56 protein-coding genes and 1 pseudogene (2 of these 57 running past the window's edge) are annotated in these 56599 nt (G+C 59.1%); 25 read left to right on the top strand and 32 right to left on the bottom strand.

What is annotated here, in order from left to right; all coding sequences use genetic code 11:
• Positions 1-633, bottom strand: the 5' portion of a protein-coding gene (gene lgt, locus BLW11_RS05215) for a prolipoprotein diacylglyceryl transferase (protein ID WP_048361301.1). 171 nt of this gene lie to the left of the window's left edge; 633 of the gene's 804 nt are visible here — the first part of the coding sequence; its start codon is at positions 631-633; its stop codon lies beyond the left edge, outside the window.
• A gap of 154 nt (positions 634-787) precedes the next feature.
• Here lgt and BLW11_RS05210 point away from each other — a divergent pair, with 154 nt between their 5' ends.
• Positions 788-1534: an NRDE family protein gene (locus tag BLW11_RS05210; RefSeq protein WP_048361302.1), complete on the top strand. Its 747-nt coding sequence runs from the start codon at positions 788-790 to the stop codon at positions 1532-1534.
• Between the two features lie 116 nt (positions 1535-1650).
• Here the strand turns inward: BLW11_RS05210 and ptsP are convergent, their stop codons facing one another.
• Together ptsP and BLW11_RS05200 are read right to left on the bottom strand one after the other, a co-directional pair.
• Positions 1651-3930, bottom strand: a complete 2280-nt coding sequence (ptsP, locus tag BLW11_RS05205) for a phosphoenolpyruvate--protein phosphotransferase (protein ID WP_048361303.1) — start codon at positions 3928-3930, stop codon at positions 1651-1653.
• Between the two features lie 21 nt (positions 3931-3951).
• Positions 3952-4431: an RNA pyrophosphohydrolase gene (locus BLW11_RS05200; RefSeq protein WP_019828104.1), complete on the bottom strand. Its 480-nt coding sequence runs from the start codon at positions 4429-4431 to the stop codon at positions 3952-3954.
• Between the two features lie 143 nt (positions 4432-4574).
• Here BLW11_RS05200 and BLW11_RS05195 point away from each other — a divergent pair, with 143 nt between their 5' ends.
• Entirely contained in the window at positions 4575-5231 is a 657-nt protein-coding gene (locus BLW11_RS05195) for a histidinol-phosphatase (RefSeq protein ID WP_048361304.1), read from the top strand.
• Between the two features lie 53 nt (positions 5232-5284).
• Here BLW11_RS05195 and BLW11_RS05190 read toward each other — a convergent pair whose 3' ends face one another.
• Both BLW11_RS05190 and ilvA read right to left on the bottom strand, forming a co-directional pair.
• Positions 5285-5713, bottom strand: a complete 429-nt coding sequence (locus BLW11_RS05190) for a DUF2269 family protein (RefSeq protein WP_048361305.1) — start codon at positions 5711-5713, stop codon at positions 5285-5287.
• A 37-nt stretch (positions 5714-5750) separates the two neighbouring features.
• Positions 5751-7268, bottom strand: coding sequence for a threonine ammonia-lyase, biosynthetic (gene ilvA, locus BLW11_RS05185; RefSeq protein ID WP_048361306.1), 1518 nt, complete (start codon positions 7266-7268; stop codon positions 5751-5753).
• Positions 7269-7410: 142 nt separating this feature from the next.
• On the opposite strand from ilvA, the gene rpiA reads away from it, so the two are divergent.
• Positions 7411-8082: a ribose-5-phosphate isomerase RpiA gene (gene rpiA / locus BLW11_RS05180; protein WP_048361307.1), complete on the top strand. Its 672-nt coding sequence runs from the start codon at positions 7411-7413 to the stop codon at positions 8080-8082.
• A 122-nt stretch (positions 8083-8204) separates the two neighbouring features.
• Here the strand turns inward: rpiA and BLW11_RS05175 are convergent, their stop codons facing one another.
• Both BLW11_RS05175 and BLW11_RS05170 read right to left on the bottom strand, forming a co-directional pair.
• On the bottom strand, positions 8205-9113 hold the full coding sequence (locus BLW11_RS05175; protein WP_048361308.1) for an SdiA-regulated domain-containing protein: 909 nt from the start codon (positions 9111-9113) through the stop codon (positions 8205-8207).
• Between the two features lie 102 nt (positions 9114-9215).
• Complete coding sequence (locus BLW11_RS05170) at positions 9216-10148, bottom strand: SdiA-regulated domain-containing protein (protein ID WP_048361309.1); 933 nt, start codon at positions 10146-10148, stop codon at positions 9216-9218.
• Positions 10149-10707: 559 nt separating this feature from the next.
• On the opposite strand from BLW11_RS05170, the gene BLW11_RS05165 reads away from it, so the two are divergent.
• From BLW11_RS05165 to BLW11_RS05130, 8 genes are all read left to right on the top strand, one after another.
• Positions 10708-11472, top strand: coding sequence for a hypothetical protein (locus BLW11_RS05165; protein ID WP_048361310.1), 765 nt, complete (start codon positions 10708-10710; stop codon positions 11470-11472).
• Positions 11473-11686: 214 nt separating this feature from the next.
• Positions 11687-12928 (top strand): SfnB family sulfur acquisition oxidoreductase, encoded by a 1242-nt coding sequence (locus tag BLW11_RS05160; RefSeq protein ID WP_048361311.1) that lies wholly within the window; start codon positions 11687-11689, stop codon positions 12926-12928.
• Positions 12929-12942: 14 nt separating this feature from the next.
• Complete coding sequence (locus tag BLW11_RS05155; protein WP_048361312.1) at positions 12943-14139, top strand: SfnB family sulfur acquisition oxidoreductase; 1197 nt, start codon at positions 12943-12945, stop codon at positions 14137-14139.
• Entirely contained in the window at positions 14139-15500 is a 1362-nt protein-coding gene (locus tag BLW11_RS05150) for an LLM class flavin-dependent oxidoreductase (RefSeq protein ID WP_048361313.1), read from the top strand. The genes BLW11_RS05155 and BLW11_RS05150 overlap by 1 nt, the downstream gene beginning before the upstream one ends.
• 115 nt (positions 15501-15615) lie before the next feature.
• Positions 15616-16407 (top strand): MetQ/NlpA family ABC transporter substrate-binding protein, encoded by a 792-nt coding sequence (locus BLW11_RS05145; RefSeq protein ID WP_048361314.1) that lies wholly within the window; start codon positions 15616-15618, stop codon positions 16405-16407.
• Positions 16408-16409: 2 nt separating this feature from the next.
• The gene (locus BLW11_RS05140; RefSeq protein WP_048361315.1) at positions 16410-17531 is read left to right on the top strand and encodes a methionine ABC transporter ATP-binding protein; all 1122 of its coding nucleotides are present in this window, start codon (positions 16410-16412) and stop codon (positions 17529-17531) included.
• Complete coding sequence (locus tag BLW11_RS05135; protein WP_048361316.1) at positions 17521-18165, top strand: methionine ABC transporter permease; 645 nt, start codon at positions 17521-17523, stop codon at positions 18163-18165. The genes BLW11_RS05140 and BLW11_RS05135 overlap by 11 nt, the downstream gene beginning before the upstream one ends.
• 40 nt (positions 18166-18205) lie before the next feature.
• Positions 18206-18847 carry a class I SAM-dependent methyltransferase gene (locus BLW11_RS05130; protein WP_048361317.1) on the top strand — a complete coding sequence of 214 codons (642 nt, stop codon included), beginning with the start codon at positions 18206-18208 and terminating at the stop codon, positions 18845-18847.
• A gap of 107 nt (positions 18848-18954) precedes the next feature.
• Here the strand turns inward: BLW11_RS05130 and BLW11_RS05125 are convergent, their stop codons facing one another.
• The 4 genes from BLW11_RS05125 to BLW11_RS05110 form a co-directional block, all read right to left on the bottom strand.
• Positions 18955-20184, bottom strand: a complete 1230-nt coding sequence (locus BLW11_RS05125) for a nucleoside recognition domain-containing protein (protein WP_048361318.1) — start codon at positions 20182-20184, stop codon at positions 18955-18957.
• A 105-nt stretch (positions 20185-20289) separates the two neighbouring features.
• Complete coding sequence (gene gltP / locus BLW11_RS05120) at positions 20290-21609, bottom strand: glutamate/aspartate:proton symporter GltP (RefSeq protein WP_048361319.1); 1320 nt, start codon at positions 21607-21609, stop codon at positions 20290-20292.
• Positions 21610-22219: 610 nt separating this feature from the next.
• Complete coding sequence (locus BLW11_RS05115; RefSeq protein ID WP_019828122.1) at positions 22220-22384, bottom strand: DUF1328 domain-containing protein; 165 nt, start codon at positions 22382-22384, stop codon at positions 22220-22222.
• 85 nt (positions 22385-22469) lie between these two features.
• The gene (locus tag BLW11_RS05110; protein ID WP_048361320.1) at positions 22470-22751 is read right to left on the bottom strand and encodes a hypothetical protein; all 282 of its coding nucleotides are present in this window, start codon (positions 22749-22751) and stop codon (positions 22470-22472) included.
• Positions 22752-23193: 442 nt separating this feature from the next.
• On the opposite strand from BLW11_RS05110, the gene algB reads away from it, so the two are divergent.
• Complete coding sequence (algB, locus tag BLW11_RS05105; RefSeq protein WP_048361321.1) at positions 23194-24540, top strand: sigma-54-dependent response regulator transcription factor AlgB; 1347 nt, start codon at positions 23194-23196, stop codon at positions 24538-24540.
• Positions 24541-24547: 7 nt separating this feature from the next.
• The gene (locus BLW11_RS05100) at positions 24548-26338 is read left to right on the top strand and encodes a KinB sensor domain-containing domain (RefSeq protein ID WP_048361322.1); all 1791 of its coding nucleotides are present in this window, start codon (positions 24548-24550) and stop codon (positions 26336-26338) included.
• Positions 26339-26366: 28 nt separating this feature from the next.
• On the opposite strand, the gene BLW11_RS05095 is transcribed toward BLW11_RS05100, so the two are convergent.
• From BLW11_RS05095 to BLW11_RS23620, 7 genes and pseudogenes are all read right to left on the bottom strand, one after another.
• The gene (locus BLW11_RS05095) at positions 26367-27146 is read right to left on the bottom strand and encodes an N-acetylmuramoyl-L-alanine amidase (protein WP_048361323.1); all 780 of its coding nucleotides are present in this window, start codon (positions 27144-27146) and stop codon (positions 26367-26369) included.
• Between the two features lie 123 nt (positions 27147-27269).
• Positions 27270-27671 (bottom strand): hypothetical protein, encoded by a 402-nt coding sequence (locus BLW11_RS05090; protein WP_048361324.1) that lies wholly within the window; start codon positions 27669-27671, stop codon positions 27270-27272.
• A gap of 300 nt (positions 27672-27971) precedes the next feature.
• Positions 27972-29948, bottom strand: coding sequence for a GGDEF domain-containing protein (locus BLW11_RS05085; protein ID WP_048361325.1), 1977 nt, complete (start codon positions 29946-29948; stop codon positions 27972-27974).
• The gene (locus BLW11_RS05080) at positions 29945-30823 is read right to left on the bottom strand and encodes an endonuclease/exonuclease/phosphatase family protein (RefSeq protein WP_048361326.1); all 879 of its coding nucleotides are present in this window, start codon (positions 30821-30823) and stop codon (positions 29945-29947) included. The genes BLW11_RS05085 and BLW11_RS05080 overlap by 4 nt, the downstream gene beginning before the upstream one ends.
• Positions 30824-30838: 15 nt before the next feature.
• The gene (locus BLW11_RS05075; RefSeq protein WP_048361327.1) at positions 30839-31477 is read right to left on the bottom strand and encodes a thiol:disulfide interchange protein DsbA/DsbL; all 639 of its coding nucleotides are present in this window, start codon (positions 31475-31477) and stop codon (positions 30839-30841) included.
• A 200-nt stretch (positions 31478-31677) separates the two neighbouring features.
• The gene (locus tag BLW11_RS05070; protein WP_048361328.1) at positions 31678-32298 is read right to left on the bottom strand and encodes a c-type cytochrome; all 621 of its coding nucleotides are present in this window, start codon (positions 32296-32298) and stop codon (positions 31678-31680) included.
• Between the two features lie 46 nt (positions 32299-32344).
• A pseudogene (locus BLW11_RS23620) lies at positions 32345-32600 on the bottom strand (c-type cytochrome).
• Between the two features lie 190 nt (positions 32601-32790).
• Between BLW11_RS23620 and yihA the strand changes: the two are divergent.
• On the top strand, positions 32791-33441 hold the full coding sequence (gene yihA / locus BLW11_RS05060; protein ID WP_048361329.1) for a ribosome biogenesis GTP-binding protein YihA/YsxC: 651 nt from the start codon (positions 32791-32793) through the stop codon (positions 33439-33441).
• 332 nt (positions 33442-33773) lie between these two features.
• On the opposite strand, the gene polA is transcribed toward yihA, so the two are convergent.
• Positions 33774-36545 carry a DNA polymerase I gene (gene polA, locus BLW11_RS05055; protein ID WP_048361330.1) on the bottom strand — a complete coding sequence of 924 codons (2772 nt, stop codon included), beginning with the start codon at positions 36543-36545 and terminating at the stop codon, positions 33774-33776.
• A 74-nt stretch (positions 36546-36619) separates the two neighbouring features.
• Between polA and BLW11_RS05050 the strand changes: the two genes are divergently transcribed.
• Positions 36620-36895: a DUF2782 domain-containing protein gene (locus BLW11_RS05050; protein ID WP_048361331.1), complete on the top strand. Its 276-nt coding sequence runs from the start codon at positions 36620-36622 to the stop codon at positions 36893-36895.
• 58 nt (positions 36896-36953) lie between these two features.
• Positions 36954-37904: a homoserine kinase gene (locus BLW11_RS05045; protein ID WP_048361332.1), complete on the top strand. Its 951-nt coding sequence runs from the start codon at positions 36954-36956 to the stop codon at positions 37902-37904.
• Positions 37905-38035: 131 nt separating this feature from the next.
• Here the strand turns inward: BLW11_RS05045 and BLW11_RS05040 are convergent, their stop codons facing one another.
• Positions 38036-38956 (bottom strand): zinc ABC transporter substrate-binding protein ZnuA, encoded by a 921-nt coding sequence (locus BLW11_RS05040; RefSeq protein ID WP_048361333.1) that lies wholly within the window; start codon positions 38954-38956, stop codon positions 38036-38038.
• 66 nt (positions 38957-39022) lie between these two features.
• Between BLW11_RS05040 and BLW11_RS05035 the strand changes: the two genes are divergently transcribed.
• From BLW11_RS05035 to BLW11_RS05005, 7 genes are all read left to right on the top strand, one after another.
• Complete coding sequence (locus tag BLW11_RS05035; RefSeq protein ID WP_048361334.1) at positions 39023-39505, top strand: Fur family transcriptional regulator; 483 nt, start codon at positions 39023-39025, stop codon at positions 39503-39505.
• Positions 39505-40293, top strand: coding sequence for a zinc ABC transporter ATP-binding protein ZnuC (znuC, locus tag BLW11_RS05030; RefSeq protein WP_048361335.1), 789 nt, complete (start codon positions 39505-39507; stop codon positions 40291-40293). Before BLW11_RS05035 ends, znuC begins: the two co-directional genes overlap by 1 nt.
• Positions 40286-41074 (top strand): zinc ABC transporter permease subunit ZnuB, encoded by a 789-nt coding sequence (znuB, locus tag BLW11_RS05025; RefSeq protein WP_048361336.1) that lies wholly within the window; start codon positions 40286-40288, stop codon positions 41072-41074. The genes znuC and znuB overlap by 8 nt, the downstream gene beginning before the upstream one ends.
• A 37-nt stretch (positions 41075-41111) precedes the next feature.
• On the top strand, positions 41112-41828 hold the full coding sequence (locus tag BLW11_RS05020; RefSeq protein WP_048361337.1) for a PA5502 family lipoprotein: 717 nt from the start codon (positions 41112-41114) through the stop codon (positions 41826-41828).
• Positions 41829-42041: 213 nt separating this feature from the next.
• Positions 42042-43049, top strand: a complete 1008-nt coding sequence (locus tag BLW11_RS05015) for a methionine ABC transporter ATP-binding protein (protein ID WP_048361468.1) — start codon at positions 42042-42044, stop codon at positions 43047-43049.
• Entirely contained in the window at positions 43049-43723 is a 675-nt protein-coding gene (locus tag BLW11_RS05010; RefSeq protein WP_048361338.1) for a methionine ABC transporter permease, read from the top strand. Before BLW11_RS05015 ends, BLW11_RS05010 begins: the two co-directional genes overlap by 1 nt.
• Before the next feature lie 80 nt (positions 43724-43803).
• Complete coding sequence (locus BLW11_RS05005; RefSeq protein WP_048361339.1) at positions 43804-44574, top strand: MetQ/NlpA family ABC transporter substrate-binding protein; 771 nt, start codon at positions 43804-43806, stop codon at positions 44572-44574.
• A 65-nt stretch (positions 44575-44639) separates the two neighbouring features.
• Here the strand turns inward: BLW11_RS05005 and BLW11_RS05000 are convergent, their stop codons facing one another.
• From BLW11_RS05000 to coxB, 9 genes are all read right to left on the bottom strand, one after another.
• Positions 44640-45275, bottom strand: a complete 636-nt coding sequence (locus tag BLW11_RS05000; RefSeq protein WP_048361340.1) for an SCO family protein — start codon at positions 45273-45275, stop codon at positions 44640-44642.
• Complete coding sequence (cyoE, locus tag BLW11_RS04995; RefSeq protein WP_048361341.1) at positions 45272-46171, bottom strand: heme o synthase; 900 nt, start codon at positions 46169-46171, stop codon at positions 45272-45274. Before cyoE ends, BLW11_RS05000 begins: the two co-directional genes overlap by 4 nt.
• Positions 46159-47208 (bottom strand): COX15/CtaA family protein, encoded by a 1050-nt coding sequence (locus BLW11_RS04990; RefSeq protein WP_048361342.1) that lies wholly within the window; start codon positions 47206-47208, stop codon positions 46159-46161. Before BLW11_RS04990 ends, cyoE begins: the two co-directional genes overlap by 13 nt.
• 9 nt (positions 47209-47217) lie before the next feature.
• On the bottom strand, positions 47218-47811 hold the full coding sequence (locus tag BLW11_RS04985) for a hypothetical protein (RefSeq protein ID WP_048361343.1): 594 nt from the start codon (positions 47809-47811) through the stop codon (positions 47218-47220).
• On the bottom strand, positions 47786-48523 hold the full coding sequence (locus tag BLW11_RS04980; RefSeq protein WP_048361344.1) for an SURF1 family protein: 738 nt from the start codon (positions 48521-48523) through the stop codon (positions 47786-47788). The genes BLW11_RS04985 and BLW11_RS04980 overlap by 26 nt, the downstream gene beginning before the upstream one ends.
• A 7-nt stretch (positions 48524-48530) precedes the next feature.
• The gene (locus tag BLW11_RS04975; RefSeq protein ID WP_048361345.1) at positions 48531-49418 is read right to left on the bottom strand and encodes a cytochrome c oxidase subunit 3; all 888 of its coding nucleotides are present in this window, start codon (positions 49416-49418) and stop codon (positions 48531-48533) included.
• Positions 49419-49430: 12 nt separating this feature from the next.
• Complete coding sequence (locus BLW11_RS04970) at positions 49431-50003, bottom strand: cytochrome c oxidase assembly protein (RefSeq protein ID WP_048361346.1); 573 nt, start codon at positions 50001-50003, stop codon at positions 49431-49433.
• A 73-nt stretch (positions 50004-50076) separates the two neighbouring features.
• Positions 50077-51666, bottom strand: a complete 1590-nt coding sequence (gene ctaD / locus BLW11_RS04965) for a cytochrome c oxidase subunit I (protein WP_048361347.1) — start codon at positions 51664-51666, stop codon at positions 50077-50079.
• Positions 51667-51748: 82 nt separating this feature from the next.
• Complete coding sequence (coxB, locus tag BLW11_RS04960) at positions 51749-52873, bottom strand: cytochrome c oxidase subunit II (RefSeq protein WP_074836711.1); 1125 nt, start codon at positions 52871-52873, stop codon at positions 51749-51751.
• A gap of 346 nt (positions 52874-53219) precedes the next feature.
• Between coxB and BLW11_RS04955 the strand changes: the two genes are divergently transcribed.
• Positions 53220-53855, top strand: coding sequence for a hypothetical protein (locus BLW11_RS04955; protein ID WP_048361349.1), 636 nt, complete (start codon positions 53220-53222; stop codon positions 53853-53855).
• An 88-nt stretch (positions 53856-53943) separates the two neighbouring features.
• On the opposite strand, the gene BLW11_RS04950 is transcribed toward BLW11_RS04955, so the two are convergent.
• From BLW11_RS04950 to BLW11_RS04940, 3 genes are all read right to left on the bottom strand, one after another.
• Entirely contained in the window at positions 53944-54657 is a 714-nt protein-coding gene (locus BLW11_RS04950; protein ID WP_048361350.1) for a carbonic anhydrase, read from the bottom strand.
• A 94-nt stretch (positions 54658-54751) separates the two neighbouring features.
• On the bottom strand, positions 54752-55246 hold the full coding sequence (locus tag BLW11_RS04945; RefSeq protein ID WP_048361351.1) for a 2-thiouracil desulfurase family protein: 495 nt from the start codon (positions 55244-55246) through the stop codon (positions 54752-54754).
• Positions 55243-55878, bottom strand: coding sequence for a 2OG-Fe(II) oxygenase (locus tag BLW11_RS04940; RefSeq protein WP_048361352.1), 636 nt, complete (start codon positions 55876-55878; stop codon positions 55243-55245). The genes BLW11_RS04945 and BLW11_RS04940 overlap by 4 nt, the downstream gene beginning before the upstream one ends.
• Positions 55879-56029: 151 nt before the next feature.
• Between BLW11_RS04940 and BLW11_RS04935 the strand changes: the two genes are divergently transcribed.
• On the top strand, positions 56030-56599 hold the 5' portion of the coding sequence (locus tag BLW11_RS04935) for a DUF2059 domain-containing protein (protein WP_048361353.1). It continues 183 nt past the right edge of the window; only the first 570 of its 753 coding nucleotides appear in the window; it begins with the start codon at positions 56030-56032; its stop codon lies off the right edge, out of view.

Here is a 56599-nt window from a genome sequence, read left to right as displayed (position 1 = left end):
GCCGTAGAACAGGGCGAACATCCCGGAAACCGCCATGGTTGGCCGAGGTTTACGCGAGTACAGCCAAAGAATCAGGAACAGTGCCACACCTTCCAGCGCAAACTGATAAAGCTGCGACGGATGGCGCGCCAGTTGCTGCGGGTCGGTAGGGAAGATCATCGCCCACGGCACGTCAGTGGCCTTGCCCCACAGTTCGGCGTTGATGAAGTTGCCGATACGCCCCGCACCCAGGCCAATCGGCACCACAGGGGCAATAAAGTCCATGATCTGGAAGAACGACTTGCCATTGCGCTTGCCGAACCACCAAACCGCCAGCATCACGCCGATCAGGCCGCCATGGAACGCCATGCCGCCTTTCCACACTTCAAAAATCAGCAGCGGGTTGGCGATGTAGGCGCTCAGGTCGTAAAACAGCACATAACCCAAACGACCACCGACAATCACGCCCATCGCCACCCAAAACACCAGGTCGGAGAGCTTCTCCTTGGTCCAGGTCGGGTCGAAGCGGTTCAAGCGTCGCGAGAGGATCAGCCAGGCTGCACCAATTCCGATCAGGTACATCAAGCCGTACCAATGAATTTTCAGCGGTCCGATGGCCAATGCCACCGGGTCAATCTGCGGATAAGGCAGCATTGCGACTCCTTGTTAGATCAGGAAACTCACACCGGCACAGGACATCGGCGCGGTACACAAACTGGGTCGGCATGGTAACGGAAGACCACTCAATGGCGCGACACGCCGGGGCAATCTATAAGTAGAGTGATTAAAAAAACATTAAGGACTGCCCATGTGTCTGATCGTCTTCGCTTGGCGCCCCGGCCACGCCCAGCCTCTAGTGGTTGCGGCCAACCGCGATGAATTTTATGCACGACCCGCCAAACCCCTTGCACAGTGGGCCAATGCGCCGCAGGTGTACGCCGGGCGCGACCTTGAAGCGGGTGGGACCTGGTTGGGCATTGGTCCCAACGGGCGATTTGCGGCCCTGACCAATATCCGTGAACCCCACAAGCCGCCTTCACGGCGCTCGCGGGGCGAGTTGGTGGCCGACTTTTTGACCGGCAAGCAGTCAGTTGCCGAGTACTTTGCGCACGTTGGCCGACGTTCTCTCGACTACGCCGGTTTTAATCTGCTCCTGGGCACTGGCGATCAACTCTGGCATTTCAACTCCAAAGACCTGGCGCCACAGCCGCTGGGGGCGGGCATCTACGGCTTGTCGAACGCCGGTCTGGATACGCCCTGGCCCAAGCTGCTCAAGGCCAAGGCGGCGTTGGCTGAAGTGCTCAACGATCCGCAACCCCAAGCGCTGCTGGCATTGCTCAAAGACCCGCAAACCGCACCGTTCAGCGAGCTGCCGGACACCGGCGTCGGCCTGGCCACCGAAAGCTTGTTATCGAGTGTGTTTATCGCCAGCCCCAGCTACGGCACCCGCGCCAGCACGGCGTTGATCGTCAATGCAGACGGTTCCAGGGTGATGGTGGAGCACAGCTTCGGGCCGCTTGGCGGGCGGTTGGGAGAAGTGACATTGGCGGTGTGACCCATATTGCAAATACACGCTCTGTGGGAGCGAGCCCGCTCGCGAAGGCTCTTAAAACGCGGTGTTCTTGAGACTTTCGCGAGCGGGCTCGCTCCCACAGGAGGGTGAGAGGCTTTTCAGTACGGTTTGATCGCCGCCGGGTTCATCATGCGGGTCAGCCCCATATTCTTCAGCGCAAGCTGAATGGTGCTGCGAATGACCTGCGGGTTATCGATGGTCATCACTTCGGCCAGCAGTTCCTTGGCGCGGCTCAGGCTGACCTGGCGCAGCATCCATTTCACTTTCGGCAAGTTGGTGGCGTTCATCGACAAGCTGTCAAAACCCATCGCCATCAGCAGGATCGCCGCTGCCGGGTCACCGGCCATTTCACCGCAGATACTCGCCGGTTTGCCTTCAGCATGAGCGTCGCGCACGACCGATTGCAGGGCTTGCAGCACGGCCGGGTGCAGGTAGTCGTACAAATCCGCTACCCGCGGGTTGTTACGGTCCACGGCCAGCAGGTATTGGGTCAGGTCGTTGGAACCCACCGACAGGAAGTCCACCTGGCGCGCCAGTTCCTTGGTCTGGTACACCGCCGCCGGGATTTCGATCATCACGCCAATGGGCGGCATCGGCACATCGGTGCCTTCGTCACGCACTTCACCCCAGGCACGGTGCAGCAGGTGCAGGGCTTCCTCGAGTTCGTGGGTACCGGAGATCATCGGCAGCAAAATACGCAGGTTGTTCAGGCCTTCGCTGGCCTTGAGCATGGCCCGGGCCTGAACCAGAAAGATTTCGGGGTGGTCAAGGGTGACGCGGATCCCGCGCCAGCCGAGGAACGGGTTGTCTTCCTTGATCGGGAAGTACGACAGTGACTTGTCGCCGCCAATGTCCAGGCTGCGCATGGTCACCGGTTGCGGATGGAAGGCGGCAAGTTGCTCGCGATAAATCGCCAGCTGCTCCTTTTCGCTCGGAAAGCGCTGATTGATCATGAACGGCACTTCGGTGCGGTACAGACCTACGCCTTCGGCGCCACGCTGCTGCGCACGCGCCACATCGGCCAGCAGGCCGGTGTTGACCCACAGTGGCATGCGATGCCCGTCCGGGGTGATGCACGGCAGCTCGCGCAGGGCATCGAGGCCCTGGGACAGCTGGCGTTCTTCTTCGACCACTTCAGCGTATTGCTTGCGCAGCACTTCGCTGGGGTTGGTGTAGACCTCCCCGTGGTAGCCGTCGACGATCATCTGAATGCCGTCGACCTTGGAGTACGGCAGGTCGACCAGGCCCATCACTGTCGGGATACCCATGGCCCGGGCCAGGATGGCAACGTGGGAGTTGCCCGAACCCAATACCGACACCAGACCGACCAGCTTGCCCTCAGGCACTTCGCCGAGCATGGTCGCGGTCAGTTCTTCGCTGACCAGAATGGTGTTGTCCGGGTAGACCATGGTTTGCTGGCGATCATGCTGCAAATAGGCCAGCAGACGGCGTCCGAGGTCACGCACATCCGACGCCCGCTCACGCAGGTAGTCGTCGTCCATCAATTCGAAACGGTTGACGTGATCAGTCACCACCTGGCGCAAAGCACCCTGGGCCCACTGACCGGTCTTGATCACATTTTTGACTTCGCTGCCCAGCGACGCATCGTCCAGCATCATCAGATACACGTCGAACAGCGCCTGCTCTTCGGGACGCAACTGGGTAGCGAGCTTTTTCGACACCGCGCGCATGTCGTTGCGCACGCCTTCGAGGGCTGTTTTGAACAGCGCAATTTCGGCAGGAATATCAGTGATGGTCTTGTCAGGGACCACATCCAGATCAGCCGGGGGCAACATGACCACCGCAGTACCGACCGCCGCACCCGGAGAACCTGGTACGCCGACGAATTTGGCTTCCTGGATACCCTTGCCCTGACGCCCCAGACCGCGAATCGAACCCGTTGCTTCGGCGTGGGCAATAACCCCGGCCAGCTGCGCGCTCATGGTCACGAGGAAGGCTTCTTCGCCCTCATCGAACTGACGGCGTTCCTTTTGCTGAATGACCAGAACCCCGACCACGCGACGGTGGTGGATGATCGGCGCCCCCAGGAAAGAGGCATAGCGCTCCTCCCCGGTCTCGGCAAAGTAACGATAGCGCGGGTGATCGGCGGCGTTTTCGAGGTTCAGAGGTTCTTCACGGGTGCCCACAAGGCCGACGAGGCCTTCGTTGGGCGCCATGCTGACTTTGCCGATCGAGCGCTTGTTCAAGCCCTCGGTGGCCATCAGGACAAAACGGTTGGTCTCTGGATCAAGCAAATAGACCGAGCAGACCTGGCTGCTCATGGCCTCTTTGACGCGCAACACAATAATCCCCAACGCCGCCTTGAGATCCTTGGCGGAGTTAACTTCCTGGACGATCTTGCGCAGCGTATTGAGCATGGCTCGGGGTCGAACTCCGTGTCAGGCGCGCGTTAAAAGGCGCGGGGCAAGCTCTTTGAGAGCGCGACGGTAGACCTCGCGCTTGAATGTCACCACCTGGCCCAACGGGTACCAATAACTGACCCAACGCCAGCCATCGAACTCCGGTTTACCGGTCAAATCCATCCGCACCCGCTGCTCGTTAGAGACCAGGCGCAGCAAAAACCACTTCTGCTTCTGGCCGATGCACAGCGGTTGGCTGTGGGTACGGACCAGGCGTTGCGGCAAACGATAACGCAACCAGCCTCGCGTGCAGGCGAGTATTTCTACATCTTCGCGTTCAAGGCCAACTTCTTCGTTCAGCTCACGGTACAAGGCGTCTTCCGGCGTCTCATCAGGGTTGATACCTCCCTGTGGAAACTGCCAGGCGTCTTGATTGATACGGCGAGCCCAAAGTACCTGACCAGCGTCATTTGTCAGAATAATCCCGACATTAGGGCGGAAACCATCGGGGTCGATCACGGCAACAACCTCGCAAACGCATGTCGCCGCATTGTTCCACAAAGGTTGTGAAAGCAGCAACGCGCCTTCCTGCCTTATGTGCACTCTTATTAAAAGACCGTATTCTTGTGGCCTTTTCTCAGACAACTCAACGGGTAACCTCAATGCGTCTGGCTTTATTCGACTTGGACAACACCCTTCTGGGCGGTGACAGCGATCACGCCTGGGGCGATTACCTGTGCCAACGGGGCATTCTCGACGGCGACGCGTACAAGGCGCGCAACGACGCGTTCTACCAGGATTACCTGGCCGGCAAGCTCGATAACGCTGCCTATCTGAACTTCAGCATGGAAATCTTTGGCCGCCATGACATGGCGCAACTGGATCAGTGGCACCGCGAATTCATGCGCGACTGCATCGAACCGTTAATGCTGCCCAAGGCCCTGGCCCTGCTGGCCAAACACCGCGAAGCGGGCGACACGCTGGTGGTTATCACCGCCACCAACCGTGTGGTCACGGCCCCCATTGCCAAAAAACTCGGCGTGGAGCACCTGATTGCCACCGAATGCGAAGTCGTCGATGGCCGCTACACCGGCCGCAGCACCGACGTGCCGTGCTTCCGTGAAGGCAAGGTCACGCGCTTGAACCGATGGATTGAAGAAAACGGCTACAGCCTTGAAGACAGCTACTTCTACAGCGACTCGATGAACGATTTGCCGCTGCTGGAGCAAGTTGACCACCCGGTGGCGGTCGATCCGGATGAAAACCTGCGGGCTGAAGCGCTCAAGCGTGGCTGGCCGGTGATTTCACTGCGCGACTGAAAGAGCCCCTCACCATGCCTCTCACAAAGGGAGAGGCATGGTGAGGGCAAGCGTTACACCGGCTTGGCGCCCATCAGCCCTGCAATCGCGATAAAGCAGACCGCCGTAAAAACCGCCAACACCAGCGTAAACCACGGATACCTGGCCATTCGCCCCAACCGCAGGCGATTAAGGCGCACCACCAGCCACACCCAGCTCAGGCTGCCAACCAGATACAAACAGCTGCCCGCCAATAGCCACAACTGGCTCTGCGGCCAGCCGGCCAGGTGCACCAGAAACCAGCCACTGACCGGCAACGCCAGCAAACACAGCCCCATCAACGCCCATACAAAACTCCATGGCCGCTGCACCACCCCGCCCGACAGGTTTTTATCCCCTGCCCGCCAACGACGGATCACCACAACCAGCAAGGCAATGGCGCTGACAAACAACAGCAGTGTCGACACGCCATGCAGCAGTTTTAACGCCGTGAACGTTTCCATTTGATTAATCCCTTGAGCCGTTCACTCAGCGTAGCGGCTATCGGCCAAGAAACAGCTGATAGGCCGGGTTATCACTTTCATCCCAATACGGGTAGCCGATTTCAGCCAACGCGGCCGGCACCAGATGACGCTCATCGGCAGGCACTTGCAGTCCGGCCATTACACGGCCATCGGCCGCGCCATGGTTACGGTAATGGAACATCGAAATGTTCCAGCGCCCACCCAGTTTGTTAAGGAAGTTGAACAGCGCCCCCGGGCGCTCCGGAAACTCGAAACGGAACAACAGCTCATCACTGACCTTGGCCGCGTGCCCGCCCACCATGTGCCGGATATGCAGCTTGGCCAGCTCGTTCTCGGTCAGGTCGACCACCGGAAAGCCCTGCTCTGCCAGGCTGGCCAGCAGCGCACGGCGCGGGTCGTTCTCGGGGTGAGTCTGCACGCCGACAAAAATGTGCGCTTCGCTGCCGGTGTGGTAGCGGTAGTTGAATTCGGTGATCTGACGCTTGCCGATGGCCTGACAGAACGCCTTGAAACTGCCCGGCACCTCAGGGATGGTCACTGCGATGATGGCTTCACGGCCTTCACCCAGCTCGGCGCGCTCGGCCACATGGCGCAAGCGGTCAAAGTTGACGTTGGCCCCGGAATCGATCGCTACCAGGGTCTGGCCGCGAACGCCGCGCTGCTCAACGTACTTCTTGATCCCGGCCACGCCCAAAGCACCGGCAGGTTCGGTGATCGAGCGGGTATCGTCGAAGATATCCTTGATTGCTGCACAGATCTCGTCAGTACTGACGGTGATCACTTCATCCACATAGTCTTTGCAGATATCGAAGGTGTGCTGGCCAATCTGTGCCACGGCCACGCCGTCGGCGAAGATGCCCACGGCTGGCAACACCACGCGCTCGCCGGCGGCCATCGCGGCTTGCAGACAGTTGGAGTCATCGGGCTCGACACCAATGATCTTGATGTCCGGGCGCAGGTATTTCACGTACGCCGCGATCCCTGCAATCAGCCCGCCACCGCCCACCGGTACGAAGATCGCATCCAGCGGCGCCGGATGCTGGCGCAGAATTTCCATCGCCACGGTGCCCTGCCCGGCAATGGTGTGCGGGTCATCGTAGGGATGAACGTAGACGTAGCCTTCTTTCTCAACCAGCAGCAGCGAGTAGGCAAGGGCTTCCGGAAAGGAATCGCCGTGCAGCACCACAATGCCGCCACGGGAACGCACGCCTTCAACCTTGATCTCGGGGGTGGTTTTGGGCATCACGATGGTGGCTTTGACGCCCAGCACCTTGGCCGCCAGGGCCAGGCCCTGGGCGTGATTGCCCGCCGACGCCGTGACCACGCCACAGGCCCGCTCGGCATCGCTCAGGTGCATAAGCTTGTTATACGCGCCGCGAATCTTGAACGAGTACACCGGCTGCAAATCTTCGCGCTTGAGCAAAATCTGGTTGCCCAGCCGTGCGGTCAACTGATTGGCCGGCTGCAATGGGGTTTCTACGGCAACGTCATAAACGCGCGAGGTGAGGATCTTCTTAACGTACTGTTCGAGCATCGGAAAGCTTCACTGAGCGGGTTGGCAGGGACCAAGGAGTCTACCCCAGCGTTTGCGCGGGCGACCATACGATTCCAAAGGTTTTACAGCCTTGGGTTATACTCGCGGCCCTTCTGTTTACCCTTCCCGCCCCGGAGCCCCCATGACCCAGGACCAACTCAAACAGGCCGTAGCCCAGGCTGCTGTCGACTTCATCCTTCCAAAACTGGATGACAAGAGCATTGTCGGGGTCGGCACCGGCTCTACGGCCAACTGCTTTATCGACGCCCTGGCCCAGCACAAGGGTGCCTTCGACGGCGCCGTGGCCAGTTCCGAAGCCACTGCCGCCCGCCTCAAGGGCCACGGCATTCCGGTGTATGAGCTGAACACGGTCAGCGACCTGGAGTTCTACGTTGATGGCGCTGATGAGAGCGACGAAAACCTGAACCTGATCAAGGGCGGTGGCGCAGCCCTGACCCGCGAGAAGATCGTGGCAGCCGTGGCCAAGACCTTTATCTGCATCGCCGACGCCAGCAAGCTGGTACCGGTGCTGGGTGCGTTCCCGCTGCCGGTTGAGGTGATCCCGATGGCCCGCAGCCATGTGGCCCGCGAACTGGTCAAGCTGGGCGGCGACCCGGTTTACCGCGAAGGCGTGGTGACCGACAACGGCAACATCATCATCGACGTATTCAACATGCAGATCACCAACCCGGTTGAGCTGGAGCGTCAGATCAACGCCATTGTCGGCGTCGTGACCAATGGCCTGTTCGCCGCCCGTCCGGCTGACCTGCTGTTGCTGGGTACGCCAGAAGGCGTGAAAACCCTGAGCAAGTAACTGAAAACCTGTAGCCGCTGCCGCAGGCTGCGATAAGGACCGCAGGGCCTTCGCTTTTAAGCAGGGTCGCTGCGTCGCAGTGGCGCACCAAACCCATCGCAGCCTGCGGCAGCGGCTACAAATCAGGGTTTTTTGAACACATAAAACAGATTCGGCTCACTCACCACGTACAACGTCCCCTCGCCGTCCATCGCGACACCTTCTGCCTGCGGCACTGATTTCTTCAGGCCATGGCGCCCCTTTTTCAGCGACAACACACTGATGGGTCGCCCTTCAAGATCCAGCTCCAGCAACAACCTGGACTCATCCGATAGCGCCAGTAAATGCCCGGTGCGTTCGTCAAACTGCAAGCTCGACAAATCCCGTACAAACAATCGCGCGTCACGTCGCGGGTTGGTCACCACATGGGTGGCGTAAGGTTGCTGGGGATTAGCCTGAGGGAACCCGCGCACTTCATAGATCAGCATCGGGTCGCGCTCCTTCGCCACAAACAGACGCTTGCCGACAGAGTCGTAGGCCAGGCCCTCAAAGCCCTTGTTACCCGACTGATTGATCCCCAGCGTCAATTGCTCCGCATCCTTGGCATCCAGCACCCGGGTGCTGTCTTCGATCGTCACCTTGATCAGACGCTGTTGACGCTCATCGGTAATGACGTAGGTGTTTTCGCCAATAAACTCAACTGCCTCGGCATCGCCAAAGCCGACCAACGCAATACGCCGCAAGACCCGCCCATCGAGGGACAGCTCTATCAGCTCGGCTTTTTTGTTGGTCACGGTAAACAGGCTTTTGCGCAGCGGATCGTAGGTCAGTGCAGAAACATCGTCCTCAAGCCCCTCAATCGCCTTGCCTTGCAGCACGGCCTGGTATTGATCCAGATTGATCGATGCAGGATCGGTGGTCTGCCACAGTTGGCTGGCCTGAAACCAGGTACGTTCGAACAGGCGAAAGTGCTGCGCAGCAAAACCGGCGGCCGCAAGGGCCACCAGCGTTACACCAAGAACAAGAACGGTAGAACGGCTGACACGGCGCATTGAGGTCAAACTCTGGATAGATCAGGCAGGAGAAATACCACTATTGCCTGAACTCAACCTTAAACCTCAATACACAGTGTGTCTTTCACGAAAAAAGGCAGGTTACGGGGCCTTCTTCTCGAAGCGATAAAACAGGTTCGGCTCGCTCACCATATAGAGCGTACCGTTCTCATCGATCGCGACCCCTTCAGCCCGGGGAATAGTCTTTTTCAGGCCGTTGAAACCGCCGAGCAAGGTCATGAAACTGACTTGCTCGCCCAGTTCATCGAGCTCCAGAAGCATGTGCGAATCGGCCGACAGCACCAGTGTATGACCGGTGCGAGGGTCAACGCTGAGGGCCGAGAGGTTGCGCAGGTCCAGCTCATCGCTTGGGACTTTCTGCTTGCTACCGGTGAGTACCTGGCCGCCATCGCTTTTCCATACAAACAACTGCGGCGGGCGCTCTTCACCCAGCAACAGCTGCTGGCGACGCGGGTCCCAGGCAATAGCCTCAAAGGCCTTGTTCTGGTTTTTCGAAGGGCCCAGGTCGTACTTGGGGAAGTCGGCAATATTCAGGCTTTTGGTGTCCGCATCGACCTTGATGATGGTCAGCAAATGCTCACGCTCATCGACAATGGCCAGCAGGCCGTTCTCCATCACCGTCAGACCTTCCGGGTTGCTCCAGCCCACCAGCGGAATTTTGCGCAGTACATCACCGTCGAGGCTCAGTTCCACCAGAAACGGGTTTTTACCCATCACCGAAAACAGCGTTTTGCTCAAAGGGCTGTAAGCCAGATCCGAGGCTTCGTCCTTTTCCATCCCCGGCAACGGCTTGGCATCAATCACCGCCGTATAGTCGGGCAACCACACACTTTCATTCTGCTCTGTCGGGCTCTCAAACCGCTCCAGCACCCACAATGCACCGCGGTCATCCCAATGCATGGCTGACGCTAATGTATAAAGCGCTGCGCCAAGAAGCAGAAGCCAGTGGTACCAGCGCAAGTTAAAGCGCGGTCGGCGGCGGGCAGGCGGAGTCAACTGAGGGTCTATGGCCATTTGAATGGTCTTCCGAGAAATTTGGCTACGTCTAAATATCACAAAGCGGGCAAACCGACTGCCCCGCACGCAGTGATTATGCAAATACCGTGTGAAAGAAATGGTAAATGCACAAAAAAATCGTCAGGGCACTGGCCCAACTCGATTGAACTAGCAGTGTAGTCCAGCGATAAAAAGCAGCCTGGGACTATAATCACACATGTAGGATACATCTTTAACGCCAGTCGCTAAATTCAGCCTATTACTTACTTATATCAAACAGCCAAGACCCTACAATATCTTATAAAACCCTTATTCATAATTTCATTACGAACAGTACACTCAGGATACTGTTCAGCGCTCTGCCAGTAGGAACTTTCCGAATAAACTAAAGACATCCATATTAACGCCTCTCGTCCTTGACACTCATCCCCCCAGCCTCTTATCTAATAAAAACAAGTCGCTCCAGCCCGAAGATAAAAATCATGACGGCTGCCGCACCACTCTGCTGAAAAGCCGAAAAACCGGCCTGTTCAGGCGAGCACCGTTCCCTTGTACGCCAGAAAGGAATCTTTTATATATGCCCTTCACCACATGCCTCAACAAACTGCCGCCTCCTGCACTTTCAAACCCGGACAAAAACACTATTTGTGCCCGCGCGGCCGAACAACTGCTTATTACAATAACGCCTTATAACAATATGGAAGAGGGCGACCTGATCGAATTATTCTGGGACGGTTGCTATGTCACCTCACAACAACTTCACAAGGCGGATATTGGCCGACCTGTTTCATTAAGAGTACCGCACAGTTTTATTCAAAACGGTACGGCACGCCTTTATTACCGGGTCATGCATATCGGCAGTAGCCCCGCGCTCTCTGCGCAACTTAAAGTGTTTATCAAACTTGATTGCCCCGGTGGCGAGGCCATCGGTGACGAAAACCAGGGGCTCGCCCCGCTCATGATTCCGGAACCCATCCTGCGTTACGGGGTTAACCCCGGGCAGATGAAGCGCGGCGTTCCCGTGATCATCGAACCTTATCGAAACATGGCCTGCGAAGATGCAATCACCCTGCTCTGGGGGGATGTGCGGCTGGATTTGCCCAAACTGCGCAAGGCCGATATCGACCAGCCCGTCAGCATCTTCATCCCTGCGCACATCATTCAGGAAGCCGGTGAAGACCCCAAACTGGAAGTCACCTACTGCGTGATTGATCGGGTAGGCAACAATTCACGCTGGGCACCGGCACGCACACTCAAAGTGGGTGCCCCGAAGCGCTATATCAATCCCTCCCCCCGCGAGGTGCTTCGCGCTGCAGAACCACGGCCCAACTGGCGCAACTAGGCCTGGGGGCTCGTTGGAATCTTCTATACATATTCCTAAAAGTTAGTTCTTTTAATTTTTATACTCGATTAGGGTATATGCACCGGACCACCGGACTCTCTGCTGTTATTCGCGCCGCTCAAGCGGCGCTCCAAAACGAGATGCGAGGTAGGTATGGTCAGTAACACAATCACCCTGGCCCCAGGGCATTGCGTGCAGCCAAGGAGCGGCACTGATGTCTGACTTGGCCAATGCACACCTGCAAAGCGACCAGGATGTAGCGCCTCTGTTATTGGCAGCGCATGTTCTGCGCACCGATAACGAAGCCCTTGAAGCCGCCCGCACACTGGCTGCCAGCGCCCTTGAGCATGCGGCCAAGCGCGACCGGCAACGCAAGCTGCCGTGGTCACATATCGAAGCATTCACCCGTAGCGGGCTGGGCAGTATTTCCATTCCCCGTGAATTTGGCGGGCCGCAGGTGTCTTTTGTCACCTTGGCTGAAGTGTTCGCCATCATCTCGGCCGCCGACCCGGCGCTGGGGCAGATCCCGCAAAACCAGGTGGGCCTGCTCAGCCTGATTGCGAACACCGCGACGCACACGCAAAAAGAGCAACTGTTCACCAGCGTGCTGCAAGGTTGGCGCATCGCCAATGCCGGGCCCGAGCGCGGCAGTAAAAACACTCTGGAGCTGAAGGCTCGCATTACGGCTGAGGGTGATGATTTCATCATCAACGGTCAGAAGTTTTACTCCACCGGCGCACTGTTTGCCCACTGGATCGCGGTCAAGGCACTCAATGACGACGGCAAGCAGGTGATTGCCTTTGTCCGGCGTGGCACGCCGGGCCTGCGCGTGGTGGATGACTGGTCAGGCTTTGGTCAGCGCACCACCTCCAGCGGCACCGTATTGCTCAACAACGTGCAGGTTGAAGCCGAGCTGGTGGTCGAAAACTGGCGCCTCAACGACTCCCCGAATATTCAAGGCGCCGTGTCGCAGCTGATCCAGGCCGCCATCGACCTGGGCATCGCCCGAGCCGCCATCACCGACACCATCAGTTTTGTGCGTGAACGCTCCCGCCCCTGGGTCGACGCCAAGGTTGAGCGCAACAGCGACGACCCCTACGTGATCGCCGACATCGGCAAGTTGAGCATTGAACTGCACGCAGCTGAAGTTCTGCTGCGCAAGGCCGGCCGAGTGCTCGATGAGGTCAGCGCCGCACCGATTGACGCGCCTGCCGCTGCCCGGGCTTCGATTGCCGTGGCCGAAGCCAAGGTGTTGAGCACAGAGCTGTCGTTGCTGGCCAGCGAAAAACTCTTCGAGCTGGCCGGCAGTCGCGCCAGCCTCGCCGAGTTCAACCTCGATCGCCACTGGCGCAACGCCCGGGTGCATACCCTGCACGACCCGGTGCGCTGGAAGTACTACGCCATCGGCGCTTACCGCCTCAACGGGACTCTGCCCGCCCGGCATTCCTGGATCTGACTACGGAGACACCCATGTCACTGATATCCAAACAGGTCCCGGTTATCCACAGCGATGCCGAGGCCCTGAGCGTAGCCCGTGAACTGGCCGCACATTTCAAACGCGACAGCGCCCTGCGTGACCGTGAACGCCGCCTGCCTTTTGATGAACTTGAACTGTTTTCCCATACTGGCCTGTGGGGCATTACCGTGCCCAAAGCCTACGGCGGCGCAGACGTGTCCAATGTAACCCTGGCTCAGGTGGTGGCGTTGATAGCCGCTGCTGATGCCTCGCTGGGGCAAATCCCGCAAAACCACTTTTATGCACTGGAAGTCCTGCGGGTCAACGGCTCCGAGGCGCAAAAACAGCGGCTGTATGCCGAGGTATTGGCCGGGCAGCGCTTCGGCAATGCGCTGGCAGAAATCGGCACTAAAACTGCCCACGACCGCACCACGCATCTGGCCAAGGCCGAGCAGGGTTATCGGATCACCGGCCGCAAGTTCTACGCCACCGGCGCACTGTATGCGCAGCGCATCCCTACCTCTGTAGTGGATGACAACGGCGTCCAGCAACTGGCATTTGTGCCCCGCGACAGCGACGGCCTGAGCGTGATTGACGACTGGAGCGGCTTTGGCCAGCGCACCACAGGCAGCGGTTCGGTGGTCTTCGACAACGTATTTGTCGGCGCTGAAGACGTTATCCCCTTCCAGAGCGCTTTCGAGCGGCCGACCACGGTTGGCCCGCTGGCGCAGATCCTGCACGCGGCCATCGACACCGGCATCGCCCGCGCCGCCTTTGAAGACGCGCTGCACTTTGTGCGAACCAAAACCCGGCCGTGGATCGACGCCACCACCGACATTGCCAGCGAAGACCCCCTGACCCTCAAGAGCTTCGGCCACTTGAGCGTCCGCTTGCACGCCGCCGAAGCCTTGCTGGACCGGGCCGGGGAGTTTCTCGACGAGGCCCGGTCCGACACCACCGCCAGCACGGTGGCTGCCGCATCGATTGCCATCGCCGAGGCACGGGCCATCAGCACCGAAATTTCCCTGGCCGCCGGCAGCACCCTCTTTGAACTGGCAGGCAGCCAGGCCACCCTGGCCGAACACGGTCTTGATCGCCACTGGCGCAACGCCCGGGTGCACACGCTGCACGACCCGGTGCGCTGGAAGTACCACGCCGTGGGCAACTACTACCTCAACGATGCCAACCCGCCGCTGCGGGGGACCATCTGATGAGCAAAAAGAAAATCCTGATCAATGCCTTCAACATGAACTGCATTGGCCATATCAACCACGGGCTGTGGACGCACCCGCGGGACACATCGACCACGTTCAACACCCTGGAATACTGGACTGAGCTGGCGCAGTTGCTGGAGCGCGGGCTGTTTGACGGGCTCTTTATCGCCGATATCGTGGGCGTGTATGACGTTTATCAACAATCGGTTGATGTGCCGCTCAAAGAGGCGATCCAGCTGCCGGTCAATGACCCGCTTCTGCTGGTTTCGGCCATGGCGGCTGTCACTAAAAACCTCGGATTCGGTTTAACCGCCAACCTGACCTACGAAACGCCGTACTTGTTCGCACGCCGCATGTCGACCCTTGACCATCTGACCCGTGGCCGCGTGGGCTGGAACATCGTCACCGGCTACCTCGACAGCGCGGCCAAGGCTATGGGCCTGACCGAACAGGTCGAGCACGACCGCCGTTATGACCAGGCCGACGAGTACCTCGAAGTCCTCTACAAACTCTGGGAAGGCAGCTGGGAAGACGACGCCGTGATCAATGACCCGGTGCAGCGCATCTACGCCCGGCCCGACAAAGTACACAAGGTCAAACACGACGGTGAGTTCTATCAGGTGGAGGGTTATCACCTCTGCGAGCCCTCGCCCCAGCGCACGCCGGTGCTGTTTCAGGCCGGCAGTTCGGATCGCGGGCTGGTATTTGCCGGGCGCCATGCCGAGTGCGTGTTTATCAGTGGCCAGACCAAGGCCGCCACCAAAGCCCAGGTAGACAAGGTCCGCGCCAGCGCCGTGGCGGCGGGCCGCAACCCCGACGACATCAAGCTGTTCATGGGCCTTAACGTGATCGTGGCACCTACCGAAGAACTGGCGCAGGCCAAGCGTGACGAGTACCTGAGCTATGCCAGCGCCGAAGCGGGCGTGGCGCATTTTTCCAGCTCCACGGGCATCGACTTTGCCGACTACGAACTGGACGAACCGATCCAGTACGTGAAGAGCAACGCGATCCAGTCGGCGACCAAGGTGCTGCAAAACAACGACTGGACCCGACGCAAGTTGCTCGAACAACACGCGCTTGGCGGGCGTTACATAACCCTGGTGGGTTCGCCGGAACAAGTCGCTGATGAACTGGAGTCGTGGATCGCCGAAACCGGCCTCGACGGTTTCAACCTGACCCGCATCGTCACCCCGGAAAGCTACGTCGATTTTATCGACCTGGTGGTGCCCGAACTGCAACGTCGGGGCTCCTACAAGACTGCTTATGACACCGGCAGCCTGCGCCAGAAGCTGTTTACCGACGGCGATGCGCACTTGCCGCAACGCCATACCGGCGCCGCTTACAGGCACAACCCATAACCCTCTTTTGTTGTGGGAGCGAGCCTGCTCGCGAAGCTTGCAGGACTGCCGCACTTTCGCGAGCAGGCTCGCTCCCACAACGTTCGAATTCCGACTCTTTGACTGGGCAACTATCATGAACAAAAAACACGCACTGGTTCTGGCCCTCGGGCTGTTTAGCGGCATCGTCCACGCGGCCGACAAGCCCCTCAAGGTCGGTACCACCGCCGCGTTTGCCATCCCGCTGGAAGCCGCCGTGGCCGAAGCCGACAAACAAGGGCTAAAAGTCGAACTGGTGGAGTTCACCGACTGGATCGCCCCCAACACTACGCTGGCCGCCGGCGATATCGACGTGAACTACTTCCAGCACATCCCGTTCCTGGAAAACGCCAAGGCCGCTGCCGGGTTTGATCTGGTGCCGTATGCCAAAGGCGTGATCAACAACGTGGGGCTGTATTCGAAGAAGCACAAAAGCTTTGAAGACTTGCCGGTGGGTGCCACGGTGGCTATCGCCAACGACCCGATCAACAGCGGGCGCGGCCTGCAATTGCTGGCCAAGGCGGGTCTGATCACCCTCAAACCCGGCGTCGGTTACAAGGCCACCGAAGAAGACATCATCGCCAACCCGAAAAAGATCAAGATCCTCCAGGTCGAAGCCGTGCAGCTGGTGCGCGCCTACGACGATGCCGACCTGGTGCAGGGCTACCCGGCCTACATCCGCCTGTCCAAGACCTTCGATGCCGAATCGGCACTGTTGTTCGACGGTATCGACCACCCTGAGTACGTGATCCAGTTCGTGATCCAGCCCAAGAACAAGGACGACCCGCGTCTGGCCAAGTTCGTCGACATTTACCAGCACTCGCCCGTGGTAAAGGCTGCGCTGGATAAAACCTACGGCACCTTGTACCAACCTGGTTGGGGAGGCTGATCATGAGCGTGGCCATTGCTCGCGTACGGCTCGATGAGCCGCTGCCCGGCGCGTCCCATACCGAGCTGCACCCCGAACTGAGCCGCGCCCATGTACGGTTCATTGGCGTCGGCAAAACCTATGAAGGCCGCCAGGGCCCGGTCGATGCGCTCAAAGGCATCGACCTGGCGATTCAGCGCGGAGAAATCTTCGGCATTATCGGGCGCAGCGGCGCCGGAAAATCGTCGCTGATCCGCACCATCAACCGCCTCGAACAACCCAGCACCGGTCGCGTGCTGATCGATCAGATCGATATCGGTGACTTCGATGAAAACAAGCTGGTAGCGCTGCGCCGCCAAACCGGCATGATTTTCCAGCACTTCAATCTGATGTCGGCAAAGACCGTGTGGCAAAACGTCGAGCTGCCGCTCAAGGTGGCGGGCGTGCCCAAACTGCAACGCGAGCACAAGGTGCGCGAGCTGCTGGAGCTGGTCGGCCTGCAAGGCAAGCACACGGCGTACCCGGCGCAGCTCTCGGGCGGGCAAAAACAGCGGGTGGGCATTGCCCGGGCGCTGGTTCACGACCCGGCCATTCTGCTGTGCGACGAAGCCACCTCGGCACTCGACCCCGAAACCACGCAGTCGATCCTCGGCTTGCTGCGCGAGATCAATCAGCGCCTGGGCCTGACCATCATCCTGATCACCCATGAGATGGCCGTGATTCGCGACATTTGCCACCGCGTGGTGGTGCTGGAGCAAGGCCGAGTGGTCGAGCAAGGCCCGGTATGGCAAGTGTTTGGCGACCCGCAGCACGAGGTCAGCAAAACCCTGCTCGCGCCCTTGCAAGACGCCCTGCCCGCTGCACTGAAAAACCGGATCACGGCGCAGCCCCTGTCAGCACAATCCAGCGTGATCCTGCGACTGCGCTTTACCGGCAGTCAGGCGCAAGAACCCGACCTGGGCGCGTTGTTCAGTGCCCTGGGCGGTCAGGTGCGACTGCTGCACGGCGGCGTCGAGCAGATTCAGGGCCACGCGCTGGGGCAATTACTGCTCAGCGTAACCAGCACGTCGCTGGGCGCGGATGAGCTGCGCAAACGCGCCGGTCAATGGGCACAACAGGTCGAGGTGGTGGGCTATGGGATTTGATCGTTTATGGCAGGGGGTGATCGACACCTTCTTGATGGTCGGCGTGTCGTCACTGATCGCGCTGATACTGGGGGTGCCGCTGGCGGTGATTCTGGTCACCAGCGGCAAGGGCGGGATCTATGAAGCGCCTGCCCTGAACAAGGCACTGGGCGCGTTCGTGAACCTGTTTCGCTCGATCCCCTTTCTGATCTTGATGGTGGCGCTGATCCCGTTTACCCGCTTGATTGTGGGCACCACCTACGGCGTCTGGGCAGCCGTAGTACCGCTGACAATAGCGGCAACACCGTTCTTTGCGCGGATCGCCGAAGTCAGCTTGCGGGAAGTTGATCACGGTTTGATCGAAGCCGCCCAGGCCATGGGCTGCAAGCGCCATCACATCATCTGGCACGTGCTGTTGCCCGAAGCCTTGCCGGGCATCGTCGGCGGTTTCACCATCACTCTGGTGACGATGATCAACTCCTCCGCCATGGCCGGGGCGATTGGCGCCGGCGGTCTGGGCGACATTGCTTACCGCTACGGCTATCAGCGCTTCGACACTCAAGTGATGCTGACCGTGATTGTATTGCTGGTGGCCCTGGTGGCCTTGATCCAGCTCGGTGGCGACCGTTTGGCCCTGGCCCTCAACAAACGCTGAGGTATAGTCGGCGGCCTGACTGCCGCCGACCGAGCCCGCGATGCCCCTCGACCCAAAAACCCTCGAACAGATTGCTGCCATTACCCTTGGCCACTATCAACAGAGCGCCGAAGACTTTCGCGAAGGTACCCGCGATCACGACGTGAGCCAGAACATCGACGCATTGCTGCGCCATATTCAAGGCACCCCGCCGTTCACGATCCTGGATTTTGGCTGCGGGCCAGGCCGCGACCTGCAAACCTTCACCCGCCTGGGGCATATTGCAGTCGGGCTGGATGGCACCGAACGCTTCACCCAAATGGCCCGCGAAGACAGCGGTTGCGAGGTGTTGCATCAGGACTTTCTCAAGCTTGATCTGCCCGCCGGGCGCTTCGATGGCATCTTCGCCAACGCCTCGCTGTTCCACGTACCTACCCAGGAACTGAGGCAAGTGCTGGGCAAGCTTTACGCCACCTTGAAGCCCGGAGGCGTGCTGCTCAGCTCCAACCCCCGTGGCGACAACAGCGAAGGCTGGAACGGTGAGCGTTATGGCGCGTATCACGATCTGGAACACTGGCGAGCCATGCTGACGGCTGCCGGTTTTGTTGAACTGGAACACTACTATCGCCCGGCGGGCTTGCCCCGCGACCAACAGCCGTGGCTGGTGAGTGTGTGGCGTAAACTGACTGCGCAAACTCTGTAGCCGCTGCCGAAGGCTGCGATAAGGGCCGAAGGACCTTCAAAACAAGAGGGCCGCTTCGCAGCCCATCGCAGCCTCGCTACGCTCCTCAGCGGCTACAGACTTTTGTGTTAGCCGAAGAACCAGTAGCACACCAGAATCGCGGCCACTACGCCCGCCAACTCAGCCAGCAAGGCGCAGCCCACCGCATGCCGGGCACGCTGGATGCCGACGGCGCCAAAGTACACCGCCAGCACATAAAACGTAGTTTCAGTACTGCCCTGCACCGTGGCGGCCACCAGTGCCGGGAAGCTGTCCACGCCCTGGGTCTGCATGGTTTCGATCAGCAACGCCCGAGCGGCGCTGCCCGAAAAGGGTTTGACCATTGCCGTCGGCAACGCGTCGACAAAACGGGTGTCCCAGCCCAGCCACTCGACCACATGGCGAATGCCATCGAGGCCAAAGTCCAGCGCCCCCGAAGCCCGCAGCACACCTACCGCACAGAGCATCGCCACCAGATACGGCAGCAGGTTCTTCGCCACATCGAAGCCTTCTTTGGCCCCTTCGACAAACGCTTCGTACACCTTGACCTTGCGCAGGGCGCCAATCACCAAAAACAGCATGATCAGCCCGAACAGCGTCAAGTTGCCCAGAATAGAGGACAAGCTGGCCAGTGCCGTGGCCGACAGGGTCGCCAGCAGCGCCATGAAACCGCCGAGGATCAACGCCCCCGGCACCAGATACGCCAGCACCACCGGGTCCCACAGGCGCAAGCGCTGCACAACGGCCACCGAGAGCAGGCCGACCAGGGTCGAGGCGCTGGTGGCCAACAGGATCGGCAGGAACACCAGCGTCGGGTCAGGGGCACCTTGCTGGGCGCGATACATAAAGATCGTGACCGGCAACAGGGTCAGGGACGAGGCATTGAGCACCAGAAACAGGATCTGCGCATTGCTGGCGCTGGTGGCGCTGGGGTTGAGCTCTTGCAGCGCCCGCATGGCCTTCAGGCCAATGGGCGTGGCCGCGTTGTCCAGTCCCAGACCATTGGCGGCGAAGTTCAGGGTGATAAAGCCCAGCGCCGGGTGGCCTTCGGGCACCTCCGGCATCAAGCGCTTGAACAGCGGCCCCAGCGCCCTGCCCAGCCAGTCGACGATCCCGGCTTTTTCGGCAATGCGCAAAAACCCCAGCCACAGGGTCAGGGTGCCGAACATCAGAATCATCACTTCGACCGACAACTTGGCCATGGCGAAGATGCTTTCCACGATCGCCGAGAAGATCCCCGCATTGCCGCCCACCAGCCACTGGACGAGCGCCGACACCATAGCGACGACGAAAAAGCTGAGCCATAGGCCGTTGAGCATCGAGAGAACTCCTGGAAGATGCGGCGAATGATAGCGGCCAACCCCCAGAAACAACAAACCCCGGACAAGTCCGGGGTTTGTGGGAGTGCGACTGCCGAGGGGCGATTATTCGCCTTTTGGCAGGGCTTCCTTGCTGCGCCAGTGCGGCAGCGAGTTCCAGTAACGCTCGCCCTTGGCGTCGTCGTACATGCCTTCCCAACGCGAGATCACCAGTACCGCCAAGGCGTTACCAATCACGTTCAGAGCGGTACGGGCCATGTCCATCACACGGTCAACACCGGCGATAAAGGCCAGGCCTTCCAGCGGGATACCCACGCTGCCCAGAGTGGCCAGCAGCACCACGAAGGATACGCCCGGTACACCGGCGATGCCTTTGGAGGTCACCATCAGGGTCAGTACCAGCAGCAGCTGCTGGCTGATCGACAGGTCGATACCGTACAGCTGAGCGATAAAGATCGCCGCGATACTCTGGTACAGGGTCGAACCGTCAAGGTTGAACGAGTAGCCGGTCGGTACCACAAAGCTGCAAATGGCTTTCGGCGCGCCGTAGGCTTCCATCTTCTCGATCACGCGCGGCAGCACGGTTTCGGAGCTGGCGGTGGAGTAAGCCAGAACCAGCTCATCCTTGAAGATGCGGATCAGCTTGAACACAGAGAAGCCGAACAGCTTGGCGATCAGGCCCAACACCGCAACGGCGAAGAACAGGATGGCGCCGTAAACCAGAAGCACCAGCTTGGCCAATGGCACCAGCGAGGCGAAACCGAAGTTGGCGACAGTCACGGCGATCAGGGCAAACACACCGATTGGCGCGTAGTTCATGATCATGTGAGTGACTTTGAACATCGACTCGGACACGCCCTGGAAGGTTTTCACCAGCGGGTCGCGCAGTTCGGCGTTCAGGCTCGACAAACCGAGACCGAAGAGCACCGAGAAGAAGATGATCGGCAGCATCTCACCGCGAGCCATGGCCGCGAAGATGTTCGATGGAATCAGGTTGAGGATGGTCTCGATAAACGCATGTTCATGCGTTACTTCAGCAGCAGTGGCTGCGTATTTGGAGATATCGACCGTGCCCAGGGTGCTCATGTCGATCCCGGCACCGGGTTGGAACACGTTGGCCAGCACCAGGCCGACCAGGATCGCGACGGTGGTCACCACCTCGAAGTAGATGATGGTTTTAAAACCGATGCGACCGAGTTTCTTCGCATCTCCCACGCCTGCAATCCCGACAACCAGTGAAGAAATCACGATTGGGATTACGATCATCTTGATCAGACGGATAAAGATATCGCCGGCAGGTTGCAGAACGTTACTGATCCACCAGGCCTTTTCAGCACTGAAATGGTTAAGCAGCGCGCCGATTGCAATCCCGAGGACCAGACCAATCAGGATCTGCCAGGCGAGGCTAAGTTTTGCCTTCTTCATGTCATTACCCTTACTTCAAGTGGACTCGGGTAAAGGCTCAGACTAGAGCGCTGCGAAGCGCTAAAACCAGAAACCTCTACCCCCGTAGAAGGTCGCCCAAACCGAGCCAGAAAGGCTCTTTGGCAGGCGAAAAAAGGCGCAACTATTCCCATGCATGAGGTGGCCGTCTAATGCCGTAAACGCCTACCCTATGCCGAATCGGCATGGGTTTTGTCCGACAAGACCTCAAATCGCCCCTTCTGCGATTACACAGAATAGACGACATAAGTGCCGTGGACCGGCTGTTTCAAGGTCTTTCTAGACAGGGAATGGGTGACAAAAAGCCACATATATCCAAGAAATATCCGACAACACAAATCAGATATAAGGACGGGCTATTTTTCTTTTAGTCGATATACGGTCGACGTTTTGAAGGACGCCTCAAGCCACATTTTTTTGAAAAAAATGAGCCCTGATAAGGCATTACAAACACAGAATAGTTCTCGGCGGGCACAAAAAAACAGGGCAAGCCCTGTACAAGATTTTCTGTAGTCGCTGCCGAAGGTGGCGAGAAGGACCAGGCAGCCCATCGCAAACTTCGGCAGCGACTACAGGTTTTGGAGTGGCAGATTCAACCTCGACCGCGGCGGCCAAAGATGAACGACACCACAAACATCACCAGGAACACGACAAAGAGAATCTTGGCGATGCCGGTCGCGGTGCCCGCAATACCACCGAAGCCCAGAACAGCAGCGATGATGGCGATAATCAGGAAGGTAATTGCCCAACTCAACATGGTGATTCTCCTTATTACTGTGCGAAACAGGATTAGGCCAGTGGTGCAACTTGACGCCCGGCGTAGGCCTCAAGGTTGTAAACGCTTAAAACACCCAGCGTTGCGGTTCAGGTTGCGAATTCGCTATTTGCGTTTCATCCGACGCCGCCAGTTCGTAGTGGCCAGGTGAGCCTGCCCACCCCGGCGCCTTGAAATGCTGCTGGGCGACGACCGGGTGATGCACAGTCGTGCCAGGCTGAGGTGATTGCTCCCAGCGGCCCCATTGCTGACCACCGACCAATGTCACCAACAACGCCAGGCTCGCAAACAAGCCTTGCTGCAGGTGCGATGACGAAACACGCATGTTGGATAAACCTTGACGATTCATGCTCAAACTCCTGCTACCCGGTGGTCAATGTGAAGTCAGGTTGCCAGCATTTGCGGGCCTTCCGACGGTTGTACCAAGGTAATTGCAGGCTGCATGCCAGCTTTTAGATAAAATTAATATCTATATAAATCAATTACTTATGTTTATTTAGAGTTCGCCTTTACGCGCATCCTGCACGATGCCCGCTAAGCTGGTCGTGCGTTCTGCACGATCTGTACTGATTACCGCATTGGCGTGGCCCGGATTGCTGACGCCGCAGACAGCAGTGGCCTGCACGATTTGATTTTCGTGCTCAAAACCAAATAAAAACGCTTTAAAATCATGCAGTTAAAAAACAAGACCGGACACGGGAATGCCAGCACCACAATCATTCCTGAATAATCATGCAACTTGCCCGATTATTCCGACACTAACCAAGATCACTCATTAAGGAACGTAGGAAATGGAATCAGCCAAAGAGCACCAGGGCCGCATTCTGCTGGTCGACGATGAGTCCGCCATCCTGCGTACATTCCGCTACTGCCTCGAAGACGAGGGCTACACCGTCGCCACCGCCAACAGCGCGGCACAGGCCGACGCGCTGTTGCAGCGCCAGGTGTTCGACTTGTGCTTTCTGGACCTGCGCCTGGGCGAGGACAACGGCCTGGATGTGCTGGCACAGATGCGCATTCAAGCCCCCTGGATGCGCGTGGTGATTGTCACGGCCCACTCGGCCGTCGACACCGCGGTTGATGCGATTCAGGCCGGTGCCGCAGACTATCTGGTGAAACCCTGCAGCCCTGACCAGTTGCGCCTGGCCACGGCCAAGCAATTGGAAGTGCGCCAGCTGGCCGCCCGCCTTGAGGCCCTCGAAGGTGAGGTGCGCAAGCCCAAGGACGGTCTGGACTCCCACAGCCCGGCCATGATGGCGGTGCTGGAGACTGCCCGCCAGGTCGCAGACACCGATGCCAATATCCTGATCCTGGGCGAGTCCGGCACTGGTAAAGGCGAGCTCGCGCGGGCGATTCATGGCTGGAGCAAACGCGCCAGGAAGTCCTGCGTCACTATCAACTGCCCGTCCCTGACCGCCGAGCTGATGGAAAGCGAGCTGTTCGGCCACACCCGCGGGGCGTTTACCGGCGCCAGCGAAAGCACCCTGGGCCGGGTCAACCAGGCCGACGGCGGTACATTGTTCCTGGATGAAATCGGTGATTTCCCGCTGGCACTTCAACCAAAACTGCTGCGTTTTATTCAGGACAAGGAGTACGAACGCGTCGGCGACCCCGTAACCCGCCGCGCCGATGTACGGATTCTGGCTGCCACCAACCTCAACCTTGAAGACATGGTGCGCGACGGGCGTTTTCGCGAAGACTTGCTCTACCGCCTGAACGTAATCACCTTGCATCTGCCGCCGCTGCGCGAACGCAGTGAAGACATTCTGACCCTGGCCGACCGCTTTCTGGCCCGTTTCGTCAAAGAGTACGCCCGCCCTGCCCGTGGTTTCAGCGAAGAAGCCCGCCTGGCGCTGGCCAATTACCGATGGCCGGGCAATATCCGCGAGCTGCGCAACGTGGTGGAGCGGGCGAGCATTATTTGCCCCCAGGAAGTGGTCGAAGTCAGCCACCTGGGCATGGCGGAGCAAACCACCCCCAATGCCCCGCGTATCGGTGCGGCACTGAGCCTGGACCAACTGGAAAAAGCCCATATCGGCGCCGTCCTGGCCACCAGCGAAACCCTGGACCAGGCCGCAAAAACCTTGGGCATCGACGCCTCGACGCTGTATCGCAAACGTAAGCAGTACAACCTGTGAGCATCCGATGAAACTGGCGATCAAGCTGCGCACCCGTCTGTTCCTGAGCATTTCGGCGCTGATTACGGTGGCGCTGCTCGGGCTTCTGCTGGGCGTCGTCAGCGTGATGCAAATGGCAAAGACCCAGGAAGCGCTGATCCGCAACAACTTCATCACCCTGGACCTGGGCCTTAAGCTGCGTCAGTCCCTGGGTGACCAGTTGATCCTGATGCTGCGCAACCAGCCCGACCCGAAGGCGCTACAGGCATCGACCCGGGAGTATCTGGCACTGCTCGACGAAGGCATCGAGCATGAGCGCAAAAACGATTTGCACAGTGGCTTTGCCCGGGCGCGGGAAGACTACAGCCACTTTCTGCAAGCGCTCCATCAGGCCGACAACGAAGCACTCAACCTGAGTACCGACAACGAGCTTTCGAGCCGTTTCAATCAGTTGCGCAATGGCCTGATCACCGAGCACCGCCGTGCACTCGACACCATTTATGCCGCACAGGCATCGGCCCGTGACCGGGCCCTGATCATCGCCTCCCTGCTGGGCCTGGTCGGGCTTGCGGTGCTGATCATCGGCTTTATTACCGCCCATGGCATTGCCAGGCGCTTTGGTGCACCTATCGAGGCACTGGCCAAAGCGGCTGACAACATCGGCAAGGGCAACTTTGAGGTGGTGCTGCCGCTTTCGTCTGCCACTGAAATGAACCTGCTGACCCGGCGCTTCGGAATCATGGCCGAGGCTTTGCGCCAGCATCAGGCAACCAATGTCGACGAACTGCTGGCAGGCCAGCAACGGCTTCAGGCGGTGCTCGACAGTATTGATGACGGACTGTTGATGATCGATCAGCAGGGCCGGCTTGAGCATTTGAACCCGGTAGCCCAGCGACAGCTGGGCTGGGACGAGAGCCGTCTCGGCCAGCCGTTGGGTGAAGCGTTGAAACGCCCCGAACTCGACCAGCAGCTGCAAACGGTGCTGCGCGGCGGCAGCCTTGAACGGCTACCGGAAGACCTGAGCGTCGATATCGAGGGCGAGAACCGCCTGCTGACCTACAGCCTGACCCCGGTCAGCCAACCCAAAGGGCCGATTCTCGGCGCAGTAATGGTGCTGCATGATGTGACCGAGCAACGCGCTTTTGAGCGTGTACGCAGCGAATTCGTACTACGCGCTTCCCATGAGTTGCGCACTCCCGTGACCGGCATGCATATGGCGTTCGGCTTGTTTCTGGAGCGTGCGCGCTTTGATCCTCAATCCCGTGAAACGGATTTGCTCAACACGGTGAACGAAGAAATGCAGCGGTTGATGCAGCTGATCAATGACCTGCTGAACTTCTCCCGCTACCAGAACGGTCTGCAAAAGCTCACGCTGGCCCCCTGCGATATCGAGGAAATGCTCGAACAGGCCCGCGCCCGCTTCGCCGACAGGGCAGCCGCCAAAAGCATCGAATTGTTGATCGACCTGCAGCCGCCACTGCCCGGGCTGAATGCCGACCAAGCCCAACTGGAGCGTGTGCTGGACAACCTGCTGGATAACGCCTTGCGCCACACCGCCGATGGCGGGCAGATTCGCCTGCAGGCCCGACGCCATGGTGAGCGGGTGATCATCAGTGTCGAAGACAATGGCGAAGGCATTGCCTACGGCCAGCAAGGACGTATTTTCGAGCCCTTCGTGCAAGTAGGTCGCAAAAAGGGCGGCGCTGGCCTTGGGCTGGCCCTGTGCAAAGAGATCGTGCAACTGCATGGCGGGCGCATCGGGGCGTACTCGCGGCCCGGGCAAGGCACACAGTTCTACATGGCGCTGCCGTTGCTGTAGTCGCTGTCGAGGCACGAGGGTACGCAGATCAGCCCTTTTGCGTGTTCAGCACTTTCAGGATGGCCGCACTTTCTGCATCGGGTGTGCCATCGAATCGTGAAGGCCGAAAATGCATCTGGAACGCCGCCAGCACGTGGCGGGTTGCTACATCCAGCTCACCGGTTTGCGGGGTTTCGTAGCCCAATAGCGCCAGTTGCTGCTGGAACCAGGTAATGCTCGGCAACGCGTTGGCATACAGGGCTTGTTCGCGGGCGACCGCCTGAGCGTTTGGCCAGATACCAAAGCCTTCATCGGCCAGACGCTTCCAGGGGAACAACGGGCCCGGATCGAGCTTGCGCAACGGGGCTATGTCGCTGTGGCCGATGATGTTGTGCGGGTCGATCTTGTAGCGGGTCGAGATGTCTTTAAGCAGCGCAATCAGAGACTGGATCTGGCCTTCGGTATAGGGGTACCAGACTCGCCCGTTTGGCGTATCACGGAACCCCTTGTTCACGATCTCGATACCGATGGAACTGGAGTTCAACCAGGTACGGCCTTTCCATTGGCTTTCACCGGCATGCCAGGCACGCTGGTTCTCGTCCACCAGCTTGTAGATGGTCGGCGGTGTATCGCCCACCAGGTAATGGCTGCTCACAGGCCCTCGGGTCAGCAACTCCAGCGAGCGCTCCAGCGAGGTCGAGGTGTAGTGGAGCACCACGAACTGCACACGGCTGTCGTGGTTGATCGAAGGATGGCTGGTGTCCATGCGAGGACCGCTGGCGCAACCGGCCAGCAAAGCGATAGACAAAAGCAGGGCGGATAATTTCATGGGCAAAGACAACACAGCTAACAGTTAATGCTCAAGCATACCTCACTGCCCTTGTCGCGCAGCTGAAGTACTGCACCGGGTTGAAGCAAGCCCCCTGCTCGGCCAAGAGCAAGGGGCCAGCTGTTATTTACTGCACATCAGGTAAAAGCTCATCGATGAGTCGCCAGACGGCCCACCAAGCCCCAGCATCAGGCCAATGACATTGACCTCTTCGCGGGTCGGTTTGCCCGACAGCTTTGCGATGCCATACAGTGTGTGTTCATAACTTGATGTGTCGTCGGTCGATACCACGCAGAACTTCGGCGCTTTTTGAAAGGCACCGGGCGTCAACTTAACCTTATAACTGGCAGCATAATTATGCTGACTGGAATATTCGATGCCTTGAATCCAATGAGGCGACTGAGCCGCCAACGTTCCATCTTTATTGATATAGGCTGTATATATATGTGTTTTAGCCGCGGCATTAACCGAGACGGCACCCGCCATTAAAACAAGGACGGACAACAAGGAGATTAACGTTTTCATACATTACCTTTTTGAGTCGCGCAGGGCACCACATCGACTGAATACGCCAGCAGAGCACTGTTGATGAACATCCGATTGAGAAACCGATGACAGTACTGCGGCTACTGGAGAAGTAACCTTTCACAGCCTGCCATTTCATATAAGTCGCTCACGCGCAGCGCGTCAAGAAAGCAAAGTTGATATTAACCGGCAAAGTTTAAAAACCGACAAGTACTACCCAGCATCTGGAAATCCATTACATGCACTTAGTACCGACCACTCAAACTTTAATTATTGGCACACACCCACTACACACTTCTGTTAATTATCTGACGAGCACGGTTCAACGCCATTGCGCCCATTGGCCTTGGCCCGATACAACGCCTCATCTGCCCGTTTGAGCACGTGGTCGCTGCGATCACCGGCCTTGAACGCTGACACACCGATAGAAGCCGTCAGGGTCACAGGTTCGCCCTTGAAGTGGAAAGGGCATGCCTCGATGGCCGCCCGCAGTTTCTCGGCCTGTTGCAGGCCGGTCGCCAGTGTTGTGTCGGGCATCAGCAACACAAACTCTTCGCCGCCAAAGCGGGCAACAAAGTCGCCGGGGCGCAGGTGTTTGCACAACTGCGCGGCGATGATCTTGAGCACCTTGTCTCCGGCCAGATGGCCATAGCCATCATTGATGCGCTTGAAGTGGTCAAGGTCGAGCATGGCTATCAACAAGGAGTTGCCATGGGTTTGCCACGCCTGCACCTCATGCTGCAGCCGCTCACCCCAGGCGGCTCGGTTGGGCAGCCCGGTGAGGGGGTCTATCAGCGCTTTCTGGCGTTGCTCTTCAAGGTGTTCGCGATAGCCCTGGGCTTGCTGCTCCATGTGCGCTACGCGCTCGGTCAGCCCTTGTAGATGGGCGCACACTTCTTGCTCGCGGGCATTACGCTGTTGCTGGTGCCGGTCCAGCGTGCTCAACAACCCTTCAAGGCGGTTTTCCAGAAGGTGTTTGAGGCTGTTCAGGTCGACGGCCGATTGCACGCTGTTTTGCATGCCGCCGAGGTGTTCGCGCAATTGGGCGTGCAAATCGTCGGCGGCGGACTGACCTTCAGCATGACCCTCACTGGCCGCCTGAAGGTTGTTCTGGAACGATTCCAGACGCCCGTTCAGCTGTTTGAGATAGGCCTCGAACTCGTGCTGGCCACTGTCAGTGATGGCCAGCATCAAGACGGCAAGATCATCGAGGATCGGCAGTAACTCGTACCAGTTGAGCCCTTTTTCCAGACGCCGACGCATGGCTTCGGCCTGCGGCCGGTGGTGCTCGGGCAGTGACAGATCGTTCAGCAAGCCAAGCAATGTGGCTTCGATATGCGCCGCGACCGAGCTGTAAGACGGCTCGGGGCTCTCAGGCAGGGCATAGACCGCATCAATGTCATCTACGACCGGGGCGGGGCTGTCGATCGCTGCAAGGGCAGGCAGTTCGATCCGCGCCTCAGGCAGGTTGTTTTCTGCGTCTACCAGCGCAACAACCGACTCCAGCGCACCGCTAGCGGCCTGCTCTACAGGCGCTTCAGGAACCAGGGATTCAGGCTCCGGCTCAACTTCAGGGAGCGGTTGGGGCTCAGCGTCGGCCAAAGGCACAACCTGCGGCTCCGGGGCTTTGACTTGCGCAGGGGCGACCTCAATGACGGCCCGCGGCGCAACCTCTGGCGAGGGCGCTGCCAGCGGTCTGGCAACAGCCGGTGGCACTACAGCTTCACTGGGTTCGCTTGGCGCTTTATCGGCGTCGTGGCCCCCGAACAAGCGTTGCAACAACCCCGGACGGGGCGGGCTTGAGCCATTGAGTTGTGGCGCCAGTGCCTGCCCTTGCAAGTGGCTGAGCTCTCCCAGCAGCAATGGTATTTCACGTGCGTGGGCCACCCGGTTTTCGAGCTGCTTGGCAAATGCCTTGAGTGGCTTGCTGACTTCACGGGGCAGCGGCAAAGCTTGCAGTTGGGTAACCAGGCTATTGAGCGCCTCGCTGACTTGCTCGACCCGCGTCTCGCGGCGCTGCTCGGAGTCGAGCACGGCTTTTTCCAGGCGTGGCAACAAGGCGGCCAGGGCAGCGTCCATCTCATTGGTGCGCACTGCTTCGCGCATTTCCTTCATGCACTGATCGACAGTCCGGTCGGTGCCTTCCGCCGCCAGGGTGCTGCGCACCAGCCCACGGCGCAGCAAATCGAGACGGGTATTCCAGCGGCGCTCAAGCGTGTCCTGCTGTTCAATACTTTTGAGGTATTTTTCTTTCCAGTGAGCTGCGTCGTCTCTCATGCCTTGGGCTCAATGCCAGGTGGTCTCAACACAAGCTGCGAATCAACGCCGACAGAGCCGGGCAAGCGTATATCGACCGCTACTGGCAGATGGTCAGAAATAGGCTGGTTCAGCACCTGCACCCGTTCAAGGGTCAGGCTGGGGCTAAGCAAAATATGATCAAGGCAACGCTGCGGGCGCCAACTGGGGAAAGTAGCCTCCATTTGCGGCGCCAGCAAACCGAGGTCGCGCAGAGGCGAAGTGTGCAGCAGGTCGTTGGCATGGGTGTTCATATCGCCCATCAGCACTTGATGCTGATAGCCACCAATGAGCTCACGAATATAGGCCAGCTGCAGGGTGCGGGTTTTTGTCCCCAGTGCCAGGTGCATGACCACAACCACCAATGCATCCGGGCCCTCACCAAAACGCACCAGAATCGCGCCACGACCCGCAGGGCCGGGCAAGGGATGATCTTCAATCGCGCTGGGGCGCAGACGGCTGAGCAGCCCGTTGCTGTGCTGGGCCAGGCGGCCGAGATTGCGATTGAGTTGTTGATACCAGTAGGGGAATTCGCCCTGTTGGGCCAGGTACTTGACCTGATTGATGTAGCCGGAACGGTGACTTCCACCGTCCGCCTCTTGCAGGGCGACCAGATCGAAGTCGCCCAACAAGTCGCCGATGCGTTCCAGGTTTCCGGCCCTGCCCTTGTGTGGCAGCACATGCTGCCAGCTGCGGGTCAGGTAGTGCCGGTAACCCTGGGTGCTGTTACCGACCTGGATATTGAAACTGAGCAAACGCAAACGCCGGTCATCCGGCATCCCGCAAGCTGCCAGATGGTCCTCGTTGACCTGCGGTTCATGCAGGCCAACGATTCGTTCGCTCTTCCAGCCGCGCACGGAAGAAGGCGCCGCTTAGTTTTTAGCGTTCGCTGCTCGCTCTTTGGCGATCAGCTGATCGGCAACATTGAGCGTGCCTTCAGGGCCACCCGAAGTGCCCAGGTCGAAGCGGTATTTGCCATTGACAACCATGGTCGGTACGCCGGAGATCTGGTAGGCCTGAGCCTTCTTCTTGGCATCCTCAACCTTGCCTTTGACGGCGAACGAGTTGTAAGTGCTCAGGAACTTGTCTTTATCGATGCCTTCGCCGGTCAGGAACTCGGCCATTTCTTCAGGGGTAGCCAGCTTTTTGCCGTCATGAATGGCCTGGAACACCGCTTTGTGGACCTTGTTTTCAACGCCCATGGCTTCAAGGGTGATGAACAGTTGGCCATGAACATTCCAGATCCCGCCAAACATGGCAGGGATACGCACAAAGTTCACATCCGCCGGCAGTTTTTCAGCCCACGGGTTGATGGTTGGCTCGAAGGCGAAGCAATGCGGGCAGCCATACCAGAACAGTTCAACCACTTCGATCTTGCCAGGCACGGCAACCGGAACGGCGCTGCTCAGCTCTACATATTGTTTGCCCGCTTCAAGCGGTTCGGCAGCTTGAGCGGTCATGCCAAACAGGCTGGCACTAACGAGAGCGGCGCTGAGGATCAGATTACGCATGCTTTACTCCTGGGCAGATAAGGTCGCTTCAACGTGACCTGTATTCAGACAGGTCCGTTCTGGCTTGAGTTCTGTAGTGTAACGGCAGATGCCATGAAAAAGGGCAGCCGAAGCTGCCCTTTGAGGTTCACATCCAAGGATTAAACGATCGTTAACGTGACCATATGTATCAACCCCTGGCCCCGCTGACCGTATAAAACCTAGTGCAGGCCTTGAATGTAGCTGGCCAGTGCCTTGATGTCCTTGTTACTCATCTTGGCCGCAATACCGCGCATGATCATCGAATCACCATCGTTGGTGCGATCGCCTTCACGGAAATCCGTCAGCTGCTTCTCGATGTAACTTGCGTGCTGGCCACCCAGGTGCGGGAAGCCGGCAGCTGCGTTGCCCTGGCCGTCTGGCGAGTGGCAACCGGTGCAGGCTGGCATGCCTTTTTCAAGGTTGCCGCCACGGAACAGCGCTTCGCCCTGTGCAACCAGTGCCGGGTCAGCAGCGCCGACTGAACTTTTCTGGCTGGAGTAGTAAGCCGCGATGTCCGCAAGGTCCTGATCGTTCAGGTTAGCCAGCAGGCCGGTCATTTCCAGCACCTGGCGCTTGCCGTCCTTGATTTCATGCAACTGCTTGAGCAGGTAACGATCACCTTGCCCGGCCAGTTTCGGGAAGTTTGGGGCCATGCTATTGCCGTCTGGACCGTGACATGCGCCACACACAGCGGTTTTTGCCTGGCCTGCAGCAGCATCGCCTACAAGAGCGGTGCCTGCAGCCTGGGCAATACCGGTGACGCCCAAGGTCAACAGCAGACTCACGAGTAATTTGTTCATCAGCTAATCCAACTACGGCTAAGGGTTAAAGAGTTATGGGCCGGGCTCACTCGCTTATCCACTGTAGGACAGTTCGGTGATCCTCGACACTGCAGTCCATGCACAAACCACGCGGCGGCATCGCCTTGAAACCCTGGGTCACGTGTTGCACCAGCGCCTCCATACCTTGCTCAAACCTTGGCCCTACGTTGGCCAGCATGGCAGACAATACAAACGCGGTTGTACACGGCTTCCGGATCCTGTGTAGCCTGAGCGCTGTAACGTGGCATCAAGATACCGGCAGCTAGCAGCCATTTCGTCATAAAACGACCTTTTCAGGGTTGGGAGCTTGCTGCGTTCTAATGCGCAACCTAGGTTTTTCGCTCCCGTGTACTTCATCCTACGCTGGGACAAAGCGCACACAAAATCTGCGGCATTATATACTGGCGCCACTGAAACGGAAACGACACGCTCGCCGCGTCCATTCCTGACGCCGCTCACATCGGAAATCCCATGCAACTCAAGAACCCCATTCTCGGTCTGTGCCAACAGGCTACCTTCATGCTCAGCGCTGCCAAAGTCGATCAATGCCCCGACGACGAAGGCTACGAAGTCGCGTTTGCCGGCCGCTCCAATGCCGGCAAGTCCAGCGCACTCAACACTTTGACCCACGCCAGCCTGGCGCGTACGTCGAAAACGCCAGGGCGTACTCAACTGCTGAACTTCTTCCAGCTGGACGAAGAGCGTCGCCTGGTCGACCTGCCGGGTTACGGCTACGCCAAGGTGCCAATCCCGCTGAAGCTGCACTGGCAGCGTCACCTGGAAGCCTATTTTGGCAGCCGTGAAAGCCTGCGAGGCGTGATTTTGATGATGGATATCCGTCATCCAATGACCGATTTCGACCTGTTGATGCTCGACTGGACTGTATCCAGCGGCATGCCGATGCATATTTTGCTGACCAAAGCCGACAAACTGACGTACGGCGCAGCCAAAAATACATTGCTCAAAATTCAGGCAGATATTCGCAAGCAGTGGGGCGACGCAGTCACTATCCAGCTATTCTCCACCCCAAAGCGCATGGGTCTGGAAGAGGCGTATACCGTGCTTGCACGCTGGATGGAACTGCCGAACAAGGGCGAAGAGCTGGTTGAGGCCGGCGAGTAAGGAGTTGCGGGCAAAAAAAACCCCGAACTTCGCACGGGGGGGACCGGAAGTTCGGGGTTCAAGTACTGGACCTCTAGGGCGGGGTCCAGATATCTGCCAACACTTAACACAACATTAGGAGCTTTGAAGGGCTTCACCACCCATTCAATAAATCTGAGTGGCGATGGGTCGATTTAGTTCCCAAAGGCTAAAAACCTTTTGGAATAAGCCCTTCTTGTTCGAGCATTATCGCAAGAAACCCTGTAACCGCTGACTACCTGAGAATGCCGGGGCTGCTTCGCAACCCGTCGCAGCTTTCGTGCCCCGTCAACGGCTACAGGGTGCGGCGCGTTTTAGTGCGCCTCATCCCAGTTGTTGCCCACACCCACCTCGACCACCAGCGGTACATCAAGCTTCGCCGCTTCGCTCATGTGGATACGCACTTCATCGCGCACCTGATCCACCAGGTCTTCGCGCACTTCGAGCACCAATTCATCGTGTACCTGCAAGATGACGCGGGCATCGAGGCCTGACGCACTCAACCAGTTGTCCACCGCCACCATGGCTTTCTTGATGATATCGGCCGCCGTACCCTGCATCGGGGCGTTGATCGCGGTCCGTTCTGCGCCTTTGCGCAGTGCTCCATTTTTCGCGTTGATTTCCGGCAGGTACAGACGGCGACCGAAGATCGTTTCGACATACCCTTGCTCGGCTGCCTGGGTGCGTGTGCGCTCCATGTAGTCCAGCACACCCGGGTAACGTGCGAAATAACGATCGATATAAGCCTGCGATTGCTTACGGTCCACACCGATCTGCTTGGCCAGGCCAAACGCGCTCATGCCGTAGATCAGGCCAAAGTTGATTGCCTTGGCGCTGCGGCGCTGGTCAGTAGTGACATCACCCAGCTCAACCCCGAAGACCTCGGCAGCCGTGGCGCTGTGAACGTCCAGATTGTTGCGGAAGGCGTGCAGCAAGCCTTCGTCCTTGGCCAGGTGCGCCATGATCCGCAGCTCGATTTGCGAGTAGTCCGCCGCCAGCAGTTTGTAGCCTTTGGGTGCCACGAACGCCTGACGGATCCGACGACCTTCCGCGGTACGAATCGGAATGTTCTGCAGGTTTGGATCACTGGAGGACAAACGTCCGGTCGCCGTGACCGCCTGGTGATAAGACGTATGAATCCGGCCTGTACGCGGGTTGATCTGCTCTGGCAGGCGGTCGGTGTAAGTGCTTTTGAGCTTGCTCATCGAGCGGTACTGCATCAGCACCTTGGGCAGCGGATAGTCCTGCTCGGCCAACTCGGCCAGCACGGCTTCAGCGGTCGAAGGCTGGCCCTTGGCAGTTTTGCTGAGAATCGGCAGACCGAGCTTTTCGTAAAGGATCACACCTAGCTGCTTGGGTGAACTCAGGTTGAATTCTTCACCCGCAATGGCAAAAGCCTCACGCTCAAGCGCAACCAGCTTGTCACCCAGCTCAACACTCTGGATACCCAGCAGGTTGGCATCCACCAGTGCGCCCTGACGCTCGATACGGGCCAGCACCGGCACCAACGGCATCTCGATATCAGTCAGTACGGTGTTCAGGCTCGGGATCGCGGCCAGCTTTTCATGCAGCACGTGGTGCAAACGCAGGGTCACGTCGGCATCTTCAGCAGCGTATGGCCCGGCCTGCTCCAGGGAAATCTGGTCAAAGGTCAGTTGCTTGGCACCTTTACCGGCGATGTCCTGGAAGCTGGTGGTGGTGTGCCCCAGGTATTTGAGCGCCAGGCTGTCCATATCGTGGCGCGTGGCCGTGGAATCGAGTACGTAAGATTCGAGCATGGTGTCAAAGGCAACGCCCTGCACCATGATCCCGCACGCCTGATCACCACCAATGGCGCAATTGGCCAGGATGTTGATGTCGTACTTGGCGTGCTGGCCGACCTTGGCTTTGCCCGGGTCTTCCAGCAACGGTTTGAGGGCACGCAACACGGTGTCGCGGTCCAGCTGCTCCGGCACGCCCATATAAGAGTGGGTCAATGGAATGTAGGCCGCTTCGCCAGGCTTGACCGCGAACGACAAACCCACCAATTGCGCTTGCTGCGCGTCAAGACCGGTGGTTTCAGTGTCGAAGGCAATCAATTTGGCGTCGTTGAGTTTCTTCAACCAAACGTCAAAACGTGCCTGGTCGAGGATTGTTTCGTATTGCTGCTGCTCCTCTTCGGCGAGGGCTTCAGGCGCTTCATGCACAATCACCTGGCCGACACGCTTGGCCTCGCGCTCGACTTCGGCAATCCAGCTTTTGAATTCCAGTTCGGTGTACAGCTCGATCAGTTTGTCGCAATCCGGCGCCTTGAGGTGCAGGTCTTCCAGACCAACATCCAACGGCACATCGACCTTGATCGTGGCCAGTTGGTACGACAAAAACGCCATTTCCCGGTGCTCTTCCAGCTTGGCCGGCAGGTTTTTAGCACCTCGAATGGACAAGGTCGGCACGATATCGAGCTTTTCGTACAGATCGGCCAGACCACCGCCTACACCCATCAGCAAGCCAGAGGCGGTCTTGGGGCCAATACCCGGCACGCCTGGAATGTTGTCGGACGAATCGCCCATCAGCGCCAGGTAATCGATGATTTGCTCGGGCGAGACGCCAAATTTCTCTTTCACGCCCTCAATGTCCATCACGCTGCCGGTCATGGTGTTGACCAAGGTGATATGGCCATCGACCAGCTGCGCCATGTCCTTGTCGCCGGTCGAAATCACCACCGGGCGGTCTGCCGCGGCGCTGCTGCGGGCCAACGTACCGATCACATCGTCCGCTTCAACGCCTTCGACGCACAACAAAGGGAAGCCCAGCGCGATCACACTGGCGTGCAACGGCTCGATTTGCACGCGCATGTCATCGGGCATGCTCGGGCGATTGGCCTTATATTCGGCGTACATGTCATCGCGAAATGTCCCGCCCTTGGCATCGAAAACCACTGCAAAGGGGCTGTCCGGATACTGTTTTCGCAGACTTTTGAGCATATTCAGCACGCCCTTCACGGCGCCCGTAGGCAAGCCCTTGGACGTAGTCAGCGGCGGCAGCGCGTGGAAGGCGCGGTACAGATATGAAGAACCGTCCACCAGGACGAGGGGAGCTTGGCTCATGAGCAGGATCAACCTTTTCGGCGAGTCCGGCGCTAGAATGTCCGGACCAATGACGACAAAGGGACAAGGTTATCATGCGCACACTCAATCGCCTGTTGCTGACCGGCTTGTTTGCATTCACTCCGCTGTTAACCTTTGCGGCTGATGATCCAGAAGTAACCATTCGCACGGAAGGCGATAAAACCATTCAGGAATACCGTCAAAACGGTTTCCTATATGCCATCAAGGTCACCCCAAAAGGAGCACCGCCGTACTTTCTGGTACGCGCTGATGGTACTGATGCCAATTTCATCCGTTCCGACCAGCCGGATATGCTGATTCCTTCGTGGAAAATCTTCGAATGGAAATAGCGTCTTAACTTTAATCGGCGCCGACTCGATGCGGCGCCCGTACTGGCAGTTTTAAACCATGTCTGTATTCACCCCACTGACTCGCAGCGAGTTGGAAGCCTTCCTTGCGCCTTACGGGCTCGGCCGTCTGCTCGATTTCCAGGGGATTGCCGCTGGCAGCGAAAACACCAACTACTTCATCAGTCTGGAGCAGGGTGAGTTTGTCCTGACCCTGGTGGAGCGCGGCCCGATCAGCGAAATGCCGTTCTTTATTGAACTGCTGGACGTGCTGCACGATGCCGACTTGCCGGTGCCTTATGCCCTGCGCACGCAGGACGGGCAGGCCCTGCGCGAACTCAAAGGCAAGCCGGCGCTGTTGCAGCCGCGCCTGGCGGGCAAACACATTCGCGAGGCCAACGCCCAGCACTGCGCCCAGGTGGGCGATTTGCTCGGCCACTTGCATACCGCCACCCGCCACAACGTGTTGGTGCGCAAGACTGACCGCGGTCTGGACTGGATGCTGGCTGAAGGGCCCGCACTGATGGCAGATTTGTCACCTGATTCGGCACAATTGCTGCAAAAGGCCTTGAGCGAAATCACTGAGCGCAAGGCCCAGATCCTGGCGCTGCCTCAGGCTAATCTGCACGGGGACCTGTTCCGCGATAACGCCATGTTCGAAGGCACACACCTGACAGGCTTGATCGACTTTTACAACGCCTGCTCCGGCCCCATGCTGTATGACGTAGCGATTGCCCTGAACGACTGGTGTGCTGACGAAGACGGCAAGATTGACGGCCCGCGCGCGCGCGCGCTGCTCGGCGCCTATGCCGCACTGCGCCCGTTCACCGCCAGCGAAGCCGAGCTGTGGCCAACCATGCTGCGCGTTGCCTGTGTACGGTTTTGGTTGTCGCGCCTGATTGCGGCACATTCCTTTGCCGGGCAGGACGTGCTGATTCACGATCCGGGCGAGTTTGAAAAGCGCCTGGCATTGCGTCAGACGGTGACCGTACAACTGCCGTTCGCGTTGTAAAAAACACCAAATCTGTAGCCGCTGCCGCAGGCTGCGATAAGGTTCGCAGGACCTTTGCTTTCAACCCGAAAGCAGGGTCGCTTCGCGAACCATCGCAGCCTGCGGCAGCGGCTACAAGACTTGCAGTTGGCTTACAAACTTTCCAGACACCCCGCCAGCTCATTGCCCAGCTTTTCCATCAACTGCTCATAACCCTGCGCTGTCGCGGGGGTGTAGCCGCCCAACGCATCCAGCTCCGCCAGCTTGACCGGCAGCCCTGCCGTCAAGGTGTCAGCCAGGCGCGGGCGCAGTGGCGGATCGCTGAATACGCACGTCTTGCCCGCTTCCTGCAAACGCTTGCGCATTGCCGCTACGTGCTGGGCACCGGGCTGCACTTCGGAAGCCACGCTGAACGTACCCGCGTGCTTGAGGCCATAAGCGCTTTCGAAATAGTCGTAACCTTCGTGGAAGACGAAGAACGGTTTGTCGGCAATCGCGGCCATACGGGGCTTCAGACGGGCGTCCAGTGCATCCAGGCGCTCATTGAATGCCTTGAGGTTGCTTTGGTACCTGGCCGCATTGGCGGGGTCTTTGGCGCTCAGGTCCGCCGCCATTCTGGCCGCAATCACCCGTGCATTGTCCGGGGCCAGCCACAAATGCGCATCCAGCGTGCCGGGGCGATGATCGTGATCATGTTCGGCGGCATCTTCTTCGTGCGAGTGGCTATCTTCGGCGAAATGACGAAGTTTTAAACCTGGCAGGCTTTGCACCGTCACCGATGGCAATGTACGGGTCTTGATTACCCGCGGCATGAAACCTTCCATGTCCGGGCCGATCCAGTACAAAAGATCGGCCGACTGCACACGCCGTACGTCGGATGGGCGCAATGCATAGTTATGCGGTGATGCGTTAGGTGGCAAAAGCACCTCCGGCTGACCCACACCGTCCTGCACGGCGGCGGCAATCAGCTGCAAGGGCTTGATGCTGGTCAGCACGCTGACATCGGCCTGGGCCGGGCCAATCGCAAGCAAACTGGCGCTTAGAGCAAGAAAAAGAGAAAAAAGACGGGGCACGATGAGCACTCATGGTGGCTGAAACAGGTAACATAATAACGTCTCTCTCAAAAAACGTCGCCGCCCATGCCCATGACACCGCTTGCCAGCCGTCCCCATGACCACTCCCACTGTGTCCACAGCGCGCTTTCAGAAGCCGACGTCCTGTGTGCGCAAAAGGGTTTGCGCCTGACCGCATTGCGGCGCCGGGTGCTTGAGCTGGTGTGGCAGAGCCACAAGCCGCTGGGTGCCTACGACATTCTGGCCGTACTCAGCGAGCAGGACGGCCGCCGCGCCGCGCCACCGACCGTGTACCGGGCGCTGGATTTCCTGCTCGACAATGGCCTGGTGCACCGCATCTCGTCGCTCAATGCCTTTATTGGCTGCAGCCACCCCGAGCATCCGCATCAGGGCCAATTCCTGATTTGCCGCAATTGCCATGCAGCCATTGAACTTGAACAAAAAACCATCAGCGACGCGATTATCAACAGCGCGCGCGATGTCGGCTTTACTGTCGAAGGCCAGACCGTCGAAGTGGTCGGCTTGTGTTCGGGTTGCCGGGAGGCCTGATGAGCGCTGCACTGATTCGCCTGGAACACGTCACCGTGACCTATGCCGGGCAAAACGTACTCGACAACATTGAGCTGAGCGTTGAGCCGGGCCAGATCGTGACCCTGATCGGCCCCAACGGCGCCGGCAAGACCACGCTGGTCAAGGCGGTGCTGGGCCTGCTCAAACCCACCAGCGGCAGCGTATGGCGCAAGCCCAAACTGCGCGTTGGTTATATGCCGCAAAAACTGCACGTCGACCCGACACTGCCGTTGTCCGTGTTGCGTTTTTTGCGTCTGGTGCCCGGTGTAGACCGCGCCCAGGCATTGTCCGCACTCAAGGAAGTCGGCGCTGAAAAGGTCATCGACAGCCCGGTGCAGAGCGTGTCGGGCGGTGAAATGCAGCGCGTGCTGCTGGCCCGCGCCCTGCTGCGAAAACCCGAACTGCTAGTGCTCGACGAGCCGGTACAAGGCGTGGACGTGGCCGGTCAATCAGAGCTGTACGCCTTGATCACCCGCCTGCGCGACCGCCACGGCTGCGGCGTGCTGATGGTTTCTCACGACCTGCATCTGGTGATGAGCACTACCGATCAGGTGGTGTGCCTCAACCGCCATATCTGCTGCTCGGGCCATCCAGAGCAGGTCAGCAGCGACCCGGCCTTTGTTGAGCTGTTTGGCCAAAACGCACAAAGCCTGGCGATTTATCACCACCATCACGACCACGCCCATGACTTGCATGGCTCAGTGGTCAGCGACGGCACCCCTGCGGCGCCCGCTCACGTACATGGAGAAGGCTGCAAGCATGGCTGATTTTCTGATTTACGCCCTGCTGGCAGGCCTGGCTTTGGCAATCGTTGCAGGACCACTGGGCTCGTTTGTGGTGTGGCGACGCATGGCCTACTTCGGCGACACGTTGTCGCACGCAGCGCTGCTGGGTGTGGCGATGGGCTTTCTGCTGGACGTCAGCCCCACGATCGCAGTGACCGTGGGATGCCTGCTCCTGGCCGTGTTGCTGGTCACGCTTCAACAGCGTCAGTCGCTGGCTTCCGACACGCTACTCGGAATTCTTGCCCCCAGTACCTTGTCCCTCGGGCTGGTCGTACTAAGCTTCATGCATGAAGTTCGGATCGACCTCATGGCGTACCTGTTTGGTGACCTGCTGGCCATCAGCCCCACCGACCTGATGTGGATCCTGGGCGGCAGCGCCGCAGTACTGGCGCTCCTGGTCGCGCTGTGGCGGCCACTGCTGGCCATTACCGTGCACGAGGAATTGGCTACGGTTGAAGGCTTGCCCGTAGCAGCGTTACGCTTGACCCTGATGTTGCTGATCGCGGTAGTCATTGCCGTGGCGATGAAGATCGTCGGCGTGCTGTTGATCACTTCCTTGCTGATCATTCCGGCTGCGGCGGCCCAACGCCACGCCCGGTCTCCGGAGCAAATGGCACTGGGCGCCAGTGTGCTGGGAATACTGGCCGTGTGTGGCGGCCTGGCATTGTCATGGTTCAAAGACACGCCGGCAGGGCCATCGATTGTGGTGTGCGCCGCGGCACTGTTTCTGCTGAGTTTTGTTCTGCCCCGTCGAGGGGTGTAGACTTGCTTGTTTTTTGCGCACTTAGAGAGCCGCAGGAATGAAGCTGTTCAACTCCCGTTACTTGCTCCTGGCCGCATTTTCCTTGCTGCTGGGCGCCTGCCAAAGCACGCCGTCGGCCGACACTACTGCCGCTGACGCACGCGCTGTGGCCATCGCACAGCTGGAACAAAACCTGGCCAGCAGCGAACTTGCGACCGCAGAAGACCAACTGAGCGCCTTGCAGGCCCAAACGCCGGATGATCCGCAGTTGGTGCAGTACCAGCGCCAGCTGGCAGAAGCCTACTTGCAGCGCAGCCAGATCGTTCTGCAAAAAGGTGATGTCAACGCCGCCGCCACAGCCCTGAGCCGTGCCCGTGCCTTGATGCCCACGGCCCCGGCCCTGACCGGCGGCGTCACGGGTGCCATTGCCCAGGCGCGCAAAGCCGAGCTGGAGAAGGCTGAGGCTGCCCTCAAGGCTGCCGAGGCACGACCACAGGCCAAAGTGATCGACCCTGCTGCCCCAAGCACCACCGTAACGCTGAACATCACCGATATTGCGAAACTTCGCCATCAACTGGATTTGATCGCGCAAGATATCGTCAATTACCAGTGCGCCGTCAGCCTGCAAGTCCCGCGTACAGCGGACTACCCATGGTTGGCCACACTGATCGGCAAACGGGTTAAAAAGCTCGACCCCGGGTTTGATCTGAGCCTTGAGCGTCAGATCATTCGCCATGTGCCTGCGCAATTGGTACTGACACCGCGCAAGCCTTGAAACAAAAGATCGCCGCCTGTGCCAACCCAGAGTTCTGCGCCCTTGCGCAAAACTGGCGCACGCGGCGATTGGCATTTTCTGACCTTTGAATTCTTATTCCAAAATCAAAGGTTTTGCCACCAATAAATGCTAAGTCAAGCATATGCGAGCACGATAAGATGCGTGCCCGGCTTACCGCTGAACTTCTATTTACGCGCCCACAAGGTTCGCTACGTGATTGAGTTTCATAACGTTCATAAAACTTACCGGGTTGCCGGTAAGGACATCCCCGCGCTGCACTCCACCAGTTTGCGTGTTGAGAGCGGCCAGGTGTTCGGCCTGATTGGCCACTCCGGTGCGGGTAAAAGTACATTGCTGCGCCTGATCAACCGCCTTGAAACCCCAAGCGGTGGCAAGATCATCGTCGACAACGAAGACGTAACCGCAATGGACGCCAATGGCCTGCGCCGTTTCCGTCAGCAAGTGGGCATGATTTTCCAGCACTTCAACCTGCTGGCATCCAAGACGGTTGCCGATAACGTTGCGATGCCGCTGACACTGGCCGGTGAATTGTCCCGCAGTGCCATCGATCAGCGTGTTGCCGAGCTGCTGGAGCGCGTGGGCTTGTCTGACCACGCCAAAAAATACCCGGCGCAACTTTCGGGCGGCCAAAAACAGCGCGTGGGCATTGCCCGTGCCCTGTCCACCAAACCCAAAGTATTGCTGTGCGACGAAGCCACCAGTGCCCTCGACCCGCAAACCACGGCCTCGGTGCTGCAGTTGCTGGCTGAAATCAACCGCGAGCTGAAGCTGACCATCGTGCTGATCACGCACGAGATGGATGTGATCCGTCGCGTGTGTGACGAAGTGGCGGTGATGGATGGCGGCGTTATCGTTGAACAAGGCCCGGTGGCTGAAGTGTTCCTGCACCCCAAGCACCCGACCACCAAGCGCTTTGTGCAGGAGGACGAGCAGATCGACGAAAGCGAACAACGTGACGATTTCGCCCATGTTCCTGGCCGCATCGTGCGCCTGACCTTCCAGGGCGAAGCTACCTACGCACCGTTGCTGGGCACTATTGCCCGCGAAACAGGCGTGGACTACAGCATCCTGGCCGGTCGCATTGACCGCATCAAAGACACCCCTTATGGGCAACTGACCCTCGCCATCACCGGTGGCGACATGGAAGCGGCTTTCGCCCGCTTCGTTGCTGCAGACGTTCATATGGAGGTGCTGCGCTAATGGAATCTTTCCTGGGCTTTTTCGCCAATATCGACTGGTACGAAATCTGGCTGGCCACCGGCGACACCATGATCATGCTCGGCGGTTCGCTGCTGTTCACCGTATTGCTCGGTCTGCCGCTGGGCATCCTGCTGTTCCTGTGCAGCCCGCGTCAGCTGCTCGAACAAAAAAGTCTGTATGCAGCGCTGTCGTTCGTGGTGAACATTTTGCGTTCGCTGCCGTTCATCATCCTGCTGGTGGTCATGATCCCGCTTACCGTGGTGATCACCGGAACATCGCTGGGTGTTGCCGGGGCCATTCCGCCGCTGGTGGTGGGGGCTACGCCATTCTTTGCACGCCTGGTTGAAACCGCCTTTCGTGAAGTGGACCGCGGCATCATCGAAGCCACTCAGTCGATGGGCGCCAATACGCGTCAAATCATTACCAACGCCCTGCTGCCCGAAGCGCGCCCCGGCATCTTTGCCGCGATCACGGTCACAGCCATTACGCTGGTGGGCTACACCGCAATGGCAGGTGTGGTCGGCGCAGGCGGTCTGGGCGACTTGGCGATCCGGTTCGGCTACCAGCGTTTCCAGCCTGACGTGATGATTGTCACGGTGGTGCTGTTGCTGATTCTGGTGCAAATTCTGCAAACCGTTGGCGACAGGCTGGTGGTGCACTTTTCGCGCAAATAAACGCGACCCGCGTTAATAAACGTAACCGCCAGCCAAGGCTGGCAGATACCTGAAATCAGGTGTTCACAAGGAGTTGCTGAATGAAGAAGTTATTTGCTGCTGTGGCCGCTGTAGCGGCGTTCTCGGCCCACGCGGGCGATCTGTCGGTGGCTGCGTCCCCGGTACCCCACGCTGAAATCCTGGAGTTCGTGAAACCTGCGCTGGCCAAAGAGGGCGTCAACCTCAAGGTCAAGGTTTTCACCGACTACATCCAGCCAAACGTGCAAGTTGCCGAAAAACGTCTGGACGCCAACTTCTTCCAGCACCAGCCGTACCTGAATGAGTTCAACAAAGCCAAGGGCACGAACCTGGTCAGCGTTGCCGCTGTCCACCTGGAACCGCTGGGCGCTTACTCGAGCAAGTACAAAAAGCTTGATGAGATCAAGGACGCCAGCACCGTCGTGATCCCCAATGATGCCACCAACGGCGGCCGTGCCCTGCTGCTGCTGGACAAGGCCGGGCTGATCAAGCTCAAGGACTCGACCAACATCCTGTCCACGGTCAAGGACATCACCAGCAACCCTAAAAACCTGAAGTTTCGCGAGCTGGAAGCGGCCACCATTCCACGCGTGCTGACCCAGGTTGACCTGGCACTGATCAACACCAACTACGCGCTGGAAGCCAAGCTGAACCCGGAAAAAGACGCACTGGTCATCGAAGGCAGCGACTCGCCTTACGTGAACATTCTGGTAGCTCGCCCGGATGACAAAGATTCGGATGACATGAAAAAGCTGGTAGCTGCCCTGCACACTCCAGAAGTGAAAGCTTTCATTCTTGAGAAGTACAAAGGCGCCATCGTTCCGGCGTTCTAAGTACTACCGTGTAGCCGCTGCCGCAACCTGCAGCAGCGGCTACATCGCTTTCACCCCTCCTTGATTTACTTCCTCTGCACCAACCCCGGCAATTGGGCAACCATTTTGGCGGTGTTGAACGGTGCGCGAATAAATCCCCGCTGCGTGCCGTCCGGCCCGATCAGCGCCAGATTGCCGCTGTGATCGACCGTATAGTTCGGCTTGCTGGTATCGGCCGGAATGAACGGAATGCTCACCGCGTTGGCCAGTGTTTGCAGCTCATCGATTGAACTCGGGGTGAGGCCCACAAACTGCGGGTCGAAGTAGCCCAGGTACTGCTTGAGCTGCTGCGGCGTGTCGCGGTTAGGGTCGACGCTGACCAGCACGATTTGCAGTTTGTCCTGCACCTCTTTAGGCAGCTCGCTTTTGATCTGACGCAGCTGGGCGAGCGTGGTCGGGCAGATATCCGGGCAGAAGGTGTAGCCAAAAAACAGCATGCTCCACTTGTCCTTCAGCTCGTTCATCACCACCGGCTGACCGTCCTGGTTGGTCATCTTCAGGTCCGGCAACTGACGGCTTTGGGGCAACAAAATGATCCCCGCATCAATCAGGGTGGTGTTATCGCTCTGGCTTTTACCCGACATCATTTTGTTAAACGTCAGCCCCATGACCAAGGCCACCAGCGCGACAAGGATAAAGACGGTTTTTTGAGTTTTAGTCATAGGTTCAACACTAAGTAGTGATCGACAAGCAGCGCGATAAACAGCAAGAACAGGTAGTAGATAGAGTACTTGAACGTGTTGATCGCAGCGTGCGGCTGGGTGCCACGGTACAGCACCCACGCCCAATGCAGAAAGCGTGCGCCCAACCCTAGCGCACACGCCAGATAGAGCAAGCCGCTCATGTGAATCACAAACGGCAGCAAGCTGACGGCCAGCAATACGAAGGTGTACAGCAGGATATGCACCTTGGTGTAGTGCTCGCCGTGGGTCACCGGCAACATCGGGATATCCGCCTTGGCGTACTCCTCCTTGCGATGAATGGCCAGCGCCCAAAAGTGCGGCGGGGTCCAGGCGAAGATAATCAGCACCAGCAGCAACGGCTCGGCCGTGACGTGCCCCGTCACCGCCACCCACCCCAACAGCGGCGGTGCAGCCCCGGCCAGCCCGCCGATCACGATATTTTGCGGCGTGGCACGCTTCAAAAATCCGGTGTAAATCACCGCATAGCCGAGCAAGGAAGCCAGGGTCAGCCAGGCCGTCAGCGGGTTAGTGAATGCCAGCAACAACCCCATGCCCGCCAATGCCAGCAACAGGGCGAATGCCAGCGCCGCCAGCGGCGAAACACGACCCTGGGCCAATGGCCGTTTGTGGGTGCGGGCCATGAGCGCGTCAATGCGCCGGTCCACCACATGATTGACCGCCGCCGCGCCGCCGGCACACAGACTGATCCCGAGGTTGCCGAAGACCAGCACCGTCCAGGGCACACCGGAGCGTGTCGCCAAAAACATGCCCACCAATGAAGTAATCAGCATCAACACCAGTACTTTGGGCTTGGTCAGCTCCAGGTAATCACGCCATAGCGCTTGCTGCGGGCGCTCGACAATCAAGGTCGCCATGGCTGCTCTCCTTTAAGGCTGAAGGTCCAGCGGGCAAAGCGCGGGGCCTTGATCCTGACCAGTGCGGTGCGGGCGTGGTAGTTGACCAGCACCAGCGTCATCAGCAACACCGCGCCTCCGGCGTTATGCGCCACCGCCACCGCCAGCGGCAAACCAAACACCACGTTGCTGAGCCCCAGGCTGATTTGCGCGGCCAACGCCACCAACAGCAAACCCGCCAGCCGGGTCATGCCGACCTTGCGCAACTGCCAGGCCAGCCCCAGCAATACCAGGGTCAGCAGCAACGCGCCGAGACGGTGGGTGAGGTGGATCGCAGTGCGGGCCTCGCTGTCCAGCTGCCCTCCCAGATAATTGGGGCCGATGTGCTGAGTCAGATGGAAACCATTGGCAAAATCGGCTTCGGGCCACCATTGCCCGTGGCAGGTCGGTACGTCGACACACGCCACAGCGGCATAGTTGGAACTGACCCAGCCACCCAACGCAATCTGCATGATCGCCAGCACCAGCCCGGCCGTGGCCCAGCGCTGCAAGCGGCGCGGCACGGCCAGTGCCGGCAATACGCCGGACAAGCGCAAGGTCAGCAAAAACAACAGGCTCAAGGTTGCGAACCCGCCCAGCAAATGCCCGGTGACCACCTGGGGCCACAGCTTGAGCGTCACCGTCCACATGCCAAAGGCCGCTTGGGCAATGACCACCAGCAAGATGAACAGCGGCAGCTTGAGGGGTTGATCGGGTAGATGGCGTTGCGTCCAGGCCCGGGCGGCCAGCAGCAGGATCAGCACCCCCAGGGTGCCGGCGAAATAACGATGGGTCATCTCGCTCCAGCCTTTGTCGGCCTCCACCGGTGTATCGGGAAAGTGCAGCTCGGCATGGGCCAGTTGCACCTCGGTCCTGGGCACGCTGATGAAACCATAACAGCCGGGCCAGTCGGGGCAGCCCAGCCCGGCATGGGTCAGGCGGGTGTAGGCGCCGAGCAGCACCACCACCAGCGCCAGCAAGGTGGCCAGCAAGGCGAGACGAAATCCGGCTTTGGCCATGACATTCCCCTATCCGATATTGGACAGCTTGAGCAGGTGGCGCAGGTCGTTGAGCACGTCCTTGCCGTTGACCCCGGGGCCGTAGCGCAGCACCAGATTGCCGTGGGGGTCGATGATCCACAGTTGCGCCGCACCGTTGCCCTCGGCGCCCTGTGCGTAGGTCGGCAGGTCCAGGGTGTAGCGCTGCAATTGCGGGTATTCGAGCTGCAACTTGGCGGCGTAATCCGCACTCACCGGTTGTGCAACCGCCAACCCGTGGGACGCACGTGAGGCATCACGGCCCAGGCCGATTTGCAGCTGTCGGGCCAGGTACACCAGTTGCTGGCAATCGGCCGCGCAGCCTTGAGGTGCGGTCACCAGCAGTTGCCACCGCTGTTCATCCGTGGCCACGCCAAGGGCGGCGCGGCTTTGCCCGTTACCGATCATTTCACCGTGATAGCTGCGGCTTTCGGGCACCCAGAACTTGAGTTTGTACATGCCTGTAGCCAGCACCATCGGACCGACGGTGAGCAGCAAGATCAGGATCAACTGCAACCGCCCGCGCCGCCGTGTCGCCGGGGCGATGGCGTGCGGGGTATCAGGCGGATTGATGGCCGTTCCCATGGCGTTTCTCCTGAGCATTGTGCCAACCGAGGTACAGATAAAGACCGAGCAGGGCCAGCGCCATGGCGAACCATTGCACGGCATACGCGGTGTGTTTTTCCGGGCCCATGCCCGTGGAAATCAGCGGCCAGTCAGCCTGATACGCGCCCGGGCCGGGGGCGATACGCACTTCATCGGCAAAGCCTTCGCGCCCCAGTTCGGCCCACAGTTTGGCCGGCATGACCGCCGTCACCAGCCGTGGCCAAGGCGCATCGGCCGGGTCGGCGTGCAATTGAAAGGGGGCGCCCGGCGACTCATAGACCCAGGCCTGAATGTCCAGTATCTGCTCGGGGGTGCTGAACTGCGGCGGCGCAAGGCGACTTGGCCAGGGCAGCCAGCCACGATTGAGCAACAGCCACTGGCCGCTGGCCTGATCCTGAAACGGTTGCAGTAACTCGACACCGACCTTGCCGTCGCGCACGCGGTTGTCCAGCAGCAGGCTGTGTTGCCCGTCGAAATGCCCGCGCAGCTGCACCCGGCGAAACGCCGGCTCATCGGTACTCAACAATTGCCCGGCCGTCACCGGCGCGGCAGCCTGGCGCTGGGCATAACTGTCGAGCAATACACGCTTTTGCTCGCCGCGGGCAAGCTGCCAGAAGCCCAAAAATACCAATAACGGCAGCAACGCCAACACCACCAGGGTGGGCGCGATGCCGGGGCGAAAGCGCGTCATGGGCGGCTCACAGCACATACACAAACAAGAACAGGCCGAGCCACACCACGTCCACAAAGTGCCAATACCAGGTCGCAGCCTGAAACCCGAACTGATGCTCGGCTGTGAAATGCCCGCGCACGATACGAATCAGCATCACCAGCAAAATCAGCGCACCAATGGTCACGTGGGCGCCGTGAAAGCCGGTGAGCATAAAGAACGTCGCGCCATACACCCCAGAACCCAGGGTCAGCCCCAGTTCCGTGTAGGCGTGGATGTATTCCTCGGCCTGAAACCCCAAAAACCCGATACCCAGCAATATCGTGAGCCCCAGCCAGAACTTCAACGCCCCGCGATGGCCTTTGTTCAAGGCATGGTGAGCGATGGTGAGGGTGACGCTGGAGGTGACCAGCAACACCGTGTTGAGCAGCGGCAAGCCCCACGGGCTGATGGTGCCTTTGGGCGGCGGATACAGCGCAGGGTCGGGGGTGTGCAGCAGCGGCCAGGCAAACTGAAAGTCCGGCCACAGCATGTGCGCCACCGCCTTGCTGCCTTCGCCACCCAGCCACGGGCCAGACAAGTGGCGCACATAAAACAGCGCACCAAAAAACGCGATGAAGAACATCACCTCCGAAAAGATGAACCAGGTCATGCCCCAGCGAAACGAGCGGTCCAGCTGCGGGCTGTAGAGACCTGCGCGGCTCTCCTTGATGACCGCGCCGAACCAGCCAAACATCATGTACGCCACTATCAGGGCGCCACAGAAAAAGATCAGCGGGCCATGGGACTCTGGCCGCGCCGCCTTCAGATCGTTGAACCATGTCCCCAGGCCATACACCGTAACCAGCAGGCCCACCGTGGCAATGATCGGCCACTTGCTTTGCGCCGGGACGTAGTACTGATCGTGAGTTGCCATGGTGCATTCTCCTTATCGGACAGGCCGCTCAGCATCCTTGCCGACGACAGCGGCGACGGGCGGATGGCGAGCGGTGATGTCGAAAAGCGTGTAGGCCAGGGTCAGGTGTTTCACATCCTTGGGCATGGCACGATCGACGATAAAGCGCATCGGCATTTCGATCCGTTCACCCGGTTGCAGCACCTGTTGGGTAAAGCAAAAACATTCGGTCTTGTGGAAGTACTGGGCCGCTTCGGCGGGGGAAATACTCGGCACGGCTTGCGCCGACATGGGGTGATCGGTGGGGTTGTAGGCCACAAAGACCATCTCGTTGACCGAGCCCGGGTTGACCACCAACTGATCGCCCTTGGGGTAAAACTCCCACACCATGTCGATGGCATTGGTGGACAAAAACTGCACCCGCACCTGACGACTCGGGTCCACCACCTGCTCACCTTCGTACTGCCCGGCGGTCTTGCCGTTGATGCCGAAGGCTCTGCACATCACGTCGTAAATCGGCACCAGCGCAAAGCCGAAGGCAAACATCACCACCACCAGCAGCAGCAGGCGCAGAACCAGACGTTTGATCGGCTTTGAGTTGTTCACACTCAATCTCCTTTAGAAGAGCAAAAGCCCCTCACCCTCTCCCTCCGGGAGAGGGTGAGGGGTTTTTGAGTGCTCACTTGATCTCCGGGGGCGTGGTGAAGGTGTGGTACGGCGCGGGCGAAGGCACGCTCCACTCCAGACCTTCGGCGCCGTCCCAGGGTTTGGCTGGCGCTTTGGGGCCGCCGCGAATGCATTTGATGACGATAAACAGGAACAGGAACTGCGTAGCGCCGAACATGAACCCGCCAATCGACGACACCATGTTGAAGTCGGCAAATTGCAGGTTGTAGTCCGGCACCCGACGCGGCATGCCGGCCAGCCCTACAAAGTGCATCGGAAAAAAGGTCAGGTTCATGCCCACAAACGACAACCAGAAATGCAGCTTGCCCAGGGTTTCGTCGTACATGTGGCCAGTCCATTTCGGCAGCCAGTAGTAGGTCGAGGCGAAGATGCCAAAGATCGCGCCCGGCACCAGCACATAATGGAAATGCGCCACCACAAAATAGGTGTCGTGGTACTGGAAGTCCGCCGGGGCTATGGCCAGCATCAGCCCGGAAAACCCGCCAATGGTGAACAGAATCACAAAGGCCACGGCAAACAGCATCGGCGTCTCGAAGGTCAGCGAGCCTTGCCACATGGTGCTGACCCAGTTGAACACCTTGACCCCGGTCGGCACCGCGATCAGCAGTGTGGCGTACATGAAGAACAGCTCGCCCACCAGGGGGATCCCCACCACGAACATGTGGTGCGCCCACACGATAAACGACAGGAACGCGATGCTGGCCGTGGCGTAAACCATCGAGGTGTAACCGAACAGCGGCTTGCGCGAGAAGGTCGGGATGATCGCGCTCACCGCCCCGAAGGCCGGCAGGATCATGATGTACACCTCGGGGTGCCCGAAGAACCAGAACACATGCTGGAACAACACCGGGTCACCGCCACCCGCGGCGCTGAAAAAACTGGTCCCGAAGTGAATGTCCATCAACATCATGGTCACCACACCGGCCAGCACCGGCATCACCGCGATCAGCAGGAAGGCCGTGATCAGCCAGGTCCAGACAAACAGCGGCATTTTCATCAGTGTCATGCCGGGGGCACGCAGATTGAGGATAGTGGCGATCACGTTGATCGCGCCCATGATCGAACTGATACCCATCAAATGAATGGCAAAGATGAAATATGTAACGCTTTCGGGGGCATAGGTCGTGGACAGCGGCGCGTAGAACGTCCAGCCGAAGTTCGGCCCTCCGCCTGCGGTGAACAAGGTTGAGACCAGCAGCAAAAACGCCGCGGGCAGCAGCCAGAAGCTGAAGTTGTTCATCCTCGGCAAGGCCATGTCCGGCGCACCGATCATCAGCGGGATCATCCAGTTGGCCAGGCCGACAAACGCCGGCATGACCGCGCCGAACACCATGATCAGCCCGTGCATGGTGGTCATCTGGTTGAAGAAGGCCGGGGCCACGATTTGCAGCCCTGGCTGGAACAGCTCGGCGCGAATCACCATGGCGAACGAGCCGCCGAGCAGGAACATGCAGAAGCTGAACCACAGGTACAAGGTGCCAATGTCTTTGTGGTTGGTGGTCAACACCCAGCGCATCAAGCCTTTGGCCGGTCCATGTGCCTGACCGTCTGCATGGCCGTGGTCATCGATAACAGCACTCATGTCCTGACTCCTGCAAACAGCTGGACCAAGAAGCCAGCGGCACGTTGCCCCCGACCGTTGTGCACGCACATCCCTGAGCGGCTCATTTGCCTTGCGCCTGTTTGAGCGCCAGTACGTCTTTTGGCGTCACCATGTCGCCCTTGTTGTTGCCCCAGGCGTTGCGTTCGAAAGTGACCACGGCCGCAATATCAACTTCTGACAACTGCTTGCCGAAAGCGGCCATGGCGGTGCCCGGCTTGCCGAAGAACACGCGGTGCAGGTGATCGGCCGCCGGGCCGGTGGCTATCGGCGAGCCCTTGAGTGCCGGGAACATGGGTGGCAGGCCCTGCCCCTCAGCCTGGTGACAGGCCACGCAGGCGGTGTGGTAGACCTTGTCGCCACGGGCCACCAGTTCGTCCAGGGTCCAGTCCTTGCTGGTCAGTTCCTTGAGCTGTGCCGCTTGCGCCTTGCGCTCGGCCAGCCAGGCGTCGTAGTCCGGGCGGGTTTTGACGTCGACCACTATCGGCATGAACCCGTGGTCCTTCCCGCACAGCTCGGCGCACTGACCGCGATAGATGCCGGGCTTCTCGACCCGGGTCCAGGCTTCGTTGATAAAGCCGGGAATGGCATCACGCTTGACCGCAAAGGCCGGCACCCACCAGGAATGGATCACGTCGGCCGAGGTCACCAGAAACCGCACCTTGGCGCCAATGGGCAACACCAGCGGCTCATCGACCTCAAGCAGGTAATGTTCGCCCTTGGGGGCCTGGTTATGGATTTGCTCGGCGGGGGTGGCCAGGTTGCTGAAGAACTCGACGTCCTGACCCAGGTATTTGTAGTGCCACTTCCACTGATAGCCGGTGATCTGGATGTCGACATCCGATTCACTGCTGTCATAGATCTTGATCAGGGTAATGGTCGCAGGCACGGCCATGGCGATCAGAATAAGCAGGGGAATTACGGTCCAGAGAATCTCGACCGTGGTGCTTTCATGGAACTTGGCCGCCACCTGACCGGTGGAGCGGCGGTGAACGATCATCGACCAGAACATCGCGCCGAAGACAATGATGCCGATCACCACACAGATCCAGAAGATGGTCATGTGCAGGTCGAACACCGCATGACTGACTTCGGTCGCACCCGGCGCCATATTCACGGTCCAGGCCGCTTGCGCCTGGCTGAAAACTGACCACAACAGCAGGCCCATCCATAGGTGTGGATGTCGCATCGCTGGGTTCCCCTTTATTTTTCTTGTTATTGCGCCAGTCTGCATCGTGTTACGGGCAGCGCTACAAGGGGGCGGTTTTCAAACCTGCGAACTCTTACCGCCGAGCCTCGTCTGCTCAGGCAGTCGGGCGTCATCAAAAAACGGTTACAAAAACGAGTATAGACACCGGGACCAACCCCGCAACGCGAGGGGTCAAAACAATGAAATAAGGCCCCATCGACAAATGGCACTCACTGCCCGGTCATAAAATGAACGACAATAGCCCCCCTGAAAAAAGCCCTCTCCTTGACTTGAGGACGGCTACTTTTAAAGTACTTCCCTGCCTAGCGCCTCCCCTGGAGTTCCCATGAACACCGCCGCCATCCGCGTGCAGATCTCGCGTGCCCAAGAACATGAGGCCGAAACGGGCCTGCTCGCCAAGCATCTGGCCGCTCAATTGCCACACCTTCACACCGCCATTCAACTGCCTGAAGTCGACCGCAATGTAGTGATGACGCGTTTCGTCAGCGCCTATATCGACCAGGTACCCGACTTGCTCGATGCGGCCAATGAAGTCGCTCGCGAGGCCGGTATCGAATCGCAAATCAAGCCGATCCTGAAAATCGCCGAGCAGTTTTTTGCTCAGCCTCTGCCGCTGCTTGATGGCCACCAAGGGCTTGAAGGTTTACTGGACGAGGCTTACCTGGCGCACCGCCTGGTCGAAGAGGTCAACGATCTCTACATCAAGCACTTCCAGCAGCCGTTGATCCCGCTGGACATGACCGTGGCCAATCTGATTGCCCACCAGTTGATCGGCGAAGATTTTGCCAACCAGCTCGACGCAGCCGTGCACCACGCCGTTGACCTGATGCTCAACGACGACAGCTTTGCCCTGGAGTCGGTCGAGGCCTACCGCGAGCGCCTGACCAGCCCGCAGACCGGTGCTGCCTGGAAGCGCTGGCCGTGCCTGTCCAAACAATTGGGCGTTGGTTTGGCGCTGTAACAGTGGTTGCAGGAAGACTTCAGCTGTGGGAGCGAGCCTGCTCGCGAAGGCCATTCGCGAGCAGGCTCGCTCCCACAGTTCATGCAGTTTAAAACCGCGCTTTGGGCGTCGCGCTCGGGATCGGGCTGGTGCCGTCCAGCGGCAGGAAAGCGCCCTTGTCGGCGTCGTAGGCCTTGATCTCGCTGGTTTCGATGTCGTACACCCAGCCGTGAATGAACAAATGCCCGTTGGCCATGCGTGACGCCACCGACGGGTGCGTGCGCAAGTGTTGCAGCTGGGCGATCACATTCTCTTCGGTCAGCACGTGCATGCTTTCCGCTTCGTTGGCGCAGTTGCAGTTGTCCTGCACCATGGTCTTGGCCACTTCAACGTGGTGCAACCAGGCTTTGACCGTCGGCATTTTTTTCAGGCTGGCGGGGTTGAGCACCGCACGCATCGCGCCACAATCCGAATGCCCGCAAATGATGATGTGCTGCACGCCGAGTGCCAGCACCGCGTACTCGATGGCCGTCGAAACACCACCGTTCATCTGACCGTATGGCGGCACAACGTTACCCACGTTACGCGTTACGAACAGATCACCCGGAGCACTCTGGGTGATCAGCTCCGGCACGATGCGCGAATCGGCGCAGGCAATAAACATGGCGCGCGGGTTTTGGGCCGTGGCGAGCTTTTTGAAAAAGGCTTCTTGCTCGGGGAAGATTTCGTGATGGAAATGCAAAAAACCATCAACGATATGATGCAGTGCCGTGTCGGCACTTTCAGACGCGGTCGAGGGCTGCGGTTTTGGCTTGTCAGTCATCGTGTATCCCCTGGGCAAAGTGGCACCGGATGTTACCTGAACTCAATTCCCCGCTCTACAAGGCCTTGTGGCCACTGGCTGTCAGCCGACGTCATCACCGGGCATCAAGCTGCGCCAACGCCTCGGCGGCCTCTTCCAGCTGCAACTCACTGAACACCTGAACGCCTGCACGGATCAGCAACGCCGCCGTCACGCCCTGGCCCTCAACCTTGGTGGCGCTGAAGCTGCCGTCATAGGTCAGTACATTGCCGCAAGACGGGCTGTTGGCCTTGAGAATAGCAATGCCGATACCGTGCTGCTGCACCAACGCCAATGCCTGACGGGCCCCGGACACAAACGCTGCGGTCACGTCCTCGCCTTCAACGGTCATCACCGGCGCCGTGCCGTCGAGCACTTGAGCCCCCTGGCCGCCGGGTATTTCCGCCGGAGCACGGGGCGTGGGCAAACCGCCCGCCACTTCCGGGCACAGCGCAATGACCCGGCCTTCGGCCTGCCATTGCGCCAGTTGCGCGTACGGGCCGCTGGCGCCACCGTCGTAACGCACCCGATGACCCAACAGACAGCGGCTGATCAACAGCTTGTGGGTCATAAGAACACCTCGGTAGCGCGGCGGCGGAACCAGCCGGTCAACGACAGACGGTCACGGGTCGCCGGCATCACTTCGTGCGGGATCTCCCCGGAGAGAAATACCACCAGGCAACCGCCGGTCGGCAGCACGTCATAGTCGACATTACCGTCGAGGTACATGCGCAAATGCCCACCGTGCTCTGGCAGCCAGCTTTGATTGAGGTACACCACGGCCGACACCATGCGCCGGTCATCGTCGCGAAAACGGTCCAGATGCTTGAGGTAAAACGCACCGGGCGGGTACAGCGCAAAGTGACTTTCAAAGTCCTCCAGGCCCAAAAAAAGCCTGCGATTCATGGCGATTCGCAGGCTTTCCATTAACCCCAGATAACTGTCGCAGGCCAAAGCCTCTCCCGGCTCCAGCCATTGGATATGGTCTCCGCGGATACCTTCGCGAACCTCCTGCGTCAGGCCGCGCCCAACCGCTGCCGGGGTCAACTCACCCTCGGCAGAACGTTTATGGCACTCAGCCGCCAGTTCGAGGGTCAAAGCCTCGGGCAGGAAAATATTTTGCTGTGACCATCCCTGCGCGTACAGGTCGTCGACGATGCGTAGCAACAGCGGATGATCAGAGGGTATTTGCATGGCGCGCATAGTATCGAGCCGCCTCAAAATCTGACAGCTCCGTCTGGCTGGCAACGTCGAAAAAATTCATCTGCGCACTTTAAGCCGAATACAGAGAGACGAATTCTCGACAAGTCCTACACCCACCCGGACAATAGCGCCCTGCAGACAGGAGTCCCTCATGCGCCGCTTGCTTTTACTGATCGTTATGTTTTGTACGTTACCCGCATGGGCAGACAACCTTGATGACCTGTTTACGGTTGCTGGCTGGCCGCAACAACGTGCGCATTTCAATGACGCGCTCAGTGCCGCCCAGGAACGCTATCGCAACAATTTGCCGCCGGCTGTTTACCAGGCACTGGTCAACAACAGCAACCAGCGTTTTGCGCCCGAGGCAATGGACAAGCGCGCCAAAGAGCAGATGCGCAAACATCTGCCTGACCCTGATCCCGCACTGACTTTTTTTCAGTCGCCATTGGGCAGCAAGATTGTGGCCGCAGAACTGCTGGCGACCCGCCGCGATCAATTGGCCAAGCACGCGCAGGGCTTGCCGCGTATGGAAGCCAGCGCCACGCGCCAGTTGCTGATCAATCATTTATCCCGCGCGCTGCCCGCCCGTGAAGCCGGAGCTGAAGTCAGCCTGGCGATTGCCGGGGTGGCCGCTGACAGTTTGAGCTCCATGATCCCGGGGCTGCTGGGCGGCGGGCAGGCCCAAAGCATGCTCAATGGCCAGCGCCAGCGCTTGATGGAT

Origin of the sequence: Pseudomonas deceptionensis, assembly GCF_900106095.1 — a bacterium.
GTDB lineage: Bacteria > Pseudomonadota > Gammaproteobacteria > Pseudomonadales > Pseudomonadaceae > Aquipseudomonas > Aquipseudomonas deceptionensis.
Note: the sequence above shows the minus strand (reverse complement) of the source record. Positions and strands in the feature narration are given on the sequence as shown.

What these genes read in the sequence shown, in the direction of transcription:
- BLW11_RS05210 (WP_048361302.1), top strand. Translation starts at nt 788, where the DNA reads ATGTGTCTGATCGTCTTCGCTTGGCGCCCCGGCCACGCCCAGCCTCTA.
- ptsP (WP_048361303.1), bottom strand. Translation starts at nt 3,930, where the DNA reads ATGCTCAATACGCTGCGCAAGATCGTCCAGGAAGTTAACTCCGCCAAG.
- BLW11_RS05195 (WP_048361304.1), top strand. Translation starts at nt 4,575, where the DNA reads ATGCGTCTGGCTTTATTCGACTTGGACAACACCCTTCTGGGCGGTGAC.
- BLW11_RS05190 (WP_048361305.1), bottom strand. Translation starts at nt 5,713, where the DNA reads ATGGAAACGTTCACGGCGTTAAAACTGCTGCATGGCGTGTCGACACTG.
- ilvA (WP_048361306.1), bottom strand. Translation starts at nt 7,268, where the DNA reads ATGCTCGAACAGTACGTTAAGAAGATCCTCACCTCGCGCGTTTATGAC.
- rpiA (WP_048361307.1), top strand. Translation starts at nt 7,411, where the DNA reads ATGACCCAGGACCAACTCAAACAGGCCGTAGCCCAGGCTGCTGTCGAC.
- BLW11_RS05175 (WP_048361308.1), bottom strand. Translation starts at nt 9,113, where the DNA reads ATGCGCCGTGTCAGCCGTTCTACCGTTCTTGTTCTTGGTGTAACGCTG.
- BLW11_RS05170 (WP_048361309.1), bottom strand. Translation starts at nt 10,148, where the DNA reads ATGGCCATAGACCCTCAGTTGACTCCGCCTGCCCGCCGCCGACCGCGC.
- BLW11_RS05165 (WP_048361310.1), top strand. Translation starts at nt 10,708, where the DNA reads ATGCCCTTCACCACATGCCTCAACAAACTGCCGCCTCCTGCACTTTCA.
- BLW11_RS05160 (WP_048361311.1), top strand. Translation starts at nt 11,687, where the DNA reads ATGTCTGACTTGGCCAATGCACACCTGCAAAGCGACCAGGATGTAGCG.
- BLW11_RS05155 (WP_048361312.1), top strand. Translation starts at nt 12,943, where the DNA reads ATGTCACTGATATCCAAACAGGTCCCGGTTATCCACAGCGATGCCGAG.
- BLW11_RS05150 (WP_048361313.1), top strand. Translation starts at nt 14,139, where the DNA reads ATGAGCAAAAAGAAAATCCTGATCAATGCCTTCAACATGAACTGCATT.
- BLW11_RS05145 (WP_048361314.1), top strand. Translation starts at nt 15,616, where the DNA reads ATGAACAAAAAACACGCACTGGTTCTGGCCCTCGGGCTGTTTAGCGGC.
- BLW11_RS05140 (WP_048361315.1), top strand. Translation starts at nt 16,410, where the DNA reads ATGAGCGTGGCCATTGCTCGCGTACGGCTCGATGAGCCGCTGCCCGGC.
- BLW11_RS05135 (WP_048361316.1), top strand. Translation starts at nt 17,521, where the DNA reads ATGGGATTTGATCGTTTATGGCAGGGGGTGATCGACACCTTCTTGATG.
- BLW11_RS05130 (WP_048361317.1), top strand. Translation starts at nt 18,206, where the DNA reads ATGCCCCTCGACCCAAAAACCCTCGAACAGATTGCTGCCATTACCCTT.
- BLW11_RS05125 (WP_048361318.1), bottom strand. Translation starts at nt 20,184, where the DNA reads ATGCTCAACGGCCTATGGCTCAGCTTTTTCGTCGTCGCTATGGTGTCG.
- gltP (WP_048361319.1), bottom strand. Translation starts at nt 21,609, where the DNA reads ATGAAGAAGGCAAAACTTAGCCTCGCCTGGCAGATCCTGATTGGTCTG.
- BLW11_RS05115 (WP_019828122.1), bottom strand. Translation starts at nt 22,384, where the DNA reads ATGTTGAGTTGGGCAATTACCTTCCTGATTATCGCCATCATCGCTGCT.
- BLW11_RS05110 (WP_048361320.1), bottom strand. Translation starts at nt 22,751, where the DNA reads ATGAATCGTCAAGGTTTATCCAACATGCGTGTTTCGTCATCGCACCTG.
- algB (WP_048361321.1), top strand. Translation starts at nt 23,194, where the DNA reads ATGGAATCAGCCAAAGAGCACCAGGGCCGCATTCTGCTGGTCGACGAT.
- BLW11_RS05100 (WP_048361322.1), top strand. Translation starts at nt 24,548, where the DNA reads ATGAAACTGGCGATCAAGCTGCGCACCCGTCTGTTCCTGAGCATTTCG.
- BLW11_RS05095 (WP_048361323.1), bottom strand. Translation starts at nt 27,146, where the DNA reads ATGAAATTATCCGCCCTGCTTTTGTCTATCGCTTTGCTGGCCGGTTGC.
- BLW11_RS05090 (WP_048361324.1), bottom strand. Translation starts at nt 27,671, where the DNA reads ATGAAAACGTTAATCTCCTTGTTGTCCGTCCTTGTTTTAATGGCGGGT.
- BLW11_RS05085 (WP_048361325.1), bottom strand. Translation starts at nt 29,948, where the DNA reads ATGAGAGACGACGCAGCTCACTGGAAAGAAAAATACCTCAAAAGTATT.
- BLW11_RS05075 (WP_048361327.1), bottom strand. Translation starts at nt 31,477, where the DNA reads ATGCGTAATCTGATCCTCAGCGCCGCTCTCGTTAGTGCCAGCCTGTTT.
- BLW11_RS05070 (WP_048361328.1), bottom strand. Translation starts at nt 32,298, where the DNA reads ATGAACAAATTACTCGTGAGTCTGCTGTTGACCTTGGGCGTCACCGGT.
- yihA (WP_048361329.1), top strand. Translation starts at nt 32,791, where the DNA reads ATGCAACTCAAGAACCCCATTCTCGGTCTGTGCCAACAGGCTACCTTC.
- polA (WP_048361330.1), bottom strand. Translation starts at nt 36,545, where the DNA reads ATGAGCCAAGCTCCCCTCGTCCTGGTGGACGGTTCTTCATATCTGTAC.
- BLW11_RS05050 (WP_048361331.1), top strand. Translation starts at nt 36,620, where the DNA reads ATGCGCACACTCAATCGCCTGTTGCTGACCGGCTTGTTTGCATTCACT.
- BLW11_RS05045 (WP_048361332.1), top strand. Translation starts at nt 36,954, where the DNA reads ATGTCTGTATTCACCCCACTGACTCGCAGCGAGTTGGAAGCCTTCCTT.
- BLW11_RS05035 (WP_048361334.1), top strand. Translation starts at nt 39,023, where the DNA reads ATGCCCATGACACCGCTTGCCAGCCGTCCCCATGACCACTCCCACTGT.
- znuC (WP_048361335.1), top strand. Translation starts at nt 39,505, where the DNA reads ATGAGCGCTGCACTGATTCGCCTGGAACACGTCACCGTGACCTATGCC.
- znuB (WP_048361336.1), top strand. Translation starts at nt 40,286, where the DNA reads ATGGCTGATTTTCTGATTTACGCCCTGCTGGCAGGCCTGGCTTTGGCA.
- BLW11_RS05020 (WP_048361337.1), top strand. Translation starts at nt 41,112, where the DNA reads ATGAAGCTGTTCAACTCCCGTTACTTGCTCCTGGCCGCATTTTCCTTG.
- BLW11_RS05010 (WP_048361338.1), top strand. Translation starts at nt 43,049, where the DNA reads ATGGAATCTTTCCTGGGCTTTTTCGCCAATATCGACTGGTACGAAATC.
- BLW11_RS05005 (WP_048361339.1), top strand. Translation starts at nt 43,804, where the DNA reads ATGAAGAAGTTATTTGCTGCTGTGGCCGCTGTAGCGGCGTTCTCGGCC.
- BLW11_RS05000 (WP_048361340.1), bottom strand. Translation starts at nt 45,275, where the DNA reads ATGACTAAAACTCAAAAAACCGTCTTTATCCTTGTCGCGCTGGTGGCC.
- cyoE (WP_048361341.1), bottom strand. Translation starts at nt 46,171, where the DNA reads ATGGCGACCTTGATTGTCGAGCGCCCGCAGCAAGCGCTATGGCGTGAT.
- BLW11_RS04990 (WP_048361342.1), bottom strand. Translation starts at nt 47,208, where the DNA reads ATGGCCAAAGCCGGATTTCGTCTCGCCTTGCTGGCCACCTTGCTGGCG.
- BLW11_RS04985 (WP_048361343.1), bottom strand. Translation starts at nt 47,811, where the DNA reads ATGGGAACGGCCATCAATCCGCCTGATACCCCGCACGCCATCGCCCCG.
- BLW11_RS04980 (WP_048361344.1), bottom strand. Translation starts at nt 48,523, where the DNA reads ATGACGCGCTTTCGCCCCGGCATCGCGCCCACCCTGGTGGTGTTGGCG.
- BLW11_RS04975 (WP_048361345.1), bottom strand. Translation starts at nt 49,418, where the DNA reads ATGGCAACTCACGATCAGTACTACGTCCCGGCGCAAAGCAAGTGGCCG.
- ctaD (WP_048361347.1), bottom strand. Translation starts at nt 51,666, where the DNA reads ATGAGTGCTGTTATCGATGACCACGGCCATGCAGACGGTCAGGCACAT.
- coxB (WP_074836711.1), bottom strand. Translation starts at nt 52,873, where the DNA reads ATGCGACATCCACACCTATGGATGGGCCTGCTGTTGTGGTCAGTTTTC.
- BLW11_RS04955 (WP_048361349.1), top strand. Translation starts at nt 53,220, where the DNA reads ATGAACACCGCCGCCATCCGCGTGCAGATCTCGCGTGCCCAAGAACAT.
- BLW11_RS04950 (WP_048361350.1), bottom strand. Translation starts at nt 54,657, where the DNA reads ATGACTGACAAGCCAAAACCGCAGCCCTCGACCGCGTCTGAAAGTGCC.
- BLW11_RS04945 (WP_048361351.1), bottom strand. Translation starts at nt 55,246, where the DNA reads ATGACCCACAAGCTGTTGATCAGCCGCTGTCTGTTGGGTCATCGGGTG.
- BLW11_RS04940 (WP_048361352.1), bottom strand. Translation starts at nt 55,878, where the DNA reads ATGCGCGCCATGCAAATACCCTCTGATCATCCGCTGTTGCTACGCATC.